Source organism: Micromonospora sp. NPDC005298, assembly GCF_040607375.1.
GTDB lineage: Bacteria > Actinomycetota > Actinomycetes > Mycobacteriales > Micromonosporaceae > Micromonospora.
In genome coordinates, this window is sequence record NZ_JBEXGP010000022.1 from 1 (window position 1) to 57548 (window position 57548).

Sequence of the window (57548 nt, forward strand, 5' to 3'; positions counted from 1 at the left end):
TGGGGGTAGCTCCTTCGGGGGTAGGAAACACCCACACCTAGGGGGATCAACGGTGCGGGTGTGAGCACCTCGTCCGGCGCTGCACAAAAGTCATCGGGGGGTCGGCGGCCTGCGAGCCGGGGGGCTCACGGCGCCGGGTCCGTATGTAACGACCGGCGGGCCGGGGTCATTCCGGGGCCGGCGGCACCCGCATCGAGGCGGCGCCGGGGTCTGTGTGTAACGACCGGCGGACCGGGGTCATTCCGAGCCGGCGGCACCCGCATCGAGGCGGCGCCTGGGGGGGGTCTGCAACGACCGGGCCGGGCTTCCCATTCCCACCCGTGCGGGTGGGCCAAGCGGCCGTGGTCCTGCGATCGTCAGGATGTGTAACGACCCCCGGCCCGCCACGATTCCGCCGCACGGATGCCCCCGGTCACAACCCAGACACCCCACAACCGGACATAACACCCACCCCGTCTAGAGCCGAACAGCGACCCACCGATGATCCGTCCGGCATGTCCGACATCGGGCCACCACGACGCACAGGGCACCCCACGTCGCCGAACTCGCACCACCACCGACCGAGCGCGTCAGACACCACACGTCCACCCCGGCGGCGAGGCACCGACCCGCGCCGAGAACCTGGTTGAGCGACACCCGGACTGCCGGGCGTTACCCTGACACCATGCAGGCCGTCTCCCCCACCGCGACCGGCGTGGCCTTCCTGGCCCGCCCGGGTCGCCCCGCAGTGGTGGCGCGGACGCTCGCCGAGCTGGCCGGGCCCACCCGGGGGGTGGTGGAGCTGCCGGTGCGGTTGATGTGGAACGCCGAACGCACCTTCGACCTCGGTGACCCCGACCAGTTGCTGTGGATGTACGAGAACGTGCTGCGGGAGACCACCCGCGCCGAGGACCTGCGCGTCCTGATCAACGGTCGGACACTGCGGCGGGTGTGGCGGATGCTCAACCTGCCTCGGGGCGTACGCCTGGCGTGGGAGAGCCGCCACCGGGGCCTGCGGGCGGCGTGACCGCCCCGCATCTGCACGAGTTCTACCGGGAGGTGGCCCGGGTGGCGCTGGCCGCCGCCGGCCCGTACCGCTTCGTGTTGGGCGGCGGGGTGGCCTGGGCCGCGCACGGCCTCGTGGCCCGCCCCACGGAGGACGTCGACCTCTTCGCCGACGTCGAGGGTGCCGCAGCGGCGGCGTCCGCCGGCGTGCGGGTGGCGCTGCAACGCGCCGGGTTCACCGTCACCGACGCCGACCCGGACAGCGACCTCGCCGAGTTGTTCGACGGGTACGAGCGGGACATGAAGGACTTCGTGGTGAGCCGCGACGGGCGGCAGATCCGGCTCAGCCTGGCCCGGCTGGACCGGCAGCAGAGCCCTGTGGTGATGGACCTCGGCCCGGTGATGGACGTCCGCGACCTCGTGGCCAACAAGATCGCCGCGCTGGTCAACCGGCGGGAGGTCCGCGACTTCATCGACGTGGCGGCGGCCCTGGAACACTACGACGTGACCGAGTTGCTGGTGCTGGCCCGGCAGGTCGACCCGGCGCTGGACCCGGACGACGTGCGGGCCGCCGGCCGTTACCTGGATCGGCTGTCCGAGCGGCGCTTCGGCCGGTACGGCCTGGGTGCCGCCGACGTCGCCCGGGTCCGGCAGCGGTTCGCCACCTGGCCCCGCTGACCATCGCACGCGGTGCGGGCGGGCGACCCGGGGCCGCCCGCCCGCCAGCAGGTCACTTGGTGGGTCGACCGCCCGTGACGCCGAGGATCTCGCCGGTGACGTAGCTGGACTCCTGCGAGGCGAAGAAGACGTACGCGGGGGCCAGCTCCGCCGGCTGGCCGGGGCGCCCCTGCGGGGTGTCGGTGCCGAACTTCTCCACCTTCTCCTTCGGCATGGTCGCCGGGATCAGCGGCGTCCAGACCGGGCCGGGTGCCACCGCGTTGACCCGGATGCCCTGCTCGGCGAGGTCAGCGGCGAGGGCCTTGGTGAAGTTGGCGATCCCCGCCTTGGTGGTGGCGTAGTCGAGCAGCTGCGGCGACGGGTCGAACGCCTGGATCGACGCCGTGTTGATGATCGCCGAACCCTCGGGGAGGTGCGGGATGGCGGCCTTGCACAGCCAGAACATCGCGTACAGGTTGGTCTTGAGCACCCGGTCGAACTGTTCGGTGCTGATCCCGAGGATCCCCTTGTCCTGCGACATCTGGTACGCCGCGTTGTTGACCAGGATGTCGATGCCGCCCAGGTCACGGACCGTACGGTCGACGAGTTCCTGGCAGTGCGACTCGTCGGTGATGTCTCCGCGCACCGCGACACCCCGCCGGCCGGCCTCCTCGACCAGCCGGATGGTCTCGCGGGCGTCGGCGTCCTCCTCCTCGCTGAGGTAGGAGATGACCACGTCGGCGCCCTCGCGGGCGTACGCGATCGCGACGGCCCGGCCGATCCCCGAGTCACCACCGGTGATCAGCGCCCGCTTGCCGTCGAGCTTGCCGCTGCCCCGGTACGTGTCCTCCCCGTGGTCCGGCTTCGGCGTCATCTCCCCGGTCGAGCCGGGTGGTGACTGCTGCTGACCGGGCTGGCCGGACTGCTGGCCGTACTGGCTGGTCGGGTCCTGCTGGGTGTGCTGGTCCTCACTCACCGACGTCTCCTCGCACCGCGCGGGTTCCTTCCCCGCGACAACCGTTCTCCCACCGCCCTACCCCGCGACAGCCTGCGGAAACCGGGGCTGACGTGGCAGGAGTGACCTGCGGTCGTTATGGTGCGCGAGGCGCCCACGAGGCGCGTCCACCCCCATGGAAAGGCATGTCATGACCTCTGGATCCGGCCCGTCGCGTCGCCAGGTGCTCGCCGCCGCGGCGGCGGCGGCGACCGCCCCGCTGATCGCCGCCGCGCCCGCGCAGGCGGCCGGCCCGGCCCGGTCCCGCACCTGGGACCTCACCCTCCTGGGCACGTCGGACACCCACGGCAACGTCTACAACTGGGACTACTACCGCGACGCCGAGTACGACGACAGCAAGCACAACGACATCGGCGTCGCGAAGCTCGCCACCCTCATCAACCAGATCCGCGCCGAGCGGCGCGGGCGGGCGACGCTGGTGCTCGACGCCGGCGACACCATCCAGGGCACTCCCCTCGCGACGTTCTACGCCAAGCAGGAGCCGATCACCGCCACCGGTGAGAAGCACCCGATGGCCCGCGCCATGAACATCATCGACTACGACGCCGTGACGCTCGGCAACCACGAGTTCAACTACGGTCTGCCGTTGCTGGACCTGTGGATCCGCCAGCTCGGCTTCCCGGCGCTGGCCGCCAACGCGGTGAACGCGAAGACCGGCAAGCCGGCCTTCCAGCCGTACGTCATCAAGAAGGTCTCCCTCGGTTTCGCCGCGCCGACCCTGCGGGTCGGCATCCTGGGCCTGACCAACCCCGGTGTGGCGATCTGGGACAAGGGCAACGTCGAGGGCAGGCTGCGGTTCGACGACATGGTCGCGACCGCCGCGAAGTACGTGCCGATCATGCGGGCCCGTGGCGCGGACCTGGTGCTGATCTCGGCGCACGGCGGTGACAGCGGCACCTCCAGCTACGGCCCGGAGCTGCCGAACGAGAACCCGGTGGCGCTGATCGCCCAGCAGGTGCCGGGCATCGACGCGATCCTGTTCGGTCACGCGCACAACGAGGTGGTCGAGCGGTTCGTCACCAACGAGCGCACCGGCGCGCAGGTGCTGCTCTCCGAGCCGTCGAAGTGGGGTCAGCGGCTCACCCGGATGGACTTCACCCTCGCCCGCGAGCGGGGCCGGTGGACCATCACCAAGAAGGCCGCCACCATGCTGAACACCAACACGGTGGCCGAGGACCCGAAGGTGCTCGCCGCCGTACGGGCCCAGCACCAGAAGACCATCGCGTACGTCAACCAGGTGGTCGCCCAGGCCACCGTGGAGATGTCCACCGTGGAGTCGCGGTTAAAGGACACCCCCATCCTGGACTTCATCAACCACGTCCAGGCCGAGACCGTCACGAAGGCGCTGGCCGGCACGCAGTACGCCGACCTACCGGTGCTGTCGCAGGCCTCGCCGTTCAGCCGCACCGCCGTCTTCCCCGCCGGCGACGTCAAGATCCGCGACGTGGCGGGGCTCTACGTGTACGACAACACCCTCGAGGCGGTCGTGCTCAGCGGCGCCGAGGTGCGCGCGTACCTGGAGTACTCGGCGAAGTACTTCCGGACCTTCGCCCCGGGCGCCCCGGTCGACCCGGAGCAGATCAGCGACTCGCCGGCCGTACCGGACTACAACTACGACGTCATCTCCGGCCTGGAGTACGACATCGACATCTCCAAGCCGATCGGCCAGCGGATCACCCGCCTGGTGCTGCCCGGGACCGACACCCCCGTCGCGGACAACGCGCAGTTCGTGATGGCGGTGAACAACTACCGGCGCAGCGGCGGCGGCAACTTCCCCGGCATCGTGAAGACCCAGGTCTACAACGCGCAGCAGGAGATCCGCCAGCTGCTCATCGACTGGGCGCAGGCCAGGGGGACGATCGACCCGGCCGACTTCTTCCAGCCCAACTGGCGCCTCGTGCGCGAGGGCGTGCCGGTCTTCTGACCGGAGCAACCCGTCGAGGCGGGCCGTGGGTGGTGATCACCCGCGGCCCGTCGCGCGTTCTCAGCCCTGCACGTTCCAGCGGATCGGGTCCTCGGTCCTCTCCGGCGCGTCCCGCCCCGGGTCCGTCTCGGTCAACGCGACACGGTCGTCGGGGCGGACAGCGGGCGGCAGCTCCCCGAACCGCACGTGGCGCAGAAACGTGTACTCGTCATCGGTGAACGGCTGCTCGGCCATCGCCACCTCCCTGCTCCCCCGCCATTCTCCGGCGGCCGGGGCGGTGGCGGAAGGTTCCGCTGTGCTGCGGGGCGCACACCCCGTAGGCCATCCTAGGATCCTGGGTGAATGGGGGGCGGCGATCAGCCGGGCAGCCGGTCCAGCGCCGCGAGCGCCGCCCGGATCGGCCGGCGTTCCAGCATCTCGGCGAAGCTCGCCCGCCCCTGACAGAACCGCACGAACATCCGCCACCCCGGCGGCGTCGCCAACAGGGCGTGGAACACCCCCGGGCGGCGGGTGAACACCTCGAGCAGCCGGAACCCCGCCCGCATCTCCGGCACCAGACGCTCGGCCACCGCCCGCTCGTACCCGTCCAGCTCACCGGCGGCGACCGCCGCGCCGGCCAACTCCCCGGAGCGCAACGCGAAGCTGATGCCCTCGCGGCTCCACGGCTCCAACAACCCCGCCGCGTCCCCGGCCACCAGCACCCGACCGGCGCGCAACGGGGAATCCTCGGTACGGCAGCGGGTCAGATGACCCGAGTCGTGCTCCGCCGGCAGCCCGGTCAACCCCAGCCGGTCGACGAACCGCCGCAGATACTCCCGCGTCCCCTCCCCCGCGCCCCGGCCCGCGATCACCCCGACCGTCAGGCGTTCCCCCTTGGGGAAGACCCACGCGTAGGAACCGGGCATCGACCCCCAGTCCAACAGCAGACGCCCCCGCCACCGCTCCTGCTCCGCCGGCGGTACCGGCACCTCCAGCTCCAGACCGAGATCCACCTGTCGGTACCGCACCCCCACGTGCCGGCCGGTGACCCCGGAAGACCCGTCCGCGCCGATCACCGCCCGCGCCGTGAGCGTCGTACCGTCGGCCAGTCGCAGGCGTACCTGCTCAGGATCCTGGTCGATCGCGCGGACCGCGACCTGCTCGCGCACCTGCGCGCCGGCGGCGACCGCCGCCGCGCGCAACCGGTCGTCGAACTCCTCCCGGCGCACCATGGTCACCACCGGGCTGCCGTGCCGGCGGGTGAACTCCCGGCGACCGTCCCGGGTGAACGTCACCCGGTCCACCCGGTCGTGCGCGGGCACCTCGATCCGGCCCCGGACGGCGGCCAGCGAGGTGCCGATCAGGCCGCCCCCGCAGGTCTTGTACCGCGGGTGCGTCGCCCGCTCGACGACCAGGGTGCGCACGCCCGCCCGGGCGGCGGCGTGGGCCGCGGAGAGCCCTGCGGGGCCCCCGCCGACGACGATGAGATCCCAGATGATCACGGTTGCAGCCTAGGGCACCGCACGCCGCGCCGACCCGGTGCGGCACGCCGCCCCGACCGCCCGATCGGGTGGGCATCTTCGCTGCCCCACGGGGTACCCGACGCTGCGCAAACGTCCGCGACGGAGCGGGCGACGAAGGAGGACGTCATGCAGCAGGTGCAGCTGTCGGAGGTCGAGCAGCGGGTGTACCAGGCGGTCACCACCCTCGAACAACGCGGGCACGTGCCGTACCCGGACCTCATCAGCGAGGAGGCCGGTCTGACCGAGGAGCAGGTGCACGCACCGCTGCACCAGCTCACCGAGAAGGGTCTGCTGCACCGCGAGGACTCCCCGATGGCCGGCCTCGACTTCGGACCACGGTTCTGCGCCCGTCAGATGGCGTGACCCGACGGACCGCCCGCGGCGGTTCGGCCCCCGACGACGGGGGTAGCGAGCGGGGATGGACCATCACCGGTCGGCGGGCGGGCCGATGAGCGCGGCGCAGGCGCCACAGCCAGTCGACGCCGCCGAGAACCGCAAGCGCTGGCAGGCCCTCGGCGTCGGGCTGGTCGCGGCGTTCATGACGCTGCTCGACGTGAGCATCGTCAACGTCGCGGTGCCGTCCATCGACCGGGCGTTGCACGCCTCGCCCAGCGACCTCCAGTGGATCCTGTCCGGCTACGCGCTCACGTTCGGCCTGGTCCTGGTGCCCGCCGGTCGGTTCGGCGACGCCCGGGGCCGCCGCAACGCGTTCGTGTTCGGCATCTCCCTGTTCACCCTGACCAGCGCGCTCGCCGGCCTGGCCACCTCCCCGACGTGGCTGGTCGCCGCCCGACTGCTCCAGGGCGCCGCGGCCGGCGTGGTCAACCCACAGGTGACCGGGCTGATCCAGCAGCTGTTCCGCGGGCCCGAACGGGCCCGCCCGTTCGGGCTCCTCGGCGCGACCATCGGGATCTCCACAGCTGTCGGACCGCTGCTCGGCGGGCTGCTCATCGCCGTCGGCGGCGACGCGCACGGCTGGCGGTGGGTCTTCTTCGTCAACGTGCCCGTCGGCATCCTCGCGGTCATCCTCGGCTGGCGACTGCTGCCCAGCCGCCCCGAGGGCAAGCCGGACCGGCGGCGGCTCGACCCCGTCGGCGTACTGCTGCTCGGCGTGGGCGTGGTCCTGCTCCTGCTGCCACTGGTGCAGCAACAGCAGTGGCAGACCCCGTGGAAGTGGGCGCTCATCCCAGCCGGCCTCGCGGTGCTCGTCGCGTTCGGATTGTGGGAGCGGTCGTACGCGCGCCACCACGAACCCCTGTTCGACCTGAAGCTGTTCCACTTCCAGTCGTACACGCTGGGATCACTCATCGCGCTCATCTACTTCGGCGGCTTCACCGCGATCTTCTTCATCTTCACCCTGTACCTGCAGAACGGCCTCGGCTACAGCGCGCTCGTCGCCGGCCTGGCCATCACGCCGTTCGCCCTCGGTTCGGCCGCCGCGTCCGCGCTGGGCGGGCGGATCGTCAACCGCTTCGGTCGACCGCTGGTCGGCATCGGACTGCTCGCCGTGGTCGTCGGCCTCGCCGCGACTGTCGTCGCGCTCCGTCTGGCGCCGGACGCCCCGGCGCCCTGGGTCACCGCCGTTCCCCTGCTCGTCGCCGGGATCGGCAGCGGACTCGTGATCGCCCCCAACCAGACGCTCACCCTCGCCCAGGTGCCCGTACACCAGGCGGGCAGCGGAGCGGGCATGCTCCAGACCGGTCAGCGGATCGGCGCGGCGGCGGGTATCGCCGCCGTCGGTTCGATGTTCTTCTCCACCCTGGCCGACAACCACGGCGACTGGGCCAAGGCCTTCGAGACGTCACTCGTGCTGGCCACCGGGATCATCGCACTCGCGCTGGTCGCCGCACTGATCGACATCGTGCACAAGGGCTGACGACCCCCGGGGGTACGCCGATGGCCGGCACCCGCTGTCCGGGTGCCGGCCATTCGGTCGGGTCAGCTGTTCCAGTACTGGGCGACCAGGTCGGCGGCCTGCTGCTCCCACTGCGCGTACGCGTCCGGGTACGCCGAGACCTGCACCGTCTGCGCGGCGACCGTCAGCGGCATGTCCTGCCACCCGTCGACCTGCTTGAGGCCCTTGAGGAACGCGGTCGTCGAGTAGTCCGGGTCGGTGATCTGCTCCGGGGTGCCCCAACCACTGGACGGACGCTGCTGGAACAGGCCCAGCGAGTCGTGGTCGTTCATGTCACCGAGGTGGCCCAGGTTCTCCAGCTTCGACTCCTGAAGGCTGGTGGCGATCGAGATGACCGCCGCCCGCTCGGGCAGGCCGGCCTTCTTCGTCGCGGCGATGATCGCCTTGACGTTCGCGGTCTGCTCGTCGTTCAGGTCGATGTGCGACTGGGTGCCCTGGGTACCGTGCGGGATCAGCGCGGCGATGTCCGGCTTGTCGGCCTGGACGACCGCCACCGGCCTGGTGTCCTGGTCGTTGACGGCATGGGCGACCGGGCCGGCGAAAACCCCGCCGACGAACGCCATGCCAGCGATGGACAGCATGCTCTTACGCAGGATCGTGTTCATGGGGGTAGCTCCTTCGGGGGTAGGAAACACCCGCGTGACAAGCCGGGTGTGCGCACCTCGTCCGGCGCTGCACTGTCGTGAGGGGGTCCACGTTCGGCGGCCAGCGAGCGGGGGCTCGTGGCGCCGGGACCGGGTGTAACGAACGGTGGCCGGGAGTCATTCCCCGGGGCGGACCGTCGAGCCGATGGGGCCGTGGTCCTGCGATCGTCAGGGTGTGTAACGGCCCCCGGCGTGGGTCCATTCCGCCGCCCGGGTGGACCGGCTCACTACCCAGACGAGGGCAAACCGCCCAGTCCGCGCGATGGCGACCTCCTACGGGTCGGGTAGGCCACCACAGACCGGACGGGCTGGCGCCCGCCGGGGAAATCCGGCGGGCGCCAGCCTCAGGTGCGATCCAGGCACTGCCCGGTGGTGGTGTGCCGATCAGTGCGCAGCCCCGCCGAAGCGCTGGCGACGACGCCAGGCCAGGGTCAGCAGCAGCATGATCGCGCCGGCGCCGACCAGGCCGCCACCGAGCTTCATGGGCGTGCCGAGGCTGTCACCCGTGACGGGCAGCGGCTGCTTCTTGTGCAGCACCCGCAGCTCGGCGGTGGCGGTCCGGCCGGACTCCCGACCGGTGGCGGTGAAGGTCAGCAGACCCGTCACCGACGGACGGTAGCTCTTGGTGAAGCGCCCCTGGGCGTTCGTGAACGCCGTGAAGTTGAGCGGTGCGCTCGCCTGGTAAGCCACCGGCGCCATGGCGACGGTGGTGCCGTCGCTGCGACGCGCCGGCGCCTGACCGGCAGCCGGGGCCGCCAGCGGCGTCACCGTCACCGAGATGTCGACGGTCTCGTTCGGACCGAAGTTGGTGCCGGTCAGCACGACAGTCTCGCCGAGGAAGATCGTCGGCCGGCTGACCGTCAGCGACGGGGGTGCGGGCACGTACGGCGGCGGCTGGGGCGGGTCGGTGGTCGCACTCGAACTGGGCGTCGGCTGCGGCTGTGCCGCCCCCGCTGCCGTCGGCACGGCCACCACGGCCAGGCCGACCGTGAGCGCCATGATGATGCGGGATAGCCGCATGATTGGTTCCCTCCTACTGGTCACAGCTTGGTGCGGAATGAACTTGGGTGGTCCAGGGGCTGGCGGTGGGGGTCAGCCACAGCTCGGCCTGTCCGACGCCGGTCTTGGCCGTCAGCAGGGTGACCTCCAGCGCCCGTTCGGCCCCGGGACCGACGTCGACGTTGGCCGTCGCCACCTGGCGGCGGCGTTCCGTGCCGCTGCCAAGCGCCGTTTCGACCCCGTCGAGCCGGGCCTCGAGCACCGCTCCACCGGCCGGACTGAAGATCGACACCAGGGTGCGTGCGGTGTACGGATCACCGGCCAGGCCGAGGCCGAGAACCGACTCGCTGAGTCCGGACCTCGGCGCCGTCGAGCGCAGGGTCACCCGCAACCGGAGCTCGCGGCGCCCGTCTGGTCGGCATTCGCCCACCGTCAGGTTCGCCGTCGGCCGCAGGTAGTAGCCGAGCTTCGCGCCGCTGCCGTCGTTGAGGAACACGCCGACGGTCGGCACGGTGTCCTGCTCCGGAAGCGTCCCGGCCATCCGGCTGTCGCCGAACGTCCGCTGTTCTTCAGGTCGGACACTCCAGAACAATATCCGGCGTTCCGTGATAGCACGGTCGAATGCGGACAACAACACCCGTGGGTTGACATTCTTCTTGAAGAAGGCGTCGAACACCGCGGCGGCCGAGGCCGCGAAGAACGTGTCCTGCTGCCGGACGTCCAGCCGCTGGTAGCTGTCGTTGAGCAGGGTCTGCACGACCTTCTCGCTGGCGAGCGGTACGCCACCGGGCACCAGCACCGGCCCGGTCGCCTTGAGCAGGTAGGACAGCACCACCGGATCGACGGCGAGCACACCGTCGACAGTCGTCCCGGTCTTGCGTCGGAACATCTCCCGGTACAGCGCGGCGGCGGTCGGGAAGTGCGGGCTCAGGTTGACGTCGGCGGGATAGATGCCGGGCAGGTCGGTCCAGAGTGCCCGGGTCTCGGCCGGCAGCTTCAACGCCGGCGTGAACCGTCCCAGGGAGGCGCTGCTGCCCTGCCGGCCCATCTGAACCCTGCCGTTGTCGGTCTCGATCATCGCGTACGCGCCGAACATGCCGCCGGTGGCGCGCAACTCGGCGAGGTTCTGCGAGACCAGCAGGTACTTCCGTGAGCCGTTCGCGCCGAGCAGCGGCGGCAACAGCCGGGCGCCCTGGTCGGCGGCGGCGGTCAGGCTCGCCAGCCGGTCGATCTCGCCCCGCAGGTCGGTCAGCGCCTGGCGGATCTGGTTGACCAGCCGGTCGGCGGGCACCACGGCCAGATCGCGGCGGGTGCGCTGCACCGCCTCGTTCACCCCTGACAACTCGGCAGAGACCGAGGTCAGCCGGGCCAGGTCCAGCCGACCGCTGGTCGGCACCAGGCTGGTCAGGTCCGTCCGGAGCAGCGTCGGGAACGCGTGCCGGGCCAACTCGTCGATGGCGACCGCGATCTGCCGCACGGCGTCGAGGTCGTCACCCGCGACCGGGGTACGCCTGCCGATCGCCCAGCCCGGGTCGTCGGTCGCGGAGCGGGCCGCACCGGCCTGCTCCTGAAGGGCGGCGAGCGTACGCAGGGCGCGGTCGGTGTCCCCGCCGACGACCTGGGCGCTCAGCTCCCGCGCCAGACCTGCGGCGTTGAGCAGATGGGAGCGCGCCTGCCAACCCCGAAAGCCGATCCAGCCCCCGACCGTCAACAGGAGCGACCCGACCACCAGCGCGCCGAGCAGCGCACGTCGCAGTCGCGCGCGTCGACGGCGGCGGGACCGGCTACGCCGTCGGCTTGGCCGTTCGCTCTCCGTCACACCACACTCCCCATCCGGAACCGGACAGAAAGTCCGATTTCCCCTGACGTTCTTAGCACGCATAACGCGCTTCCGTACCGTTATGACATTTCTCGTGGCTTACGCGAGGTTCATTCGCGGCGCGGCAAGCTCCTCGACCCGGCCGGCCGCCTCGTACAGCAGCCGCTCGATCCGGTCGACGCCGGCGGGCAACGACATCTCCCGCAGGTACGCCGCACGCCCCCGGCGGCCCATCTCGACGCGCGCCGGACCGGGGATCGTCGCGGCCAACCAGAACCGGTCGGCCAGCGCCGCCCAGTCCTCGGGCGGGCAGGACAGCCCGGCCCGGGCCCGTTCGACGAGCTCGGCGGTGTCTCCACCGGCCGAGGCCACCACCGGCGCGGCGCAGGAGAGCGCGGCCTGCACCTTGCCGGGCACCATGCCCCGCAGCTCCGGCAGGTCCCGCAGCATGATCAACTGATAGTCGGCGGCGGCGTACAACTGCGGCATGTCGACAGGCGAACGGCGCTGGACGAAACGGACGTTCTCCGCGCCCAACTCGGCGGCGAGCCCCCGCACCCGCCGCTCCTCGGCACCCGAGCCGACCAGGACCAGGTCCATCGTCCGGTCCAGCGCCGCGGCCGCCCGTACCGCCGTCTCCAGCCCCTGCCGGACGCCGATCGTGCCGGCGTGCATCACCACGCACCGCCCGTCGCGGCGGACCAGCTGGCGGGCCGCCGCGTCAGGCGTCGCCGGCTGGAAGATCCGCTCGTCGGTCCAGTTCAGCACCACCTGGACCCGGGCCGGGTCGGCGCCGGCGGCGACCACCAGGTCCCGCATCGACGGCGCGGCCACCGCCACCCGCGCCGCCGACCGGTAGATCCTGGTCATCGCTGCGGACATCCGCGTCGCCCACCGCCCGTCACCCGCCTCGGCGGCACCGTCGCGCGCCCAGACGTCCTGGACGTGCAGCACCATCGGCACCCGCCCGAGCAGCCGCAGCACCCCGGCCGCGGCGAACGTGGTGGCCGGCAACTGGAAGACGTAGAGCGCGTCGACATCGCCCAGGACCCGACGCGCGGCCATCGTGGCGCTGCCCGCGAAGGACAGGTAGCTGGCCATCCGGGCGCCGGTGGACGCGCCACGGCCGGTGTACCTCGGCACCCGCCGGACGGTCAGCCGCTCACTGTGCGTCTCGTGGTGCCAGCGCTGCCGCCAGCCGGGGTAGACGTGCCCGCCGGGATAGTCCGGAAAACCGGTGAGCACCCGCACCTCGTGCCCGCGCGCGGCCAGCGCCTCGGCCAGGCTCCCCGGGATGAACGCCGGTTCGGGCGGGAAGTGGTACGACAGGATGCCGATCTTCACCGGGGCACCGCCGTCCACCGCGCGACGACTCCGCTCGGCGCGGCACCGCAGCCGACGGGCACCCCGCCCGCGTACGATGCCGAGAACCCCTCCCCGCGCGGCCACTGGCGTCGACGCACCGCCCTCGCGGTGCGGCCACCTGTGCCCGCACCGACGGAAGGGACACCGATGGCCGCCCGCGTGCTGTTCGTCTGCCACGCCAACCTGTGCCGATCACCGATGGCCGAGTACCTGGCCCGCCGGCTGCTCGCCGACCAGCAGGTCATGGTCGCCAGCGCCGGCACCGACGCGATGGACGGGATGACCATGCACCCGTACGCCATCCAGGTCGCGGCCGAGAGCGGCGCGGACCCGGCGGAGTTCCGGAGCCGGACGCTTCGCGCCGAGTACCTGGCCGACGCGACGCTGGTGCTGACCGCGACCCGGCGCCAGCGCTCGGTGTGCACCTCGCTGGCGCCGGTGGCGCTGCACCGGACGTTCACGATGCTCCAGTTCGGCCGGTTGGCCGCGGCGGCCGAACTGGCCACCGAGCCGGCCGACGATCCGCTGCGAGCCGCGATAGCCGCCGCCACCCGCGCCCGGGGGCGGCTGCAACCCACCGCCCCCGACGCGGACGACCTGCGCGACCCCATCGGCGGCACCGCCGCCGACTTCCGACGTTGCGCTGAGGAGATCGAACGGTCGCTGCGACCCCTCGCCGCGCTCATCGGGGCAGCCGGGTGAGCTCCTGGGTGCGGTCGCTGACGCCGTTGACCCCGTTGCTCTCGCTGTGCTTGGCCGTGGTCGCCCGGTCGGTCGGCACCGACGGCGTGGCCGTCGAGGCGACCACCCGGTAGGCCTCGTACTGGTACGCCTCCGCCTTGGCGACCTTCGCCATGTTCAGCACGCAGCCGAGCAGCCGGACCGAGACCGAGTGCAGCGAGCGGGCCGCCGCGGCCACCTGGGTACGCGAGGTGCGGCCCTGCTGGCTGACCAGCAGCGCGCCGTCGGCCTGCACGGCCACCACCACACCGTCGGTCACCGCGAGCAGCGGCGCGGTGTCGATGATCACGATGTCCGCCGACTCGCGCAGCGTCAGCAGCAGATCCGCCATCGCCTTGGAGCCGAGCAGCTCGCTCGGGTTGGGCGGGGCCGAGCCGCTGGGCAGGACCAGCAGGGACTTGTCGCCCCAGCGCTGCACGACGTCGCCGACCTGCACGTCACCGACGAGCACGTCGGTCAGGCCGACGCCGGCGTCCAGGCCCAGGTACTCGTCGACCTTGGGCCGGCGCAGGTCCGCGTCGACGAGCAGAACCCGCCAGCCGGCCTCGGCGAGGGCGATCGCCAGGTTGCAGGAGAGTGTGGTCTTGCCCTCGCCCTGCAGGGCGCTCGTCACGGCGATGACCCGGGCCGGCTCGTGCACATCCACGAAGCGCAGGTTGGTCCGCAGCTTGCGGACCGCCTCGGCGCGCGCCGAGGTCGCGGCGTCGCCGACGATCAGCGGCGCGGTACGGGCGCTGCTCTCGAACGGGATCTCGCCGAGCAGCGGACTGCCGGTGGCCCGTTGCAGGCCGGCGGCGTCGCGCAGCCGGATGTCGGCCACACCGCGCAGGATCGCCAGACCGACGCCGAGTACCAGGCCGATCAGCCCGCCGAGGGTCAGGTTCCGTACCGGCTGGGGTGAGACGGGGCTGGCGCTGACCCGTGGGCCGCTCACCACCTCGATCTTGATCGGGGCCTTGCCCTCGGGTGGCGTCTCCACCTTCTGCACGAGGTCGACGAACTTCGCGGCGAGGGTTTCGGTGACCCGCAGGGCGCGGGTCTGGTCGGTGTCGGTGATCGACGCCCGCAGCAGGACGGTGCCGGCCTCGGTGGTGGTGCTGACCCGGCGCTGCACCTCGTCGGCGGTGAGCCCGACCGGCGTCTCGGCCACCACGCTCTGCGCCAGCCGGTCGCTGGTGAGCAGGTCGGCGTACGACTTGACGCGCTGCTGGAGGAAGAGCCCGCCCTGGTAGGCGTCGGTGACGCCCTGGTTGGGGGTGGTGACGAAGAACGTCACCGAGGCGACGTACCGGGGCTGGGCCCGTACGGTCAGGAACGCCGACAGACCCAGAGCGACCATGACCGTGACCAGCACGAGCCACCAGTGCCGACGTACGTGCCGCAATTGGCGGAGCAGGTCCATCAGGAGCGCCTCCGTGCCGGTCCGGTTACGCCAAAGAACTTCACGAATACCCCCAAGGTCGTCTTAAACTCGTGAAACCATTAAAGCCGCTCATACGACTTATGTCCGGAGTTATGTAGTTTCGGCGACGACATGTGCGCCCGCATGACCAACCCGACAGAAGGCCATTCGGCAGCGGCGACATCGGGGAAAAGTCGCCAGCCGATCAGTCGGTCCCCTTCGCGCCCCGCGGTGGCCGGGGCGCGCGCACCCGGATAGGGTCGACAACGGTGTGCCGGGAAGCCTGGTCGGCGAATGGATTCCTGCCGTCCCGACACCCGAGGTGACCCCAGCCCATGGCCGACCCCACCCCGTCCACCGACCGGTTCCGGCTGTTCTCACGATCGACCTGGCCGGAGGCGCGGCACCTGGCCGACGTCCTGCGGACCGAGACGGTCGGCGGCGCCCTGCTCCTGCTCGGCGCCGTGATCGCGCTGGCCTGGGCGAACTCCCCCTGGGTCGACTCGTACCTCCGCCTCGGCGACTGGGTGCCGTGGCCCGGCGGCGCGCGCTGGCACCTCGATCTGTCCCTGGCGACCTGGGCCGCGGACGGCCTGCTGGCCATCTTCTTCTTCGTGGTGGGGCTCGAACTCAAGCGCGAATTCGTCGTCGGGGAACTGCGCGACCCACGACGGGCCGCCCTGCCGGTGGTGGCCGCCCTCGGCGGAATGCTGCTACCCGCGCTGATCTACGTGGCGGTCGTGTCCGCCGCGGGCGGAGAGGGACTACGCGGCTGGGCGATCCCCACCGCCACCGACATCGCCTTCGCGCTGGCCGTGCTCGCGGTGGTCAGCTCACACCTGCCCCAGGGACTGCGGGCCTTCCTGCTCACCCTCGCCGTCGTCGACGACCTGTTCGCGATCACCATCATCGCGGTCTTCTACACCGCCGACTTCCAACCCGTACCGCTGCTCGCCGCGCTGGCGCCGATCGGGCTCTTCGCGCTGCTGGTACGGCGCGGCCATACCTGGTGGTGGGCGCTGATCCCCCTCGCGGTGGCCGCCTGGGCGCTGGTGCACGCCTCCGGTGTGCACGCCACGGTGGCCGGCGTCCTGCTCGGCTTCACCGTGCCGGTCCTCGCCCGCCGCCCGGCCGGTGAGCCGTCGACGACCGCGCAGCCGACCGACGACGCCGGGGGCCTCGCCGCGCACCTGGAACACCGGTGGCGGCCGGTGTCCGCCGGCTTCGCCGTGCCGGTCTTCGCCCTGTTCGCGGCCGGCGTCACGCTGCGCGGCACCGACCTGGGGGCGCTACTGACCGACCCGGTGGTCATCGCCATCGTCGCCGGTCTGGTCCTCGGCAAGAGCGTCGGGATCTTCGGATCGACGTACCTGCTGGCCCGGTTCACCCGCGCCGAACTCGACGAGGACATCAGGTGGGCCGACCTGCTCGGTATCGCGCTGCTCGCCGGCGTCGGGTTCACCGTGTCGCTGCTCATCGGCGACCTGGCGTTCGGCGCCGGCACGCTCGCCGACGACCGGGTCAAGACCGCCGTGCTGGCCGGCTCGCTGCTCTCCGCCGCGATGGCGGCCGTCGTGCTGCTGCGCCGCAACGCCGCGTACCGCCGGGTGGCCGAACGGGAACGGCTGGACGCCGACGGCGACGGCGTGCCCGACGTCTACCAACACCGGGCGGGCGGCTGACCGGACAGGTCGCCGCGCACCCGCCAGACGCGTCAGCGTCCGCGTTCGGCGGGCCGGTGCTCCTCGGTCTCCTCCGACAGCGCCTCGGCCGCCGGCCCGGTGAGATCGTCACCCGGCACCGCCACCTCCTCGGCCACGTCCTGCTCGTCGGGCTTCCCGCCGGGCTGCGGCTCCGGAGCGGTGGCACCGCCGGCGAAGCCGTACTCGTTCGGTTCGTCGTGCCTGCTCATGTGGGTGTCCTCCCGCTCTCGCCGGTGTCGCCTCTCACCGCCAACGGTAGGTGGTGATCGTCCCCGCCGCAGGGCCGCCGGGATTGTCGACGCGGCCACGCCGGCGCGGCACCCAGCGCCGCCCAGAGCAGCTGGCGGAGCGCGACGATCGCCGCCGCGCCGGCCAGCCCGTTCCAGCCGGGCTGGCCGACGAGCCGCAGCAGACCCGCCGCGACCAGCAGGTCCAGCAGCACCCGGACGGCGGTCCGGGGAGCCCCGGTGCTCAGCACGATCACCACACCGGTGACCAGGGCCAGCGCGGTGACCACCAGGGCCGGCGCGCCGGTCACGACCGGCGCTCGCCCTCAGCCACCTGCCGCTGCTCCTGGCGGATCTCCCGGCCCAGGAAGTAGTTCAGCGCCGTCCGGATCGCGGCGATGGCGGCCAACTGGCCAATCTGCGTGAACGACGGAGACACCGCGGTCCGCAGCACGTCGGCTGCCAGCTGGAACTCCAGGCCGAGGGTCAGGAACCGGCCCAGGGTGAGCCGGATCGGAGTGAAGACGGCGGCGGTTCGGTGCCGCAGCCCCTCGACCACGAACCGCACCGCCGCCCAGACGGCACCCACGAAGATCACCACAGCGCCGGCGACCTCCACCACGGCGACCAGCACCTGGTCACCGTGGCGCAGCAGCTCCGCCGGCTCCACCCCGGGCCGTTACCCGCCCTCGGGGCGGCTAGTCGGCGCTCACGTCAGCTCGTTGACCGCCTCCAGGATCAGCCAGAGGCCGGAGATCGCGAAGAGGATCGCGGCGCCGTACTTGATGGTCTTCTCCGGCAGTCGACGGCCGAGCATCCGACCGACCAGGATCGCGAGCGCATCCGCCGCCACCATGCCGATGGTGGAGCCCAGCCAGGTGCCGAACCAGCCGTACTTGGTGGCCAGGGTGATCGTGGCCAGCATCGTCTTGTCACCCAACTCGGCCAGGAAGAAGGCCACCGACACGGCCACCAAGGCCGTCTTGTTGGTCTTCTCCGCCTTGCTCTTCTCCTCCTCGGTGAGCTTGTCCCCCCGCAGGGTCCACGCGCCGAAGCCGAGGAACGCCACACCGGCCACCAGGGAGATCCAGTCGGTGGGCAGCACCGACCCGAGACCCACGCCGATGGCCACCGACGCCAGATGCACCACGGCCGTCGCCACGGTGATACCGATCAGCACCGGGATCGGCTTGAACCGCGTGGCGAAGGTCAACGCCATCAACTGGGACTTGTCCCCCAGCTCGGCGACGAAGATGACGCCGAAGCTGACCACCAGCGCGGCGAAAAATCCCTCCATGACATCCTTCCCGTTTTCACACCGGGAGGAGGTACAGGGGCGCCCTCGACCCGGCTTCTACAGCCTGAGTCGAAGGTCTCGCCCGCCCCGGAAACCCGGGGCCGCGTGGCCGGATGCGGAACGCACCAGTATGTCGACCACGACATTGGGGGCTACTCCCCTTCGCGCGACCAGCCTATCGGATCACCCCCGCGGCCGGCCGGACGGGTGGGCCCGCTCACCGGGCCCGCGCCAACGTGACCCCGAACAACCCGTCCGGGTCGGTCCAGAACTCCGTCGCGGCGAAACCCGCAGTGTCCAACTCGGCGGCGATCCCCGCCGGACGGAACTTCGCCGAGACCTCCGTCCGCAACTCCTCCCCCACCGCGAACTCCACCGCCAGGTCCAACACCCGCACGGTCATCGCCCGCGTGGCGCGCAACCGCATCTCGATCCACTCCCGCTCCGGATCCCAGAGAGCGATGTGCGCGAACGCCTCCGGGTCGAAGTCCGCCCCCAACTCCCGGTTGATCACCCGCAGCACGTTGCGGTTGAACTCGGCAGTCACCCCGGCCGCGTCGTCGTACGCGGGCACGATCACCGACGGGTCCTTCACCAGGTCGGTGCCGAGCAGCAGCCAGTCGCCGACCTCCAACGCTGCGCGCATGGCGGCCAGGAACTCGGCCCGCTCGGCCGGCAGCAGGTTGCCGATCGTGCCGCCGAGGAACACCACCAACCGACGGCCGCCGGTCGGCAACCGGTCGAGCTGCCGGGTGAAATCCCCCACGATGCCCCGCACCCGCAGGCCCGGATAGTCGGCCGCGATCCGCGCGGTGGACCCCAGCAGCGCGCTCGCCGACACGTCGAGCGGCACGAACGTGCCCAGCCCACCCCGGCTGGCGAACGCGTCCAACAACAACCGGGTCTTCTCCGACGAGCCGGAACCCAACTCGATCAGGGTCTTCGCGCCGGTCAACGCCGCGATGTCGGCGGCGTGTCGCGCCAGCACCGCCCGCTCCGCGCGGGTCGGGTAGTACTCGGGAAGACGGGTGATCTCCTCGAACAGCTCACTGCCCCGGGAATCGTAGAACCACTTCGGCGGCAGCCACTTCGGCTCGGCCGTCAACCCGGTCCGGACGTCCTGACGCAGTCCACGCTCCACGTCCCGCTGCTCAAGGTAGATCTCCAACGGTTCCGCCGTCATCGGCCCTGCCTCTCTGCTCAGTCAACACTCGCGTACCCGACCCCTCACCGGATCGGCAGTGGACGTACCCGCACCTCGTCCGCGGTGGCCGTGACCAGCTGCCCCTCGGGCACCGGTCGCCACCCCGGGTCGTCGTCGTGCGGCTCGGAGGCGAGCACGACCGAACCCCGCGCCGCGCGCACCGACAACGCGTGCCCCGCCACGCTCGCCACCACCCGTCGCCCGTCGGTGAGCAGCAGGTTCAACCGGGACCCCGGTGCCGCCGCGGCCACGTCGGCCACCGTCTCGGCGACCGCCCGCGCCGGGTCGTCACCCGACCGCAGGCGATGCCGCACCAGCGCCCACAGCAGGGCCGAGTCGGTGGCGGCGTCCAGGGTCAGCAGGTCACGTACCGGCAGCGTCGCGGCGAGCGGCACCAGCGTGTCCGGCCAGCCACGCACCACGCCGTTGTGGCTGAACAGCCACCGGCCCTGCGCGAACGGCGCGGCGGCACCCTCGACCACCGCCATCCCGACGGTGGCCGAACGGACCGCGGCGAGAACCGCGCCGGAGCGGGTCACCGCCGCGAGGTCCGCGATCGTCGGATCACTCCAGATCGGCTGGGCCCGCCGGTAGCGCACCGGGTCGCCGTCACCCGGATACCAGCCCACGCCGAACCCGTCGGCGTTGATCGTGCCGCCGCCGCGCATGTCGCGCGGCGCCCAGGACTGGCGCACAAGCGAGTACGCCGGCTCGAACAGCAACTCGGCCAGGGTGACCGGTGGCCCCAGATAGGCCAGGTGACGGCACATCAGCGCCACCCGCCCGCCACACGTCGGGTCACCTGTGCGACTCGTCCGGGCGGGCGTCGCGGGCACACCGGAAACCGCTGAAGATCTGCCGGCGGATCGGATAGTCCCAGTTGCGGAAGGTGCCCCGACAGGCCGACCGGTCGGTGCCGAACGAGCCGCCGCGCAGCACCCGGTGGTCGTCGCCGAAGAAGACCTCCGAGTATTCCCGGTAGGGGAACGCAGTGAAGCCGGGATGCCCCCGGAAAGCCGTCGACGTCCACTCCCAGACGTCACCGATGAGCTGGTGCACACCCAGCGGCGAGACGCCCGCCGGGTACGCCCCCACCGGAGCCGGCCGCAGGTGGCGTTGGTCCAGGTTGGCGTGCGCCTCGGTCGGCTCGTCGTCGCCCCACGGGTAGCGGCGGGACCGCCCCGAAACCGGATCCCACCGGGCCGCCTTCTCCCACTCCGCCTCGGTCGGCAGCCGCTTGCCGGCCCACGCCGCGTACGCCTGAGCCTCGTGGAAGCACACGTGCACCACCGGCTCGTCGGCCCGGACCCGGTCCCACCGGCCGAACCGCCGGTACGACCAGCCGTCGCCGTCACGCCGCCAGTGCATCGGGGCCTCGAGGCCCTCCCGGACCCGGTGCGCCCAGCCGGCCGCGCTCCACCAGCGCGGGTCGGTGTAGCCGCCGTCGGCGATGAACGCCTCGTACTGCCCGTTGGTGACCGGGGCCGCGTCGATGACGTACGCGGGCAGGTCGACGCGGTGCGCGGGACGTTCGTTGTCCAGAGCCCACGGGTCGGTGTCGGTGCCCATGGTGAACTCACCGGCCGGGACCAGCACCTCCCCGCCGACGGAGGCGCGCGGCTCGGGAGGCGCCGGGGCGTGCAGCACCGCCGGCCCGGCGCGCAACTGGTGGGTGGCGAGCATCGTCTCGTCGTGCTGCTGCTCGTGCTGGACGATCATGCCGAAGGCGAACCCGTCGGCCACCAGGGGACGCTCGGTGAACCGCACCGTGTCGAGCAGGTCGTGCACCTTGTCCCGGACGGTGCCCAGGTAGGCGCGGGCCTCCGCGGGCGGCAGCAGGGGCAGCGCGGGCCGGTCGCGGCGGGGCTGCTTGAACGCGTCGTACAGCTCGTCGATGTCGCACCGGACCGGCTCGCGGCCACCGACGTCCCGGACCAGCCACAGCTCCTCCTGGTTGCCGACGTGCGCCAGGTCCCAGACCAGCGGAGACATGAGCGGCGAGTGCTGACGCATCAGGTCGGCGTCGTCGACCACCTCGGTCAGCAGCGCGGTGCGGGACCGGGCCCGGGCCAGCTCCACCGCGATCCGGTCGCGCAGCCGCTCCCCGTCGGTGTGTCCCGTCGTCGTCGCGGTCACCGGTCACTCCTCTCCGCGGCGGCCAACCGCCGCCGAACGCCTCGTGCGATGTCGTCGTGGATGTCGGCCGGCAGATCCAGCCGGGGCAGCCCGGTCAGGGCCAGGTCGAGCAGTGCGACAGCGGCGGCGGCCAGCGCCGCGTCGGCGAGCCCCTGCCGGGCGGCCACCGACCAGCGGTCCGCCACCGGCGCGGCGATCGAGTACGCGGCACCCACCGTGTCGGCGTCGGCGAACAACGCGGTGAGCACCGCCAGTGGAAGCTGCCAGTCCCCGCCCGGCTGGGCGTCCAGGTAGCGCAACTCGAGGTAGCCACGAGGACGCACCGGCGGAAACAGCGTGCTGACGTGGTAGTCGAGGTCGTCGGTGGTCGGCGGGTGGGGCAACGCCCCGTCGAGCCAGTCGGCGAAGGTCACGCCGGGCGGGGCGGCCCAGTCCGGGCCGCGCCGGCGCAGGCAGAGCAGTGGCGCCGCCAGCACGTACCGCACCCAGGTCTCGGCCGGGTCCTCGTGGGCGTTCGTGGCCGTCCAGACCGGGCGGGTGCGGGCCGGGTCGATGGCCAGCCACGCCGCCATCCGGGCGGAGGCCCAGCCGGTGCGCCGCCCCGCGTGCCGGGCGGCGGAGGCGAACGCCGCGAGCAGCGGCGGACCGACCGCGTGGGCCGTGGCCCACCGCGTGGCGACCTGGTCCGGCTCGCCGGCATCGAGGCAGACCTGGAGGCCGGCGGTGCTGTACATCATCGTCCGGCCGGCCGGACCACGCCTGTCGAACGCGCCCCGCATGGCGCGGTAGCGGGGAGTCTCCAGCACCGGGCGGGGGCGTCGGTACGGGTCGATGCCGCTGCGGCCGAGGATCAGACCGGCCGCGGCCAGCAGGTCGGTGACCTGGGCGATGTCGGCCTCGGTGGCCTCGATCAACGCGGCGGTCGAGGAGCGGGGCGGGGTGGAGATCTCCAGTTGGCCACCCGGCTCCAGCGTGACAGTCGCGCCGTGTCGCAGCGGCTCGGCCGGGCTGGTCGCGTCCAGGGTGACGGGGCTGTGCCGCCCGAGCGCCGCGCGCAGCCGCGTCGGAGTGACGGGGCGGGCGGGGTCGGCGGCGTCGTGCACGGTCCATTCCAGTTCGACGCCGGTGTGGGTGGGTGGGCCGGTCTTGAAACAGATCCGGGCCAGGTGCCGCACGGCGGCGGCGGACTCACGCAGAATCGCGCTGCGGTCCAGCTCGGGTGACGTCACCACGGGTCGGGCCCCCTCTCCGTGTGCCGACACCGGCACACCGTGCCACCGTAAACCCACCCTCCGACACTGTCGGGGGCCCGTCCACGGTGCCACCAACCTCTGTCTAACAGACGAATTTCCCGGCCCAGGGCGGAACGAACCGCGACGGCCGGTCCCGGGTGGGGAGGTCCGCGACGGTCAGTTCCGAGCGGGGAGGTCCGCGACGGTCAGTCGCGGGTGGGGAGGTCCGTCGCCGGTTGCGACGGCTTGACCTTCGCCGAGTCGGACGGCTTCGACTTCGGCTTCGACGGCGCCGAGGTCGGGGTCGGGGTCGGGGGCGGGGTCGGGGGCGAGGTCGGAGGCGAGGGCGAGGTCGGCGGCGGCTCGGGCACCAGCCGCTGGCAGAACGGCCCCACCTGGTCCGCGCCGCCGGCGGCGGTCACCAGCTTCTGGAAACCGGACGTCCGCAGCGCCTTGTCCCGCTGGTCCGGCTTCTTGGCCTGCCAGGCACGGCACAGCCCGTGCACCTGACCGACGGGCGTCGGCCCGGACGGGGTGGCGTCGCCGGGCGACGGCGTGCCGGGCGTGGCCCGGCTGGGCCCGGCGCCGCGGTCGCCGGACGGGCTCGCCTCGACGGCGGTACGGCTGGGCCATGGGCTGCTCGGCACCGGTGGCGACGGGTCGGGTGGTTGGTCGAGGGTGACGGCGGCGAAGGCGACGCCGGCCGTGGCGGTCGCCGCCAACGCGCCGATCCAGGCTACGGCGCCGGTGGTCAGCCGGCGGCGACGCGACCGGCGGGGCACGGCAGGCTGCGGGTTGGCCCGGGCGGTCCGGAACGCGGCGAGCGCCGCCTGCTCACCGCCCAGTTCCCCGGGTCGGGCCGGGGCCGCGGCGGCGGCGAGGAGGCGGGTCAGGGCGTCGGTCGGGTCGCCCGGGGTCGCCGGTTCGGACGTCGGCGGCGCGTCTGCGGGCACGGCGGCGCGCGCCGCGTCGAGCAGCCGTTCGGTCTCGGCGCGGTCGGCCCACCGGTCGGGCCGGTTCGGGTTCATCCGGGCTCCCCTCACGTCAGCCGTCCGCCGACTCGGCGTGGGTCCGACCTGACCGGTCGCGTGGACGCGCCGCCTGCGCGACCGTCCCGCCGCCGACGGGCGGCACGACACCGTCGGCGCCGACCGGCGGCACGACGGCGGCGCCACCGGGCGGTGGCACGACACCGACGCCACCGACCGGCGGCACGACCGCGGTGCCACCGACCGACGGCACGACACCGCCAGCGCCAACCGGCGGTACGAGGGCGGCGCCACCGGGCGGTGGCGTGGGGGTCTCGACGGTGGCGGTGCCGGCCGTGGCCGGATCCGGTCGTTCCAGCAGGGCCGCGAGGCGGCGAAGCCCTCGATGGGCGGCGGTCCGCACGGCACCGGCCCGGCGACCGAGCACCTGACCGGCCGATTCCGCGTCCAGGCCGACAACCGCCCGCAGCAGGACGGCCTCCGCCTCACGGGGTGGCAGGGTGGCGATCAACGCCAGGGCCGCCTCGGTGCCGATCGTCTCCCCGGCCCGCTCGGCGGTGTCCGCGTCGCTGGCGAGGTCGACGAGCGCCTGCACCGGTACCGGCAGCGACGGCCGACGACGCAGCTTGCGCAGGTGGTCCATCGCCCGGTTGCGGGCGATCGTGACGGTCCACGCCCGGAACTCGCCGCCGGTGAAGCTCGGCAGGTCGCGGGAGATCTGCAACCAGGTCTCCGACGCGACGTCCTCGGCGTCCCCGCCGACCAGGGCGGTCAGGTAGCGCAGCAGGCCCGGCTGGAGGCTGCGGTAGAGGAAGCGGAAGGCCTCCTCGTCCCCGGCCTGCGCCGCGGTGACCGCGTCGGTCAGTTCGGCGGTCATCGGTGGCCCACGGAGCACCTGGGGCGCGTCGGCCCGGGGCGCGCCGGGGCATCGGATGTGGCGCGACGCGTGGGCCCGACCAGCTCCCGCACCCGCACCGCCCTTCCCCGATTCCGGTCACGCCCCACGGCCGAGGTGGTCCCGGCCGGTTTCTGGGCCAGCGCAACGACGGTCGGCTCCCGACGTGTCACACGCCGTAGCCGCCGGGCGGGGCCCGAGCCGCGCTAACGCTAGGAGCGGACCCACCGGCCGACAAGTCGGCACCACGTCACGGAAGAGTGACAATTGTCTAATGGCAAGAACGGCGCGTCGCCGTAACGGTGGGCGCCCGGTGGACGCTCCCCGTGCGCGCGGTCGGGTATGAGCATTCCTCGACAAGAGATCACCCGACGTCCGTGGACAGTCGTGACCCCTCGCGGTCGGGGCGTCACGGACCGGCGTTTCCCCGCAGGTCGAGCCGGGGGAACCGTCGGGACGGTGCGTCCGACGGGACGGGCGCAGCGCGCCGTTCCGCGCCACTCTAGGTACGGTAATGCTGTGTTGTCATCGGAGGTCGTGCTCAGCGGTCGATACCGCTTGGACGAACGTGTCGCCACCGGCGGCATGGGCGATGTCTGGCGCGCCTCGGACCTGGTCCTGGGCCGGCAGGTCGCGGTCAAGGTCCTGCTGCCGGCGCTGGTCTCCGACCCCGACTTCATCGCCCGGTTCCGGGCCGAGGCGCGGATCATGGCGGCGCTGCGGCACCCGGGCATCGTGCAGGTCTACGACTGCGGCGAGGACGACCTGCCCGACGGTGGGCGGGCCGACTACCTGGTCATGGAGTTCGTCGACGGCGAGCCGCTGTCCAAGCGGATCGAGGCGGCCGGTCGGCTCGACGTGTCCGAGACGATGTCGATCGTGGCCCAGGCGGCCCAGGCGCTGAACGCGGCGCACCGCGGCGGCATCGTGCACCGCGACGTCAAGCCGAGCAACCTGCTGGTGCAGGAGGACGGCACCGTCGTCCTGGTCGACTTCGGCGTGGCCCGCTCCACGAATGTCACAAGCATCACCAGCGCCAACGCGGTGCCCGGCACGGCTCTGTACATGGCGCCCGAGCAGGCGGCCGGCCGGCCGGTCAGCGGTGCCACCGACATCTACGCCCTGGGCGCGGTCGCCTACTGCTGCCTCACCGGCGGTCCACCCTTCACCGGCGACAACCCGCTCCAGGTCGCCGTACGCCATCTGGACGACGAGCCGCCGGAGCTGCCGCACGAGATCCCGGAGGCGGTCCGCGCCCTGGTGTCGCGGGCGCTGGCGAAGGACCCCCTCGACCGCTTCAGCAGTGGCGCGGCGATGGCCGAGGCGGCCCGGACCGCGGTGACCGGTGGCGAACCGCCCACCGCGATGGCGACGTCCGTCCCGTTGCGGGACGCCGGGCCGGGCACCCGCACCGACGTACCGGTCGGCGCGGCCGTCGCCCCGGCGGGTCGTCGACGCGGCCGGCGCGGCGCGTTGGTCGGCGCGGCGGCGACAGTGCTGGTGGCGGTCACCGCGCTGGTGGCAGCCCTTGGCGCGACGAAGAACGCGGACGCCCCGGCGGTCAAGCTGCCCACCACCTCCCCGACCGTGGCACCGACCGGCCAGGTGGAGGTGCCCGCCGGGAACGAGCAGGTCACCGATGACTCGGCCCGCCCGAACCGGCCGAACGCGCCGGGCACCAGTGCGGCCGTCACGGTCAGCGCGACGCCGAGCACCCAGCCCAGCCAGACGACCACCCCACCGACACCGACGGCGACGGCGACCACCGCGACTCCGACGGGGCCCGCGACGAGTGAACCCACCACCACGGCACCGGCGCCGGACCCCACCACGAGTCCTCCTCCGCCGGCGACGGACCCCGACGGACCGACGGGCTGAGCCGGCCCTACGGCCCCACCAGCACCGATATCACCAAAACGGACTTAGGTCGCCGAATACCACTCTAGGCTCGCAGCAGGTCATTTCCACCATCTGCCGCAGGAGCCCGGGTGAGCGCTGAGAAGCTGGTCGTGATCGGCCAGGGGTACGTCGGACTGCCGCTGGCCATGCGCGCCGTCGAGGCAGGTCTGGACGTGATCGGCCTCGACGTCGACACCGACCGGGTCAAGCGGCTCGCCTCGGGTGAGTCGTTCGTCGAGGACATCCCCGCCGACCGGCTGGGTCGGGCGTTGGGCAGCGGACGCTACCGTCCCAGCTCCGACTACACCGACGCGCAGGGCTTCGACGTCTGCGTCATCACCGTGCCCACGCCTCTGCGTGACGGCACCCCCGACCTGAGCTTCGTCGAGCAGGCCGGTGTGGGCATCGGCCCGTACGTGCGGCCGGGCTGCACGGTGATCCTGGAGTCCACCACCTATCCGGGCACCACCGAGGAGCTGCTGCGTCCACTGCTGGAGTCGGCCAGCGGGCTGCACAGTCCCGGCGACTTCCACCTCGGCTACAGCCCCGAGCGGATCGACCCGGGCAACCCGACCTGGCGGCTGGAGAACACGCCGAAGGTGGTGTCCGGCGTCGACCCGACGTCGCTGGCCCGGGTGGACGGCTTCTACAGGCGTCTGGTGGAGCGCACGGTGCCGGTGGACTCCACCCAGGTCGCCGAGTTGACCAAGCTGATCGAGAACACCTTCCGGCAGGTCAACATCGCGCTGATCAACGAGCTGACGATGCTCTCGCACCCGTTGAACATCGACGTCTGGCAGGCGATCGAGGCCGCCGAGACGAAGCCGTTCGGGTTCCTGCCGTTCAAGCCCGGCCCGGGTGTCGGCGGCCACTGCCTGCCGATCGACCCCTGCTACCTGTCCTGGCAGGTCAAGCGCCGCCTCGGCCGGCAGTTCCGGTTCATCGAGCTGGCCAACGACGTCAACCACGAGATGCCCGAGCACGTCGCCCAACGGATCATGGCCGGGCTGAACCGGGCCGGTCGCGCCGTCAGCGGGGCCCGACTGCTGCTGCTCGGACTGGCGTACAAGAAGAACACCGGCGACATGCGGGACTCCCCGGCGGTCGACGTGGCCCGGCGGCTCCAGGACCTCGGCGCCGAGGTCCACGCCGTCGAGCCGTACGCCGAGCCGCACCACATTCCCGCAGGCGTCACCGTGGTCGGGTTGACCGAGCGGGAGGTACGGGCCGCCGACGCGGTGGTGGTGGTCACCGACCACGACAGCTTCGACTACGACCTGGTGGTCGAGCACGCCCGCTACGTCTTCGACACCCGCAACAGGTGCTCCGGCCCAATGGTCGAGCGCCTGTAGACCCGGCACCGCTGGCCGGTCCCGCCGCCGGGGAAGATGGCGGGGCCGGCCGGCGGATGTCCGCCAGGTAGCTGGGGCGCGGCGGGTAGGCCCGGTCCGCTGGCGCGGCAGGTCGGCCCGCTCCGCTGGGACGCGACAGATCGGCCCGGTCCGCTCGCGCGGCAGGTCGGCCCGGTCCGCTGGCACGACGCCAGCCGGATCACTGGTCGGCGAGCGCCTCGACGACCGGCCGGGACAGCGCCCGACGGGCCGGCAGCACCGAGGCGAGCAGCGCGGCCAGCACCGACACGCCGAGGATCAGCCCGAGCTGGCCGAACGGCAGCACCACGTGGAAGTCCCCGCCGAGGCGGTCCAGCAGGGCCATTGCGGCGGCGCTGACCCCGGTGCCCAGTCCGATCCCCAGCACCGCGCCGACCAGCGCCATCAGGACCGCCTCCACCGCGAGCATGGCCCGCATCCGCCCCCGGGTCATGCCGACGGCCCGCAGCACGGCGTTCTCCCGGGTGCGTTCGACCACCGACAGGCTCAGCGTGTTCGCCACACCGACCAGGGCGATCACCACGGCCAGGCCGAGCAGCGCGGTGACGAACGCCAGCAGCATGTCGACGGTGCCGGTGAGCATCTTCTTGTACGCGCCCTGGTCCATGAGGTTGACCGTCGGGTAGCCGGCCAGCACCTGGGTGATCGCGTCCCGCGCCCGGTCGGCGTCGACGCCGGGAGCGGGGTCGATCTCGGCGAGGAAGCCGTGCCGGTCGGGAAAGAGCGCGGCGAAGTCCGCGTCGGCCATGTCGATGACGTACCCGGTCGGTGTGTCGCCGGCGACCACGGCCGGCCTGTCGTCGGTCACCACGGCGGCCACCTGGAACCCGCGCCCCGCGACGGTGACCGGTGAACCGACCGTCCAGCCGTTGGCCTGCGCCAGCTCCCGGTGCACCAGCACCCGCCCGGGCCCGAGCCGGGTCGCGTCGCCGGCGAGCACGCCGGTGATCGTCCGGCGGACCAGCGCCGGGTGGGCGGCGCGGACCTCGATGTCGCCGGTGACCGCGCCGCGCTGTTCGTGCACCACACCCAACTCGGGGCGGGTGGCCAGCTCACCGGCGAGCACGGCGGGTAGGTCCTGTCCGATCCCGCTGACCACGAAGTCGGTGCCGATCTCAGCGTCCACGCTGCGCTCGATGCCGTCCTTGGTGCTTCGGGCACCCACCACGAACGCCGATACCAGTCCGATTCCGATCACCAGGGCGGTCGCCGTCGCGGCGATCCGGCGCGGGTTGCGGACCGCGTTCGCCACCGCGAGCGTGGCCGTCGTGCCGACCAGCCGCCGCAGCGGCCAGCCGAACGCCCGGACCAGCGCCGGGACGAGCACCGGTCCGAACAGGACGATCCCGAAGAAGGCCAGCACCCCGCCGCCGGCGACCAGCACCAGTTGGCCCGCGCTCGCGGCGCCGGCCAGCGCGGCGACACCGGCGCCCAGCACGACCGCGCCGAGGGCCAGCCGGAGCCGGCCCGCACCCCGGCCGGGCTGCACGGCGGCGTCGGTCAACGCGGCGACCGGCGCGACCCTGGTTCCCCGCCACGCCGGGAGCAGCGCCGCGCCCACGGTGAGGACGGTGCCCAGCAGCAGTCCGGTCAGCACGGTCGACCCGCTCACCCGCAGCCCACCGGAGACCGGCACGTCCAGGCGGATCAGCAGCAGCCTTATTCCCCCGGCGAGGGCCACCCCGACCAGCACCCCGACCGCTGAGGCGACCATCCCGAGCACCGCCGACTCCAGCACCGCCGACCGGAAGACCTGCCCCCGGGTGGCGCCGACCAGACGCAGCAGGGCGGTACGTCGGGTGCGCTGGGCCAGCACGATGGCGAAGGTGTTGGCGATGACGAACCCGGCCACCACCACGGCGACCGCCACGAAGATCATTAGCAGCATGGTGAACTGGTTCAGGTCACGGACCGCCTCGTCCACGGCGTCGTCGAGGATCTGCCGGCGGTCCCGCACGGTGGTGTCGGCGCCGGCCACCGCACGGATCCGCCCGGTGAGGTCGTCCCCCCGCACGCCCGGCCGCGCCGCCACCATGATCCGGTCGTAGCCGGCCGCACCGGTCACGGCGAGGGCGTCCCGCCCGACCAGGCCGATGAACGGCCCTCCGATGTCGCGTGCCGTGCCGGCCACGTCGACGGTGCCGACCAGGGTGTACGGGCGGGCCACGCCGCCGGCGCCGCCGACCCGCACCGGGCCGTCGAGGGCGAAGCCCTCCCCGGCCACCGTGGCGGCGTCCAGCACCACCTCGCCGGAACGGTCCGGCAACCGCCCGGCGACCACGTCGTACGACCGCAGGGCGGCCTCGGTCGGGATGGCGGCGAGCACGGCGTAGCCGAGCACCGGCCGGCCGTCCGCGCCCACCACACCGGCGGTGCCGGTCAGCTCTCCCGCGGCGGCGGCCACCCCGTCGACCGCCCGGACCCGGTCCACCAGGGCGGTGGGCAGCGGCCGCTTCCCGGCGTACACGGCCGCGTCGGTGTGCCGGTCGAACGTGCCGGCCCGCTCGTACGCGCCCGTCCGCATCCCGTCGACGAGGATCAGGGTGCCGGCGATGAACGCGACACCGAGGACGACGGCCAGCGCGGAGAGCAGCATGCGCAGCGCCTCGGCACGCAGCGAGCGCAGAGTCAGGCGGATCATGCGGGGCTCCCGGGTGGCGGTGCGGATCGGACCCCTCCGACGCTATGGCCGGCACCGGTCAGTCGATCTCCACCTGCGCGCTCGACCTGTGTGCGCCCCGCGTCGCGGTGCGCGCCCCGGCCGGTACGACCCAGGTCGTACGCGGGGTCATCCGCCGGGGGTGACCAGTCCGCTCTCGTACGCCAGGACCACCGCCTGGACCCGGTCGCGCAGCTGGAGTTTGGCCAGGATCCGCCCGACGTGGGTCTTCACGGTCGCCTCGGCCACGTGCACCCGGGCGGCGATCTCCGCGTTGGACAGCCCCTGGGCGACAAGCAGCAGCACCTCCCGTTCCCGTTCGGTGAGCTGCGCCAGTCGGGGGTCGGCGCTCGGGGCGGCGCCGAGCTGCCCGGCGAACCGGTCCAGCAGACGCCTGGTGATCGACGGGGCCACCACCGAGTCGCCCTGGGCCACCACCCGGATCGCGGCCAGCAGCTCCTCCGGCGGAACGTTCTTGAGCAGGAAGCCACTCGCCCCGGCCTGCAACGCCGCGAACGCGTCCGCCTCGGTGTCGAAGGTGGTCAGCACCAGCACCCGAGGGCCACCGTCGGGCCGCTCGGCGCAGAGCCGCCGGGTCGCCTCCACTCCATCCATGGTGGGCATCCGGATGTCCATCACGACGACGTCGGCCTCGGTGCGGGCGAGCACCCGCAGGGCGTCGGCGCCGTCGATGGCCTCCCCGACGACCTCCAGGTCGGGCTGGGAGTCCAGCACCATCCGGAACCCGGCGCGGACCAGCGCCTGGTCGTCCACGATCACCACCCGGACCGTCATGCCGCGATCACCTCCGTTGCCGGCTCTGACGGTAGCGGCAACCGCACCTCGACCTGCCAGCCCCCGCCCGACCGGGGGCCGGCGGTGAGGCTGCCGTCGTACACCGTCACCCGCTCCCGCATGCCGAGCAGGCCGTGACCGCCGGACGGCGCCGGGCTGACCAGCGGGCGGCCGCGACCGTCGTCGACCACCCGGACCACGACGGCCTCGACGGTGTACGACAGGACGACCTCGACGCCGGCGCCGACGCCGGCGTGCTTGAGCGCGTTGGTCAGCGCCTCCTGCACCACCCGGTAGACGGTCAGCTCCAGGCCCGGCGGCAGAGCCGGCGGTGTACCGGTGACGGTGCTGCGGACATGCAGGCCGGCGTCGTCGAATCGGGCCAGCAGGTCGGGCAGTTCGGCCAGGGCGAGGCGTCGGTGCTCGGGGTCGGCCGCGACCGCCGGCTCGTCGGCCCCGGCCGGGCCGGCGTCGCGCAGGACGCCGACCAGCCGGCGCATCTCCTCGAGTGCCTGCCGGCCGGTGTCCGCGACCACCTTCACGGCGGTCCGCGCCTGGGCGGGGTCGCGGTCGAGCATGAACCGGGCGCCGTCGGCCTGGACGATCATCACGGCCATGCTGTGGGCGACCACGTCGTGCAGCTCACGAGCGATCCGGGTGCGCTCCTCGGCGACCGCCGCCCGGGACTCGGCCTCCCGCTCGCGTTCCAGGGTGGTGGCCCGTTCCTCCAGGCTGAGCACGTAGAGCCGGCGTGTCCGCACGTTCAGCGCCACCAACCACACCGCGCCGGTGACCAGCGCGTACCACAGCGCGGTCGCCCACCACTGGATGACGTTCGGGGTCTGCGCGGCGGCCAGCAGCACGCCGACGGCCGCGACCGCGCCGGCCAGGACGCCGTCGCGCAGCCGCCTGCCGTACTTCACCACGCTGTAGAGCGCGATCAGGACGGCCACGTCGTAGACGAGCGGGCCCCACCGGGCGATCACCTGGGTCAGGGCGAGGAGCGCGACCGCCACCACCACCGCGCTGGGGTGGGTACGCCGGAACAGCAGCGCCACCGCCATGCCCAGGCCGACAGCCGTCGCCGCCCAACCGCCCGGCGGGCTCACCGCCGCGGCCAGGGAGACGAGCACCACCAGGGCGGCGACTGCCACGTCGAAGGCGACGCCGCGCAGCGGGCGGCCGAACAGGGTGCGTCTCACGGTCACCCAGCGTACGTGCCGGAGCGCTGGGCCCTCGCGCTTGCGGCCGGCTCAGCGGCCGAGGATCTCGCGCATCCTGTCGATCTCGACGGTCTGCTCGGTGGCGAGGGAGTTGGCGAACTCGTTGAGCGTCAGGTCGGAGCCGACGGTGAGCAGGTCGGTGGCCAGCTCGATGGCGCCCCGGTGGTGCTCGGTCATCATCCGGACGAAGAGCTGGTCGAAGTCCGCGCCCCGGACCGCGGCGAGCTGCCGCATCGCCTCGGGTGACTGCATGCCGCGCATGGTGCCGTGGTCGTGCCCCGGCACCTCCGCCGGGAGGCCACGGGTCTGCAGCCAGCCGCGCATCATGCCGATCTCCGGCCCCTGGCTGGCCCGGATGCGGTCGGCGATGGCCCGGACGTCGGGGTCGGCGGCCCGCTCGGGGGCGAGTTCCGCCATCGCCAGGGCCTGCGCGTGGTGCGGGATCATCATCCGGACGAACCAGACGTCAAGCGAGTTGTGCGGTGCGGGGCCGACGTCGCGGACCTCGTGCGCCGGGCGGGTGGCCGCCGTCTCGCCCGGCCGGCCGGGAGCGATGACGGTCAGGTCGGTCGGGACCGGGCTGGCCGCCGTCGGCGCGGCGGAGGCGGCGGGCGCGGAGACCGGCTGCGGCGAGCGGGCGCCGGTGTCGCCGTCGAGGCGGATCACCATGAACGCCACGAGCAGCAACGTGACCGCCAGTGTGACGACTGCCAGGGTGCGTGCGCGCCGGTTGGTCATGGGCCACTCCCTGCAGTCGAGGTCACCGCGATGTTATCCATTGAAGAACCCACTTTGATGTGACCCAGCTCACATCGACGTTCTTCGTCGGACGGTACCGTGTCAACCATCGCCTCCCCCTTGCGAAGGGCCCCGCCGATGCTCAGACTCCACAAGCCACGGTTACGACAACTGCGTGTCGTGGCGCTCGCCACGACCGGCCTCCTCGTCGCCAGCGCCCTCGCCTCCCCGGCGAGCAACGCCCAGACGGTGCCGCAGGCGGCGCCAGCCCCCGCGCTGACCAACACGATCCCCGGCGTCGACGAGATCGTGAGCAGCCCCAACCTGCGTCAGATCGCCAACGTGCCCAAGGTCGCCCCGCTGGACGCCACGAACAGCGACATCGCCTTCCAGGGCAGGTACGCGTACGCCGGCAACTACAACGGCTTCGTCATCTACGACATCTCGCGGCCCAGCGCGCCGACGGTCAAGGCCCGGGTGCTCTGCCCGGGGTCGCAGAACGACATCTCCGTCCACGGTGACCTGCTCTTCCTCTCCACCGACTCGTCCCGCAGCGACGACTCCTGCAACAGCACCACGCAGGGGGCGAACGTGAAGGAGTCGTGGGAGGGCATCAAGATCTTCGACATCAAGGACAAGGCCAACCCGCGCTACATCAAGTCCGTCGAGACCGCCTGCGGCTCACACACCCACACCCTGGTGCCGGGCAAGGACCGCAAGGCCGTCTACCTGTACGTCTCCTCGTACAGCCCGCGGGCCGAGTTCCCGGACTGCCAGCCGCCGCACGACTCCATCTCCATCGTCAAGGTGCCGGTGAAGAAGCCGACCGACGCGGCAGTGGTCGCGACGCCGAACCTCTTCCCGGACGGCGGGTTCCCCGGCAGCCAGACCGGCTCGGCGACGACCGGTTGCCACGACATCACGGCCTACCCGTCGAAGGATCTGGCCGCCGGTGCCTGCATGGGTGACGGCATCCTGCTCGACATCAAGAACCGCGAGGCGCCCCGCGTCATCAACCGCGTCCGGGACGAGGTCAACTTCGCGTTCTGGCACTCGGCCACCTTCAACAACTCCGGCACCAAGGTGATCTTCACCGACGAGCTGGGTGGTGGCAGCGCGGCGACCTGCAACGAGGCCGTGGGCCCGAACCGGGGCGCGGACGCCATCTACGACATCGCCGGCCGCGGCGACGCCCGCACGATGACCTTCCGCAGCTACTACAAGATCCCCCGGGCGAACGCCGACACCGAGAACTGCGTGGCGCACAACGGCTCGCTGATCCCGGTGCTCGGCAGGGACATCATGGTCCAATCGTGGTACCAGGGTGGCATCTCGGTGTTCGACTTCACCGACTCGGCCAACCCGAAGGAGATCGCCTTCTGGGAGCGCGGCCCGCTCTCGGCCGACACGTTCGTCGGCGGCGGCACCTGGTCCGCGTACTACTACAACGGCCACATCTACTCCAACGACATGGCGAAGGGACTCGACGTCCTGGAGCTGAACGACTGGCGTACCTGGTCGGCCAAGCTGACCCGCTACCAGGAGCTCAACGTGCAGACCCAGCCCAGCTACCTGGGCTGGTAGGCACCGCGCAGCGCACCGGGCCCGACCCCCGATCTCCGGGGTCGGGCCCGGCCCCTGTCCGGCGGCGGATCGGCACGGTGGGGCCGGTCACCAGCGCGAGGGGTTGCCGGGCGGCTGGTCGGACGCTGTGCCAACGTGAGCAGATGTGACAGTTGCCGCCCCGCCCGAACCGTCCACGCGCTGGCGGCCCCACCCGCTGGACCTGGTGGCGGCCGTGCTCGCCGTGGTCGGCGGGGCCTGCGCGCTGAGCGGGCTGCTCCCCCGGGCGGAGACAACCGCCACCCTGCACCGGATCCTGCCGCTGCTGCTCTTCCTCGGCACCGTGATCGTCCTCGCCGAGCTGACCGCCGTGGCCGGTGTCTTCGACGTGCTGGCCAGCCGACTGGCCATCGCCGCCCGGGGCCGTTGGGCGGCGCTGTTCCTGCTCTGCGGCGGCCTCGCCACGCTGACCACCCTCGTGCTCAACCTCGACACCACAGCCGTCCTGCTCACCCCGGTGCTGCTCGCGCTGGCCCGGAACCTGCGGATACCGGCCGCCCCGCTCGCCGTCACCACGGTCTGGCTGGCGAACACCGCGAGCCTGCTGCTACCGGTCTCCAACCTGACCAACCTGCTCGCCGCCGACCGCGTCGGGCTGGTGCCCCTGGCGTACGCGGCCAGGATGGCGTTGCCGCAGCTCGCCGCCGTGGCGGTCACCATGGCCCTGCTCTGGTTCGGGTGGTGGCGGCGGGAGCGGCCCACCGGTGGGCGTTTCGTCCCGCCGACCCGGCACGTACCTGCCGACCCGGTCCTGCACCGTACCGCGCTCGCCGGTTGCCTGATCTTCGTCGCCGGCATCCTCGCCGGCGTGGAGATCGGCCTCGCCTCCACCGTCGCGGTCGCGCTGGTGCTCGTCGGATTCGTCGTCCGCTCCCCCGCCACCCTGCGCCCGGGGCTCGTCCCGGTACGTCTGCTGTTCTTTGTCACCGGCCTGTTCCTGGTGGTGCAGACCCTCGGCCGGCACGGGTTGGACGACCTGGTCGGCACCCTCCTCGGCGGCGACGGCGGCGTGCTCGGCGCCCTGCGCGCGGGTGGCACCGGAGCGCTGCTCGCCAACGCGGTGAACAACCTGCCCGCCTACCTGGCCGGCGAGTCGGTGCTGCCGACCGGTGACCACACCCGCCTGCTGGCCCTGCTGATCGGCACCAACGTGGGCCCGCTGGCCGCCCCCTGGGCGTCGCTTGCCACCCTGCTGTGGTTCGAGCGGTGCCGGGCCGCCGGGGTGCGCGTGCCGGTGACCCGGTTCGTGCTGACCAGCACCCTGCTCGCGGTCACCGCGACCCTCGCCGCGGTGGGCGCGCTGCTGGTGGTGACCTGATGCCTGCCGGGACGGGCGTCAGTGGCGGGCCGGGCGCGGGCCGACCAGCCGCCGGACCATCGGAGCCGCGTTCCACCTGGCCGCGCCGACCAGGTCGCGGGCGTGCTCCAGGACCGTGTAGTCGGGCCGGCTCAACCCGTCGGCGATGGCCCGGTCCAGGTCGTTGCCGCACCGGCTGAGCACCGTGTCGAAGTCCCGCCGGACCGGTTCCAGCAGGTCGTAGCCGAAGGCGCGGTGCAGCCTCGCGAAGAGCGGCTTGTACAGCCGGACCCGCTCGTGCAGCCCCGACGAGTACGACATGGGGTGTTTCGGCCGCCGCAGGATGTAGTCGGGAAGCACGTCGGCGAACGCCCGCCGGACGATCCACTTCTCCTGACCGTGGCGCAGCTTGAGGCTCAGCGGCAGCCGCATCGCCAACTCCACGACGCTGAGGTCGAGGAACGGCACCCGCGCCTCCACCCCGTGCCCCATCGCGGCCCGGTCGACCCGCTGCAACTCGGTGCGGCACAGGTTGCGGATCCGGTGCAGGAACAGTCGGCGGGCGGCGGCCGGCCCGACCCGGTGGTACATCGGGTACCCGCCGAACAGCTCGTCGGAGCCGTCGCCGGTGAGCACCACCTTGATGCCCAGCTGCCCCAACCGCCGGAAGATCGGCACCGAGACCACCGCGTTGATGATGTCGCCGTACTCGGTCAGCTCCGAGACGCGGATCGCCTCGCGTACGTCGGCGAGCCGGATGTCGCGCGGACGCAACTCGACCACCACGTGCGGCACGTCGAGGTCGGCGGCGAGCCGCCGCGCGTACGCCACGTCGGGGCTGTCCGGCACACCGACGGTCACCGCCACGCAGTCCGGGTGCAGGTCCCGGACCTGGCGCAGGGTCACCGAGCTGTCCAGCCCACCGGAGAGGACCACACCGACGGTCAGGTCGGTGTCCACCCGCATCCGGATGGCGTCGCTCAGCGCGGCACGGACGAGCAGGGCGGCCTCGTCCGGGTCGTCGATGACCGGCAGGCCCTCGCCGATGGTGAGCAGGTCGACGTACGGCCGCAACCGCACGTGCCCGTCGGTCTCCGCCCAGCCGTGGTGTCCGGGCGGGACCTCGCTGATCGGGGCGCGGTGCCCGACGAGCGCCTTGACCTCGGAGGCGAGGTGCAGGCAGCCCGGCCGGCGGGACCAGTACAGCGGCTTCACCCCGAGCGGGTCGCGGGCCAGGTACGCCCGGCCGGTGGCGCGTTCGACGACGGCGAAGGCGTACTCGCCGCGCAGCCGCGTGACCGCCGATTCCCCCCACTGCTGGAAGGCGGCGAGCAGCACCTCGGTGTCGCTCTCGGTGCGGAACACCTGCCCGAGCCGGGTGAGCTGCGTCCGCAGTTCCCGGTGGTTGAAGATCTCGCCGTTGAAGCAGAGCAGCCAGCGCTCGTCGGTGGACGTCCACGGCTGCACCGCCCGGTCCCGGTCGACGACCCGCAGCCGGCGGGTTCCGGCGAGCAGACCGCTCTCGGCCCAGGTCTCGGTGACCTCACCTCGGGGCGCCAGGACGGCGAGCATCCGCCGGAACGTCGTCGGGTCGGCTTCGGGGCCGAGGCTCAACGCGATGCCGCACATGGGCTCAGACCCCCATCTCGGCCTCGTACGCCCGGCGTAGCCGACGCCGGGCGGTGGGCGCGAGACACAGGTGCCAGGCCTGTCCCTCGTCGATCACGTTGATCTCACCGGACTCCTGCCGGGCCAGCAGCAGCCGCGCCAGGGTGTCCCGCGCGCCGAACCGCTCGAACCAGGCCAGCTCGACGTCGACCGAGTAGCCGAGGCAGTGACCGCTGGGCAGCATCGCGGCGTAGCCCAGGCGACGCAGCCGGTACTGGTGCTCGGCGCTGCGGACCAGGCTGGTCACCCACAGCGGTGGGGTGGCCGGCGGCGCGGCGGCGGCGAACTCCCGTCCGAGGTCGTTGAGCAGAGCCACCACCTCGCGTCGGGCGCGGCGGAACAGCAGGCCAGCGGTGCGCGGGGTGGCGTCGGGTCGCATCCGGCGTCGCAGGCCCCGTACGGCGCGACCGAGCGCAGTGGCGGGCTGCTCCTGGTAGCGGAAGCGCAGCAGGTCCCGGCGGCGCAGCCACTCCAGGTCGACAAGCTCTGCGCTGCCGTTGACCTGGTCGTCGGTGACGAAGGTCGGCGCGTCCTGCCACCAGAACACGTCGATGCGCGAGAGCAGGTAGATCCGGACCAGCGCGGTGAGGTCCCGCGCGGAGGTCCGCTCGTTCGGCTGGTACCGGGCCATCTCCAGCAGCAGTGTCTCGCGCGCGCCGATCACCCCCTGCGGGGTGGCGTCGAGGACTGCGGCGAGCGCCGGCTCGCGCAGCCGCTCGTCGATGAGCACCTGCCGGGCGCGGGTGCTCGCCGCGTCGGCCAGGGCGCCCACCTCCACCAGCAGTTCGGCGACGGCGGCCCGGTAGGCGGCCAGGTCGGGCGCGGCGGTGGGAAGTCGTCGCGGCGCGGTGCCGGGGGGCCGTCGGCGGGCCGGGGCGGTGGGCGACACGGGCGAACCGGGCTGCTGTCCCGGGCTACGGCTGGGCACTCGCATGACGGTCCCTCTCTCCGGTCACGGCGCTGGGTGGTTCGCCCTATAACGCACCGTAATCATCCGGACCGGAGCGGACCGAGTAATCCTCCTATCTACCCCCGAACGGACCGCGGTGTCGCAACCTCGCCGACCGGCGGGCACCCGCACGCCGCTGGATCGTCAGGCGCCGTCCGCCGGCACCAGGTCCTGCACCTCGGCGTACGACGGCAGGCCCACCGGCGCGGTGCCGGCCTGGCCGTGGACGGCGTCGACGGCGGCGAGCGCGGCGCCCAGCGCGGCGCGGAACAGCAGCGAGCCGGTGCTGACCCGGGCCACCCCGGCGGCGCCCAGGTCGTCCAGCCCCGGCCCGCCCGGCTGGTACAACGCGTTCACCGGCGCGTCGATCCGTTCGGTCAGCAGCCGCAGCGTCGTCAGGTCGACGGTGCCGGGCACGAAGATCCCGTCCGCGCCGGCGGCCCGGTAGGCACGCGCCCGGACCAGGGTCTGCGCCAGCGGGTCGGCCACGCCGAGCCACCACGTGTCGGTGCGCGCGTTGACGAACAGGTCCGGCACCGCCGCCCGCACCGCCGCGATCTTCTCCGCGACGCACCCGGGGTCGGCCAGGGTGCCGTCGGCGCGCCCGTCCTCCAGGTTGATCCCGACCACGCCGAGGCCGGCCAGCTCCGCCACGTATCCGGCGACCTCCGCCGGGTCGTCGCTGAACCCGGCTTCGACGTCCACGGTGAGCAGCACCGGCAATCGGGCCAGCCGGCGGGCCAGGGCAAGGGTCTCGGCGGCCGTGGACGCGGTGCCGTCGGGCCGGCCGGCGGCTGCCGCGACCCCGAGGCTCGTGGTGCCGACCGCCGGGTGGCCGCGCGCGGCGAGCGCCGCCGCCGAGGCGTGGTCCCAGGCGTTCGGCAGCAGCAGGGGTCGACCGGTGTGGTGCAGGGCACGGAACGTCGCACGACGGTCGGTCATCGCACGCTCACCTCCAGGCTCGTCGGGACCCGCAGGGTCGGATGCGGCTCGTGGCGCAGGGCGGCCCGGGTGCGCTGGCAGCGTTCCCGCAGCACGTCGAACATCCCGCCGGCGAGGCTCAGGGCGTGCCGGTCGCCCGGGCAGCCGCGCTCCCCCGCGCCGAAGGTGAGCGGCCCGGCGCCGGGCCGGCCGGGCCGGAAGACGGTCGGCTCGGCGAACGCCAGCGGGTCGCGGTTCGCGGCGTCGAACCGCAGCAGTGCCGGGCTGCCCGCCGGCAGGTCCTGGCCGCCCACCCGTACCGCCGCGGTGGTGACCCGCCGGGTGGCCCGCACCGGCGGGTCGAGCCGCAACACCTCGGCCAGCAGGTCGCCGCCGTCGATCCCTGCCGTCGCTCGCAGGGCCGCCGGGGTGAGCAGGTGGTGCGCGGCGGCGCCGACCAGGCCTGCGGTCGCGTCGCACGCCTGGACCAGGAGGCCGATCAGGTTCGCCCGTACCTGCGGCGGGGCCGGCGGCGAGAGCGCCAACAGCGCCGCCACCGCAGCGTCCGCGCGGCGCAGCAGCGTCGGGTCGACCCCCGGGTGGTACGCGGCGGCGACGACCGCGACCGCCGTACCGGCGGCTACCGGGTCGGCGAGACCGAGCCGGCCGGCCAGGACCCGCAGCGGCACCGGGCGGGCCAGTTCGGTCATCACGTCGACGCGGTCGCCGGCCCGGTCCAGCGTGGCGGCGGTCAACCGGGCCGCCTCCCGCCGCAGCTCGTCGGGGTCCAACGCGGCCAACGCCGACACCCCGATCGCCCGTCGCTCGGCGTGCAGGTGCGGCGCACTGAACCGGCTCACCGTGGCGCGCAGCCAGGCGAGGGTGCCCGGCGGACCGGCGTCGACGGCAGGCACCACGAACGCGGGGTCGGTCAGGACGGCGCGCACGTCGGCGTACCGCGTCACCTGCCAACCGCCGTCCGGGGCGGACGTGGGTGGTCCACACGCCGGCGTTCCGGCGGCGGGCGGCACAACGGGCCAGGCATCGGTCATCGTCCGACCGTAGGTCCGGGACCGTTCGCTCCCCGCCGAACAGTTGGCGCCGCGTGGCTACGGGCGGGACGGTCGTCCGGTGAGTCAGGCGCGGCCGCCGGTGAGCCGTGGAGCGGGCACCGGGGTGAGGGTGTGTTCGGCGACGGCCAGGGTGTCGGCCAGGGCGGTCAGGCCGCTCGATGTGACGCGGACGGCGCGGCCGGTGCCTCGGCTGGTCCAGCCCAGCTCGGTGAAGCGACGGCAGAGCGCCGCCCCTAGTGCCCCGGCCAGGTGTGGCCGGCGCTCGGTCCAGTCCAGGCAGTCGCGGACCACCGGGCGCCGGCCGGTGCGCAGCACCTCGACGGGTACGCCCAGCGCGGCGGCCCACGCCCAGCCGGCGGGTGTGAGCGTCAACCCGCTGGCCCGGTCCAGCCGACCGTCGGCCAGCAGCGCGTCGTACACCAGCACGCCCAGCCGTCCGGCGAGGTGGTCGTAGCAGGTCCGGGCGTACGCCAGGGCGGCGCCGGCGGTGGTCGCCCGCAGCGATCCGGTCGGCGCGGGCGGGGCCGGGGCGTATCCGGCCAGGCTCTCGATCAGCTGGGCCACGGCCGGTCCGGCCAGCCGCAGGTAGCGGTGCCGGCCCTGGCGCTCCTCGACCAGCAGCCCGCCCCGCACGAGGCGGGTGAGGTGGTCACTCGCGGTCGACGGCGCGACGCCGGCCCGCCGGGCCAGCTCCCCGGCGGTCCAGGCGCGGCCGTCGAGGAGCGCGAGGCAGATGGCGGCACGGGTGCCGTCGGCCAGCAGGGCGGCCAGCTCGGCCAGGCCCCGGCCCTCGGTGACAGCGCTCATCGCCCCATCATCGCCCCGGCCTGTCGGGCGTCCCACAACCGGGGCGTCGGGGCCGGCGCGGGCCGTCGCGCACGCGTCGGCTTGGACGTCGCCGCCCTTTACAACGTTGTATCCATCGTTGTAGAAACGGGGGCGCACACCGACCCTTGTCGACACACCGCCCACTCCCCCGAGGCAGGTCCCCATGCGACACCTCCGCCGCGGCGGCGCACTCGCCGCCGCGCTCGGTCTGATCCTGGCCGCGACCGCACCCGTCCACACCGCCAGCGCCGACAGCCCGTCGCGCTACCGCAATCCGATCTCCACCGCCGTCGGCGACACCTTCGCCGACCCGGTCATCGTCCGGGGCGACGACGGCTTCTGGTACGCCTACGGCACCACCGACCCCCTGCGCGAGGGCGAACGCGAGTTCCACCGGGTGCCCACCGCCCGCTCGGCCGACCTGGTCGACTGGACGTACGTCGGCGACGCCTTCGGCCCCGACCAACGCCCGCCGTACGCGGCGCCGGGGGCGGCGTTCTGGGCACCTGACGTGCGCCGCCTCGGCGACCGGTGGGTCATGTACGTGACGGTCACCGACACCACCGTCTCCACCGAGGGCAGCGACTACGCCATCGGCGCCGCCACCGCGCCCACGCCGACCGGCCCGTGGACCTTCGCCCCCGAGCCGGTCGTCGCCCCCCGTCCCGGCGGTGGCGGCGGTTACCTGTGGACCATCGACCCCAGCCAGTTCACCGACGTGGACGGCCGTGGCTACCTCTACTACGGCAGCTACTACGGCGGCATCTCGGTCACCGAACTCAGCCCGGACGGGCTGAGCGCCGTCGGCACGCCGACCCAGGTGGCGATCGACAACAAGTTCGAGGGCAGCTACGTGCTGCGCCACGACGGCTGGTACTACCTCTTCGCGTCCACCGCGAACTGCTGCGCCGGCCCGGCCACCGGGTACTCCGTGCAGGTCGGCCGGGCGCGCAGCCCGCGTGGCCCGTTCACCGACCGGGACGGGATCGCGCTGACCGCGTCCCGGGCCGGCGGCACCCCGGTGCTCACCCAGAACGGCAACCGCTGGATCGGCACCGGCCACAACGGTTTCCTCACCGACCTGTCCGGCCAGGACTGGATCGTCTACCACGCCATCGACCGCGCCGACCCGTACCTCGACGAGCCGTTCGGCATCAACGAACGCCCGATGCTGCTGGACCGTCTGGACTGGATCGACGGTTGGCCGGCGGTGAACGCGGGCTCCGGCCCGTCCGAGGGCAACCGGCCGGCGCCGGTCACCACCGGCCGGGTCGACGAGAGGTTCGACACCGCCGGACTCGCCGGCTGGCGACGCGACGCGGGCCGGTGGCAGGTCACCGACGGCCGGCTCATCGGCAGCGGCACGCTCACCTCGCGTACCACAGTCGGCGGTGACGTGCGGGCGGAGGCCGACCTGCGGCTGACCGGCGCGACCAGCGCCGGGATCATCCTCGGCGGCCGGGTCGAGGTGCGGGTGGACGCCGCCGCCGGCCGGCTCGTGGCCGGCGACGGCCGCCGGCAGGCCAGCACACCGCTGCCCGCCGGGCTCGACCTGGCCGACCGACACAATCTGGCCATCGAGGTACGCGGACAGCAGCTCGTCGCCGAGCTGAGCCCCGCCCGCCTCGGTGACCAGCTCGCCGTGGTGTCGCTGCGGCTGGACCGCCCGGTCGCCGGACGGGCCGGGCTGAGCGCCACCGGCGGCAGCGCCGAGTTCGACAACGTCAGCGTCACGCGCCTGTACCAGCAGGCGAAGCGGTCCGTGCCGGAGCCACGGGTCGGGGCGCCCCTGCGGGCGTACTCCGACGAGTTCGGTGACGGGCTCGACGACGGCTGGGAGTGGGTCCGCGAGGACCCGGCGGCAACCGTCTCCGGCGGGGAGCTGCGGTGGCCGGTACAGTCCGCCGACCTGACCGGCACCGGCAACACGGCCGGCGTGCTGCTGCGCGACGCCCCGCGCGGCGACTACGTCGCCGAGACGAAGGTGACATTGGACCTGGGTGAGGAGACGGTCCGCAACTACCAGCAGGCCGGCCTCGTCGCGTACGTGGACGACGACCGTTTCGCCCGGCTGACGCAGGTGGCGATCTGGAACACCCGGCAGGTCGAGTACGGCTACGAGCTGCCCTTCGCCGGTCAGCCGGTGTACGGCGGCAGCATCGTCGGCACCCCGGCCACCACCACGTGGCTGCGGCTGGCACACCACGTCGACCCGGTGACCGGTGAGCACGAGTACCGGGCCGGTTCCAGCCGTGACGGGCGTACCTGGACGTGGGGTGCGGTGTGGACCTTCCCGGCCGACACCACCCCCCGGATCGGGCTGGTCGCCCACGGCGGCGCCGCGCCTGCGGTCACCGCCCAGTTCGACTACCTGCGCTTCTACCGCTGACCGGTTGGCAGACGGCGCCGGGGGCCTCCGTCACGGGGACGGAGGCCCCGGGCCGAGCGGCGTGACCGTCCGGCCCGTGGCGTCGTAGCTGCGGGCGGCGACGAACGCACCAGTCGGGCGCTGCCCACCGGCGACGGCACGGGCCAGTCGCAGGTCCGCGTCGCGGAACCGCAGGGCCAGGCTCAGGTGCGGCACCCAGGCACCCGGGGCGTGCCAGGGACGCTGCCCGTCGGCCCCGGCCAGGACGTCCCAGACGGCGGCGTGCAGCGCGGTCAGCGCCGGCGCCGGCCGAAGCAGCCAGACCAGCGGGCGGCTCCCGTCCAGGACGACGATCCGGTCCAGCGTGACGGGCACCGGCAGGGCGGCGTCGAACAGTCCGGCCAGGCGATCCTCGACACCGGGCGGGAAGCCGTCCACGGCAGCCAGGGTCAGGTGCGGTCGGTTGGTCGGGTGGACGTTGCGGGCCAGGCTGGGCAGACCGGCGGCCACCAACCGACCCCAGACCGCCCGGACCTCGGCGTCCAACCCGGACGAGCACACCAGTTCCACCGTACGCACAGACTCACGCTAGCCGGCTGCTCAGAGCCAGCCGTTGTCCCGGGCGGTGCGCACCGCGTCGACCCGGTCGGCGGCGCCGAGCTTCTGCACGGCTGCCGAGAGGTGGTTGCGGACGGTGCCGGTGGACAGGTGCACCCGGCGGGCGATCACCGCGACCGGGGCGCCGAACTCGGCCAGCCGCAGCGTCTCCAGCTCCCGGGGCGTCAACGGGCACGCGGGCAGGGTCAGCGCGTCAGCCGCCAGCGACGGGTCGACGTACCGGCCGCCGGCGTGCACCCGCCGGATCACGTCGGCGAGCGCACCGCCGGGCGAACCCTTGGGCACGAAACCCCGCGCGCCCGCCGTCAGGGCCTGCCGCAGGTGCCCCGGGCGGCCGTGCCCGGTGAGCACGACCACCGCGCACTCGGGACGGACGCGGGCCAGTTCGGCGGCCACCGCGATGCCGTCCAGCCCGGGCATCTCCAGGTCCACCACTGCCACGTCGGGGCGGTGGGCCACCGTCGCCGTGACCGCCGAGGGCCCGTCGGCGGCGTGGGCCACCACGTCGAGGTCCGGCTCCAGGTCGAGCAGGGCGGCGACCGCCACCCGGATCAGGTCCTCGTCGTCGGCGAGCAGGACGCGGATCACGACGACACCGGCACGGTGACCTCGAGGGTGAACACGGCGTCCTGGCGGCGTACCCGCAACTCTCCCCCGGCCGCGGCGATCCGGTCGGTCAGGCCGCGCAGGCCGTGGCTGTGCCCGTCCGGACCCCGATCGGCGGCGCCGTCGTTGACGATCGTCATCCTGGCCACGTTCTCCTCCCGGTCGATGCGGATCCGACACCAGTCGGCCCGGCTGTGCCGCAACACGTTGGTGCCCGCCTCGCGCAGCACCGCCGCCAGTTCGCTGGCCGCCGGCTGCGGCACCTCCGACGGTGAACGCTGCACCGTGCAGCGCACCCCGCAGGACCGCAGCACCTCGGCCACGGCGGCCACCTGCTCGCCGAGGTCGACCGCCCGGTAGCCGTGCACGGTCTCGCGGACCTCGGTCAGCGCGGACGCGGCGAGCCGCTGCGCCTCGGCGGCCTCCCGGCCGGCCCGCTCCGCGTCGACCGGTGCCAGCCGGGCGGCCAGTTCGGCCTTCAACGCGATGACGGTGAGGTGGTGACCCAGCACGTCGTGCACGTCGCGGGCGAACCGCAGCCGCTCCTCGGCGGCGGCCAGTTGGGCCTGGGCGGCCTGACCCTGCCGGGCCTCCACGAGCAGGCCCCAGAACCAGACCTGCAACCAGTTGACGGCCGCCACGGCCACGCCGACCCCGCCGGTCACCACCAGGTACCGGACGACCGAGCCGCCGGTCCACCACGCCACGCCCGCCGACACGAGCAGGGTGCCGGCGGTCACCGCCACCGCCCCGTGAACGCCGACCAGCAGCGGAACCATCCCGACCAGGGCGGCGCCGATCCACGCCCAGGTCGGCCAGGCGCCCGCCGCCACCGGGGCGACCAACGGCACGGTCAGCGCCGCCACGACGCCGAGACCGAGCTGCGCGCGGCGTCGCCACCGCTGCGCGAGCCACGGCGTGACCGCCGCGTACAGCACGGCGGTCTGGGCCACCGCGAAGGCGCAGATGCCGACCGCGCCGAGCGCGACGCGGCCGGCGTCCGGCTCCCGGGACAGGCCCACCGCGGGCAGCAGCACAGTCGCCCACACACCGGTGGCCAGCGAGAGCAGCGTCGCCTGCCGGGCCCGGTGCAGCCGGCGGTCCGCCCGGGGGATCACCACCTCGCTCGCCACGCGTCGATCCTAGGGCCGCCGGGCGCACGGTCCGCCCGTGCGAGTTGTCATGGTCCGACCGTGCGCCGCGCACGGGATTCCGGTGACGGACGGGCCTGCCGGTCGCGCCGGAACGCCGGCAGGGTCAACGGCATGAACACGACACCGATGTACGCGCCGACCACCGCCTCCGTACCCTCGCCCGGACCCCTGCGGACCGACCAGCCGGCACCCACGGCCGTGCCGACCACCGGCGGCAGGCGGAGGCTGCTGTGGCATCTCGGCGAGATGGCGCTCGCGATGATCGCCGGAATGGTGCTGCTCGGGCCGCTGTGGGAGACGGCCGGGCGCCCACTGGGGCTCGGCGGTGTGCTCGGCCGCGCGGACGTGGCCGCGCTGGTGATGGCCACGAACATGACCGTCGGTATGACGGTGTGGATGCGCTACCGGGCGCACCACTGGCGTGGGGTCGTCGAGATGGGCGCGGCGATGTACGTGCCGTTCCTGCTGCTGCTCGTCCCGTTCTGGACCGGTGTGCTGGGCGGCGACGCACTGATGCTCGGCGGTCACCTGCTGATGGTGCCGGCCATGGTGCTGGTGGCGGTGCGGCACCGGCACGAGACGCCGGCGGTGATCCGGCGGCGTCCGGCCGTGGTGGCGCTGGCCCGCCGCTGGCCGACCGGGCTGGCGGTGCTGATGACCGTGGACATGTGGGTGGATCCCTTCGTGCTCAGCCCGTGGACGATGCTGGTGCTGCCCGGCGGCTACCTGCTGATCGGCGTGGTCCGCCGCTCGCTTCGCGGGCCGGGCGTCCTCGCCACCCAACTCGTCGGTCTGGTCGTCTGGGTGGCCCTGACGCTCGTCGCGGTCGCGGCCGGTGGGCGGACCGCCGCGTGGCTGGTGGCGTTCGGGTGGCTGGCGCACGCCGGGTGGGACCTGGCGCACCACCGCACCGGCCGGGTGGTGCCGCGCGGCTACGCCGAGTGGTGCGGAGTGCTCGACGCGGCCCTCGCCGCGGTGATGATCCTGGCGATCCTGAGCAGCGGCGACTGACCCGGTGGCGCTCTTGTGCCGGTCGCCGCAGCGCGCCGGACGGGGTGATGAAAGGCTTGGCACATGAGTTCCGCACCTGCACAGCACGACGCACCGACCGACATCACCCCCGACGGCCCCGACGAGGCGCACGCCTTCACGGAGCTCGGGCTGCGCGCCGAACTGCTGGGCGCCCTGTCCGCCCTCGGTTACGAGGAGCCGACCCCGATCCAGCGGGAGGCGATCCCGCCGCTGCTCGACGGCCGCGACCTGCTCGGTCAGGCCGCCACCGGCACCGGCAAGACGGCGGCGTTCGCGCTGCCGCTGCTGCACCGGATGGTGGCGCACCGCGACGGCGGGGACCCGGTGGCGCTGGTGCTGGTGCCGACGCGGGAGCTGGCGGTGCAGGTGTCCGAGGCGTTCCACAGGTACGGCAAGGACCTGGGTGCGCGGGTGCTGCCGATCTACGGTGGGCAGCCGATCGGGCGGCAGCTGCGGGCCCTGGACAGCGGCGTGGACGTGGTGGTGGCCACCCCCGGGCGGGCCCTGGACCACATCGCCCGGGGCACCCTGCGCCTGGGTGGCCTGGCCACGGTGGTGCTCGACGAGGCCGACGAGATGCTCGACATGGGTTTCGCCGAGGACATCGAGGCGATCCTGGAGCACGCGCCGGAGCAGCGCCAGACGGTGCTCTTCTCGGCCACCATGCCGTCGAGAATCGACGGGATGGCCCGCCAGCACCTGCGCGAGCCGGTCCGGATCGAGATCGGCCGGGAGCAGACGGTCGCCGGTGAGGCGCCCCGGGTGCGGCAGAGCGCGTACATCGTGACCCGGGCGCACAAGCCGGCCGCGTTGGGTCGGGTGCTGGACGTGGAGTCGCCCACCGCCGCGATCGTGTTCTGCCGCAGCCGGGAGGAGGTGGACCGGCTGACCGAGACGATGAACGGCCGGGGCTACCGCTCCGAGGCGCTGCACGGCGGGATGAGCCAGGAACAGCGCGACCGGGTGATGGGCCGGCTGCGGGCGGGCACCGCCGACCTGCTGGTCGCCACCGACGTGGCGGCCCGTGGCCTGGACGTCGAGCAGCTCACCCACGTCGTGAACTACGACGTGCCGTCCGCGCCGGAGTCGTACGTGCACCGGATCGGCCGGGTCGGTCGGGCCGGCCGCGAGGGCGTGGCGATCACCCTGGCCGAGCCGCGCGAGCACCGGATGCTCAAGACCATCGAGCGGGTGACCGGCCAGCGGATCACCATCGACAAGATCCCCACGGTGGCGGACATGCGGACCCGCCGGCTGGAGCTGACCCAGGCGGCGCTGCGCGAGAGCCTGCTGGAGGACGACCTGGACCCGTTCCGGGTGATCGTGGAGACGCTGACCGACGAGTTCGACCTGATGGAGGTCGCCCTCGCCGCGGTGAAGCTCGCACACGAGGTGACGTCCCCCGGCTCGGACGACGAGGAGGAGATCCCGCAGGCGCCGGTGCGCGGCCCGCGCGAGGGCCGGCCGGAGGCCGGTGGCCGGGGCGGCGACCGGCGTGGTGGAGGCCGGCCCCGCCCGGGTGGCGGCAACACCGTGCAGGTCTTCGTCGGTCTGGGTCGGCGCGCCGGGGTGCGCCCGCAGGATCTGGTCGGCGCGATCACCGGGGAGACCGGCATCCGCGGCCGGGACATCGGCTCGATCGAGATCGCCGACCGGTTCTCGCTGGTGGAGGTGCCGCAGGGGGTGGCCGACGAGGTGATCTCCGGGCTGCGCTCCAGCACGATCAAGGGCCGCAAGGCCACGGTCCGCCGGGACCGCGGCGGCGAGGGGCGCTGACCCTGGCCGCCGGCGAGAGCGGGGGTTCGGCGGTCGCCGGCGGCGTGGGTCAGAAGGCGTACGGGCCGAACCGGCCCCAGGCGACCACCGCGGCGAGCACGAGCAGCACCGCGCAGGTGATCGCGCCCTGGATCTCCGTCCGGCGGCGGTCCTGGTTGTCGGGCTTGTTCATGTCGCGCAGGTGCACCAGGATGCCCCCGATCATCACGATGACGAGGCCGACGGCGGCGAGGGGCGTCAGCACGGTGGCGATGCCGGTGAGCGGGGGCAGCACCAGCCCGAGTGCGGCCAGCACCTCGACCGCGCCGAGCGCCTTGACCTGCGACGGCGGGACCGGGTCCACCCATCGCATCGGGTCGCGCAGCTTCTCCTTGGGCTGGGTCAGTTTGGCCAGGCCGGCGCCGGCGAAGATGGCGGCGAGCAGGATCTGGATGGCCCAGAGCGCAACGTTCACAGGGGTTTCCTCCAGGGGGACCGCCTCGCGGCGGAGAGGTCGTTGAGGAGTTCGGACCGGACAGTAGTCCCCCGTGCGCGTACACCAGCGACCCCCGCCGTCGGTGGGACGGCGGGGGTCGCTGGGTTCGTGGTGTCAGGCGGTGGCGAGCGCCGGACCGTCGAGCGCCTCCACGTCGGCCGGGCGCAGCGCCAGGGCGAGCACGTCGGCCACGTCGGCCAGGGTGTGCACGGTCAGCGCCTCGCGCACCTCGGTCGGCAGGTCGTCCAGGTCCGGCTCGTTACGCGCCGGGATGATGACCTCGGTGAGGCCGGCCCGGTGCGCGGCGAGCAGCTTCTGCTTCACCCCGCCGATCGGCAGCACCCGACCGGAGAGCGTCACCTCGCCGGTCATCCCGAACTCCGGGCGGACCGGGCGGCCGGTGACCAGTGAGGCCAGGGCCGTCACCATGGTGATGCCGGCGCTCGGGCCGTCCTTGGGCACCGCGCCCGCCGGGAAGTGGACGTGGATCCGGCGCCCGGCCAGCACGTTCGGGTCGATGCCGAACCGCCGCCCGTTGGAGCGCAGGTACGACAGGGCGATGTGCGCGGACTCCTTCATCACGTCGCCGAGCTGGCCGGTCAGGGTCAGACCCGGCTCGCCCTCCATGCTTGTCGCCTCGATGAAGAGCACGTCCCCGCCGGCGCCGGTGACGGCGAGGCCGGTGGCCACACCGGGCACCGCGGTGCGCTCGGCCGACTCCGGGGTGAACTTCGGTCGACCGAGGTAGCCGCTGAGGTTGTCGGTGTCGACGCGTACCGGTGACGGGTCGGTCGCCAGGGTCACCGCCACCTTGCGCAGGATCTTGGCAAGGCCACGTTCGAGCTGCCGTACGCCGGCCTCCCGGGTGTACTCCCCCGCGATCAGCGCGAGGGCCTCGTCGGCGATCTCCACCTCGTCGGCGGTCAGCCCGGCCCGCTCCCGCTGCCGGGGCAGCAGGTGGTCGCGGGCGATGGAGACCTTCTCGTCCTCGGTGTACCCGTCCAGCATGACCAGTTCCATCCGGTCCAGCAGCGGGCCGGGGATGGACTCGACCACGTTCGCGGTGGCGAGGAAGAGCACGTCGGACAGGTCGAGGTCGACCTCCAGGTAGTGGTCCCGGAAGGTGTGGTTCTGCGCCGGGTCGAGGACCTCCAGCAGGGCGGCGGCCGGGTCACCGGCGTAGCCGGCGGCCAGCTTGTCCACCTCGTCGAGGAGCACGACCGGATTCATCGAGCCTGCCTCGCGCAGCGCGCGGACGATCCGGCCGGGCAGCGCGCCGACGTAGGTGCGCCGGTGACCGCGGATCTCCGCCTCGTCGCGGACGCCGCCGAGCGACACCCGGACGAAGTTGCGCCCGAGCGCGCGCGCCACGGACTCGCCGAGGCTCGTCTTGCCCACCCCGGGAGGGCCGGCGAGGGCGAGCACCGCGCCGGAGCCGCGACCGCCGACCACGCCGAGGTTGCGCTCGGCCCGACGGTTGCGCACGGCCAGGTACTCCAGGATGCGGTCCTTCACGTCGGCCAGGCCGGCGTGGTCGGCGTCGAGCACCGCCCGGGCCGCGGCCAGGTCGGTGTTGTCCTGGGTACGCGTGCCCCACGGCATTTCGAGAACGGTGTCGAGCCAGGTACGGATCCAGCCCGCCTCCGGGGAGGCGTCACTGGCCCGCTCCAGCTTGCCGACCTCGCGCATGGCGGCCTCACGGACCTTCTCCGGCAGATCGGCGCTCTCCACCCGGCTGCGGTAGTCGGCCGAGCCGTCCGGCTCGTCCTCGCCCAGCTCCTTGCGGATCGCGGCGAGCTGCTGGCGCAGCAGGAACTCCCGCTGGGACTTCTCCAGCCCCTCGCGGACGTCACTGTTGATCTGCTCGGTGACCTCCTGCTCGGCCAGGTACGCCTTCACCCAGTCGACGAGCAGCTCCAACCGGGCGGTGACGTCCGGCGCGGCGAGCAGTTCGGTCTTCTGCTCCAGGGTCAGCCAGGGCGCGTAGCCGGCCGAGTCGGCCAGCTCGGACAGGTCGGTCATCCGCTCGACGGCGTCGATGACCTGCCAGGCGCCGCGCTGCTGGAGTACGGAGGTCACCAGGGCGCGGTACTCGCGGGCGAGTTCCCGGGCGCGGCCGGCGGGAGCGGGTTCGTCGAGTTCGGTCGCCTCGACCCAGAGTGCGGCGCCGGGCCCGGGCACGCCGGAGCCGATCCGGGCCCGGGACAGGCCACGGACCACGGCGGCGGGCTCGCCGTCGGGCAGCCGGCCGACCTTCTCGATGGTGGCGACCACGCCGACTGGGCCGTACTCGCCGTCGATGCGCGGCACGGCCAGCAGCCTGCGGTCGTCGGTCGTCCGTGCGGCGTCGATCGCGGCCTGGGTGGTCGGGTCGAGGGTCACCGGGATCACCATGCCGGGCAGCAGCACGGCGTCGGTCAGGGGAAGTACCGGAAGAGTTGCCATCGAACACCTGCTATCGCGTTGAGTTGAGCGTGTCTCACTCAAGTAACAAAGCGTTCCCCTTGTTCCGCGATGTGACCCAGACCACTCCCACGCCGGTCGGTCGGGCCGCCAGCGACCGGCGGGCGACCCGACCTGACACCTCAGGTGAGCTTGCTCTTCACCGTGTTCACGACCGAACCGGCCACGCCGGGGTTGGTGCCGTACAGGCGCGGGTCGCCCGGAGGCAGCACCGGCTCCGGCGCGTTCGCGCGCGGGGCGTCGTCGTACCGGAACTCGCCCTTGCCGTCCGGCGTGGGACCCGACGCCCAGCGCCCCTGCGCGGCGTCGGTGCCCGAGGAGAAGCCCAGGTAGGTGTAGCTGTACTCCTCGGTGAACTCGCCGGAGTCCGGGAACGCCTCGGGCACCGGCATGTCCTCCAGCCCGTCCTCCTTGAGCTGCTCGATCGCCGCCAGCCACATGTTCTGGTGCATCGTGTCGCGGGCCAGCAGGAAGCGCAGCATCTGCTTGACACCCGGGTCGTCGGTCATGTTGAACAACCGGGCGACCTGGAGCCTGCCCTGCGCCTCCGCGGTGACGTTGAGCTGGAAGTCGGCCAGTAGGTTGCCGCTGGCGGTGACGAACGCGCCGCTCCACGGCACCCCGTTGGAGTCGGCCGGCAACGCGCCGCCGCCACCGTGGATGAAGTGCGCCGGGTTCGACGCGGCGTAGGTCGCGGCACCCCCCGGATTGCCCGCGATGCCCTCGGTCATCGACAGCGGCGCATTGTCCAACAGCCGGCTGATCATCGTGACGATCATCTCGACGTGACCCACCTCCTCGGTGCCCACATCGAGCAGCAGGTCCTTGTACTTGCCCGGCAGCCGACAGTTCCAGCCCTGGAACAGGTACTGGTTGGCGACCGTCATCTCGCCCCACTTGCCCCCCAGAACCTCCTGCAACCGGCGGGCGAACGCGGCGTCCGGTCCGTCCGGCTTCGCCTCGAACTGCAGATCCTTGACGTGACTGAACATCTGACCTCCTCGTGCCGGAAATGCTGGTGACGAGGACATCCCCGGCTCGGCGGCCCCGCCGGGCCAACCTGTGTCCCGGCCGGGTCAGGCACCGGATGCGGCAGCACCCGCCTCCAGCGCCGGCCCGGGACGGTTCCGCGCAACCGTCGCAGCGGACCCCGTACGCCCTGGCGCTCCCACATCCACCCATCCGGTGCCTGGCCGCATGATCGGTACCCGGCGGGGAACGGCGCAGACATGCCGGACGGCTCCACCATTCGAATCGCGGTCGTGGACGATCACACCCTCTTCGCCCGTGGCTTGGAACTGCTGCTCCCGGTGATCAGCCAGGGCCGCGTCGAGGTGGTCGGCTCGACCGGCGACGCGAGCGCGGCGGCCGGCCTGGTCAGCCGCTGCCGCCCCGATCTCGTCCTGGTCGACCTGCACATGCCACCGCCCGGTGGCATCCGGGCCGTGGCCGCGATCCGACGGACCACGCCCCTGGTCCGGGTGGTCGCGATGTCCGATTCCACCGACCCGGCGCCGGCGCTCGAGGCCCTGCGCGCCGGCGCCGAGGGGTACCTGCCCAAGACCAGCGAGCCGGAGGAACTGCTTCCCCCACTGCTGGCCGTCCTCGACGGGTGGGCCGTCTTCCCGGCGGACCTGCTGCGCGTCCTGCTGCGTCCCTCCCGCTGCACCCCGGTCGACCTGGACGGCGAGGAACGCCGGCTGCTGCGCGCTATCGCCGCCGGCCGCAACACCGTCGATATCGCCGAGGAACTGCACGTCTCGGAGCGGACGGTGAAACGGATGACCGCCGCCCTTCTGCGCAAGCTGCGGGTGTCGAACCGGGCGGAGGCGGCCGCCGTGGCAGGTCAGGCCGGTCTGCTCGGCGAATGAAGGCCGGGCCGCCCCGCGATTCGGTGACGATTCCCGGTTTCTCGGTCACCGAATCGCGACGCGCCGAAATGAGAGCGCCGCACATTGTTGCGGTTTCCCAGGGAAGTAGGTCAGACTTTGGACACATCCCGCCACACACAGGGAGTAATCGGCAATGGCGAGAAGAGTAATCACGGTCCTGACCGACGACCTCGACGGCGGGAAGGCCGACCGGACGGTCGAGTTCAGTCTCGACGGCGTGGCCTACACGATCGACGTCTCGGACGAGAATGCGGGCGTCCTGCGCAAGGCGCTGGACCCGTACATCAATGCGGGCCGGCGCATCGGGCGAGGCGCCGTGGAGAACACCCGGACCGTTCGGCGGCCGGGTCGACCCAGCGGCGCGGGAATGGACCGGGAGCAGAACCGGGCCATCCGGGAATGGGCCGTCAACAACGGATTCAAGATTTCCGAGCGGGGTCGGATCCCGGTCGAGGTCGTCGAGGCGTACAAGAGCCGCTGACCGGACGACACACTGACGGGGCCACGCCGTTTCCGGCATGGCCCCGTCATATTGTCGGCACTGTTGGTGACGGCTGCGGCCGGTCACCCCCGGCTGTCCGCCCGGGGTGACCGGCCGCAGCCGGTCGTACAACGACTCAGTTGACCGAGATGCGCACCGAGTCGAACGCCGGCGTCTGGTTGGCGCGCTCCATCATCGGCAGACGGTGCGAACCGTCACCCGCCCAGATCGAACACTGCGCGGTTCCCGACTCCGGCAGACCGGGGATCTGGATGGTCACCTCGTCCGGCTCGGCGCCACCGCGACCGTCCTCGGTGGCCACGAAGAACGCGGGCACCTCCTGCGGCTCCGGCGGGGTGGTCAGGCTGTCCAGCATCCGGCACGCCGTGTGGAAGTGCCCTCGGACCAGGCCCTGGGCGTTGAGCAGAGAGCTCTCCACGTAGTACCCACCCTGGCCGGCGGCCAGGAAGCGGTCCCGGACCAGGTTGCGGGTGCTGACCCGCAGCGTGAACGGCTGGTTGCGGCCCACCTGCTGGGGGAACTGGGTGATGAGCAGGGAGGGGTTGTTGGCGGCGGCGCCGACCTCACCGAACTCGGTGCTCACGCACCGGTTGCCGTTCTGGAAGCCGTCGTGCGCCTGGAGCTGGCTCTCGTCACAGTTGTTGGCGAGCACGCCGAGTCCGGCACCGGGAGCGTTGCCGCCGTTGTTCCCACCGCCGTTGTTGTTCCCACCGCCGGTGTTGCCACCGTTGCCGGTGCCACCGCCCGTGTTCCCGCCACCGGTGTTGCCACCGCCGTTGTTGCCACCGTTGCCGCCGGTCGGCTGCACCTGACATTCGGCGAGCTGCGCCAGACCCTGCGGGCGGGGCCCGACCCGGTCGATGGCGGTCGTGATGCGGTCCAGCACCGCGCGGCGCTTGCCGGCCAGGGGCTGGAGGATCGCGTTGCGGATGAAGGCCTCACCCTTGTTGCCCTCGGCGGCCAGGCGGCGGTCGGCCTCGGCGATCTGGGTCGTCAACTGGGCGAGATTGCGGTCCACCTCGGCCCGGGCCCGCTGCGGCACCTGCGGCAGCTTCGACGCCACGTCCGGACAGGCGACGGCCGAACCGGTGCCCACCGTGCCGTCCTTGCCGTCCTCGCACTCCGGGACCGACTGCTGCCCGTCACCCCAGTGGTTCCGCACCCACCGACCATTCTGCCAGGTCCGGCTGGTCGAACCATTTCCGCTCGGCGCGGTCGCGCCCGGGCTGGGCTCGACACACTGCCCCGCGGCCGGGCGGGGTTTGTTGGTCCGCCGATCCTGGGCCGACGAAATCTGGGTCACGGCGACAACTCCGCCGAAGACCACGAGCGTGCCGACAACGGCCAGCAGACGCTTGCTCCGCGCGTTGCCGGATGCCCGGCGCGCCCGAGTGGACCTGCGCATCGAATTGCTCTCCTTCTCGATCCGGTACTGGATTCCTGCCCTCGGCGGACCGACGGATTTGAGATGGCACGCGTCAACGGCGGCCACCACGACCTACCCGGTGATGTGTCGACGGCCGACGATGCCCTTTCCGCACCGTCCTCCACGTCAGGGTCGACGCGGATGGGGAGATCCTCTTCATTCGCGCAGGAGTACGGGACCGCGAGCAGGAAGGTTCAACGGTCGCGCAGAATTGTTGCGAGCCGATCCGGAGCGGGGTCAGCTGGGGAAACGGACGCCGGTCAGTCGGCGCACAGGTGGTCGAAGGCGAACCCGCCGACCAACTCGTCCCGGCGGCGACTCAGCGCGGCGATCTGCGCCGTCAGTTCCACGCGTGGCAGAAGCGGCTCGCCGTCGGTCCCGGCGGTACGCAGCCGCTCCCCGACTGCCACCGTGGCGAGATCCTCGGCCAGGCGGGCCGCGTCGACGCCGCAGGAGAACCGGTGCTCGGTCACCGAGACCCGTTCGACGAGACAGGAGTCCGGGCGCACCTGCACCCAGCTCCACCCCTGCGCCGGGCCGTCCGCCCAGCGCACGTGCAGTCCGCGCACGATCGGGTCGGCGAGGCGCCCGGCCACGTACGCGTCGACCGCGGCGGCGCGGGTCAGCGCGCCGAGGTCGTTCACCGGTCCGGTACGGCCGTCCGGCAGCCGGCCGAGGATGTCCCGGAAGCCCACCGGGGCCGGCTCGTCGTCACCGTCCCCGCCCAGCCCGGCACCCGCCGCGTAGGCCCGCGCGTCGATCACGTACTCCATCAGGCGTCGGCCCTGTTCGCCGGCCCGCAGCGTCGGCGAGCCGATCCGCAGGACGGGCAGGCCCACCGCGGCGCTCACCGCGTCCTTCAGGCGCTCGGCGCGCTGCTGCGCCGAACCGGCGGGTGGCACCGGGCCGATCTCCACGGCGACGACCGGCCGCCCGCCGCCTTCGGCGCAGAGCACGAAGTCGAACGCGGCCCGGCTCGCCGAACTCCACTGACTGCCGGTGACACCCGGTGGGCGTCCCTGGACGAGGTCGCTGAGCCGGCGCGCCGGATACACGCGGTGGCCGGCACGGCTGAACAGCGCGCCCGCGCCGTCGGCGGGCGCCGCCCGCAGCCAGCCGCGCTCGTCGCTGCCGGTGCTCGTCATCTGCCTGATCCATCCGCCGCTCGGTCGGGCCGGGCCGAGTCTAGGCGGTCGATCATGGAATGCGTCCATGGCATCACAGCGGGCACCGGTACGCGCGTCGGGGGCCCTTCGGGCACGAAGCGTCGGAGAAGCGTGCCGAGGGTCGACACCGGCGACAGCCATGTGATCTGGATCACATGGCTGTCGCGTTCCAGAGGTCCCCGCCCGGTGTAAGCAGCGGGGTCGCCGGTAGCGGGCCGGCCGGGAGGTCAGCATGTCGCGACAACAGGTCGGCCGCCTCGCCGACAGCGGTCCGGGCGCCCGCCCGAGTGACCGCCCACGCCCGGGTGACAGCCCTCGCCCCGCTCGCCGACCTCGGCGGGCCGGCGATCCGACCA

General features: G+C 73.0%; 51 protein-coding genes and 1 pseudogene (1 of these 52 running past the window's edge). 17 read left to right on the forward strand and 35 right to left on the reverse strand.

The genetic code is table 11. The features are described from left to right. Window positions 1–664 precede the first annotated feature (664 nt). Complete coding sequence (locus ABZS77_RS24220; RefSeq protein WP_354826950.1) at window positions 665–1006, forward strand: hypothetical protein; 342 nt, start codon at window positions 665–667, stop codon at window positions 1004–1006. Then, window positions 1003–1662 carry a nucleotidyl transferase AbiEii/AbiGii toxin family protein gene (locus ABZS77_RS24225; protein ID WP_354826953.1) on the forward strand — a complete coding sequence of 220 codons (660 nt, stop codon included), beginning with the start codon at window positions 1003–1005 and terminating at the stop codon, window positions 1660–1662. The genes ABZS77_RS24220 and ABZS77_RS24225 overlap by 4 nt, the downstream gene beginning before the upstream one ends. Before the next feature lie 52 nt (window positions 1663–1714). Here ABZS77_RS24225 and ABZS77_RS24230 read toward each other — a convergent pair whose 3' ends face one another. Beyond that, the gene (locus ABZS77_RS24230) at window positions 1715–2617 is read right to left on the reverse strand and encodes an SDR family oxidoreductase (protein WP_354826955.1); all 903 of its coding nucleotides are present in this window, start codon (window positions 2615–2617) and stop codon (window positions 1715–1717) included. A 169-nt stretch (window positions 2618–2786) separates the two neighbouring features. Between ABZS77_RS24230 and ABZS77_RS24235 the strand changes: the two genes are divergently transcribed. After that, window positions 2787–4580: a 5'-nucleotidase C-terminal domain-containing protein gene (locus ABZS77_RS24235; RefSeq protein WP_354826957.1), complete on the forward strand. Its 1794-nt coding sequence runs from the start codon at window positions 2787–2789 to the stop codon at window positions 4578–4580. A 60-nt stretch (window positions 4581–4640) separates the two neighbouring features. On the opposite strand, the gene ABZS77_RS24240 is transcribed toward ABZS77_RS24235, so the two are convergent. Continuing rightward, window positions 4641–4814 (reverse strand): hypothetical protein, encoded by a 174-nt coding sequence (locus ABZS77_RS24240; RefSeq protein ID WP_354826959.1) that lies wholly within the window; start codon window positions 4812–4814, stop codon window positions 4641–4643. A 122-nt stretch (window positions 4815–4936) separates the two neighbouring features. Beyond that, the gene (locus ABZS77_RS24245; protein WP_354826962.1) at window positions 4937–6061 is read right to left on the reverse strand and encodes a geranylgeranyl reductase family protein; all 1125 of its coding nucleotides are present in this window, start codon (window positions 6059–6061) and stop codon (window positions 4937–4939) included. Between the two features lie 147 nt (window positions 6062–6208). Between ABZS77_RS24245 and ABZS77_RS24250 the strand changes: the two genes are divergently transcribed. Together ABZS77_RS24250 and ABZS77_RS24255 are read left to right on the forward strand one after the other, a co-directional pair. Beyond that, window positions 6209–6445, forward strand: a complete 237-nt coding sequence (locus ABZS77_RS24250) for a hypothetical protein (protein WP_354826964.1) — start codon at window positions 6209–6211, stop codon at window positions 6443–6445. Window positions 6446–6530: 85 nt separating this feature from the next. Next, window positions 6531–7958 carry an MFS transporter gene (locus ABZS77_RS24255; protein ID WP_354827124.1) on the forward strand — a complete coding sequence of 476 codons (1428 nt, stop codon included), beginning with the start codon at window positions 6531–6533 and terminating at the stop codon, window positions 7956–7958. Between the two features lie 62 nt (window positions 7959–8020). Here the strand turns inward: ABZS77_RS24255 and ABZS77_RS24260 are convergent, their stop codons facing one another. The 4 genes from ABZS77_RS24260 to ABZS77_RS24275 all read right to left on the reverse strand — a co-directional run bounded on the left by ABZS77_RS24260 (window position 8021) and on the right by ABZS77_RS24275 (window position 12803). Continuing rightward, on the reverse strand, window positions 8021–8602 hold the full coding sequence (locus ABZS77_RS24260) for a hypothetical protein (protein WP_354826967.1): 582 nt from the start codon (window positions 8600–8602) through the stop codon (window positions 8021–8023). Window positions 8603–9025: 423 nt separating this feature from the next. Continuing rightward, a complete protein-coding gene (locus tag ABZS77_RS24265) occupies window positions 9026–9661 on the reverse strand; it encodes a hypothetical protein (protein ID WP_354826970.1) in 636 nt (211 codons plus the stop codon). Window positions 9662–9674: 13 nt separating this feature from the next. Further along, window positions 9675–11459 carry a DUF4012 domain-containing protein gene (locus ABZS77_RS24270; protein WP_354826973.1) on the reverse strand — a complete coding sequence of 595 codons (1785 nt, stop codon included), beginning with the start codon at window positions 11457–11459 and terminating at the stop codon, window positions 9675–9677. Between the two features lie 99 nt (window positions 11460–11558). Next, on the reverse strand, window positions 11559–12803 hold the full coding sequence (locus ABZS77_RS24275; RefSeq protein WP_354826976.1) for a glycosyltransferase family 4 protein: 1245 nt from the start codon (window positions 12801–12803) through the stop codon (window positions 11559–11561). Between the two features lie 168 nt (window positions 12804–12971). On the opposite strand from ABZS77_RS24275, the gene ABZS77_RS24280 reads away from it, so the two are divergent. Next, entirely contained in the window at window positions 12972–13526 is a 555-nt protein-coding gene (locus tag ABZS77_RS24280) for a low molecular weight phosphatase family protein (RefSeq protein WP_354826978.1), read from the forward strand. Here the strand turns inward: ABZS77_RS24280 and ABZS77_RS24285 are convergent. Beyond that, the gene (locus tag ABZS77_RS24285; RefSeq protein WP_354826980.1) at window positions 13507–14967 is read right to left on the reverse strand and encodes a polysaccharide biosynthesis tyrosine autokinase; all 1461 of its coding nucleotides are present in this window, start codon (window positions 14965–14967) and stop codon (window positions 13507–13509) included. The two genes, ABZS77_RS24280 and ABZS77_RS24285, sit on opposite strands and share 20 nt — an antisense overlap. Before the next feature lie 335 nt (window positions 14968–15302). Here ABZS77_RS24285 and nhaA point away from each other — a divergent pair, with 335 nt between their 5' ends. Then, a complete protein-coding gene (nhaA, locus tag ABZS77_RS24290) occupies window positions 15303–16649 on the forward strand; it encodes a Na+/H+ antiporter NhaA (RefSeq protein WP_354826983.1) in 1347 nt (448 codons plus the stop codon). A gap of 32 nt (window positions 16650–16681) precedes the next feature. Here nhaA and ABZS77_RS24295 read toward each other — a convergent pair whose 3' ends face one another. The 10 genes and pseudogenes from ABZS77_RS24295 to ABZS77_RS24340 all read right to left on the reverse strand — a co-directional run. Further along, a complete protein-coding gene (locus ABZS77_RS24295; protein ID WP_354826985.1) occupies window positions 16682–16879 on the reverse strand; it encodes a hypothetical protein in 198 nt (65 codons plus the stop codon). Next, window positions 16876–17208 (reverse strand): hypothetical protein, encoded by a 333-nt coding sequence (locus ABZS77_RS24300; RefSeq protein ID WP_354826988.1) that lies wholly within the window; start codon window positions 17206–17208, stop codon window positions 16876–16878. Before ABZS77_RS24300 ends, ABZS77_RS24295 begins: the two co-directional genes overlap by 4 nt. Beyond that, window positions 17205–17567, reverse strand: a complete 363-nt coding sequence (locus tag ABZS77_RS24305) for a DUF1622 domain-containing protein (protein WP_354826991.1) — start codon at window positions 17565–17567, stop codon at window positions 17205–17207. Before ABZS77_RS24305 ends, ABZS77_RS24300 begins: the two co-directional genes overlap by 4 nt. 39 nt (window positions 17568–17606) lie before the next feature. Continuing rightward, window positions 17607–18194, reverse strand: a complete 588-nt coding sequence (locus tag ABZS77_RS24310) for a TMEM165/GDT1 family protein (protein ID WP_354826994.1) — start codon at window positions 18192–18194, stop codon at window positions 17607–17609. 217 nt (window positions 18195–18411) lie between these two features. After that, window positions 18412–19377, reverse strand: coding sequence for an L-histidine N(alpha)-methyltransferase (gene egtD, locus ABZS77_RS24315; protein ID WP_354826997.1), 966 nt, complete (start codon window positions 19375–19377; stop codon window positions 18412–18414). Between the two features lie 44 nt (window positions 19378–19421). After that, window positions 19422–20168, reverse strand: a complete 747-nt coding sequence (egtC, locus tag ABZS77_RS24320; RefSeq protein WP_354827000.1) for an ergothioneine biosynthesis protein EgtC — start codon at window positions 20166–20168, stop codon at window positions 19422–19424. 28 nt (window positions 20169–20196) lie between these two features. Then, entirely contained in the window at window positions 20197–21534 is a 1338-nt protein-coding gene (gene egtB / locus ABZS77_RS24325) for an ergothioneine biosynthesis protein EgtB (protein ID WP_354827002.1), read from the reverse strand. Beyond that, window positions 21531–22766 carry an ergothioneine biosynthesis glutamate--cysteine ligase EgtA gene (gene egtA, locus ABZS77_RS24330; RefSeq protein ID WP_354827127.1) on the reverse strand — a complete coding sequence of 412 codons (1236 nt, stop codon included), beginning with the start codon at window positions 22764–22766 and terminating at the stop codon, window positions 21531–21533. Before egtA ends, egtB begins: the two co-directional genes overlap by 4 nt. 206 nt (window positions 22767–22972) lie before the next feature. Then, a complete protein-coding gene (locus ABZS77_RS24335; protein WP_354827004.1) occupies window positions 22973–23794 on the reverse strand; it encodes a hypothetical protein in 822 nt (273 codons plus the stop codon). A gap of 310 nt (window positions 23795–24104) precedes the next feature. Continuing rightward, window positions 24105–24632, reverse strand: a pseudogene (locus ABZS77_RS24340) (RNA polymerase sigma factor); the annotation flags it as partial. Window positions 24633–25169: 537 nt separating this feature from the next. Between ABZS77_RS24340 and ABZS77_RS24345 the strand changes: the two are divergent. After that, window positions 25170–26528: a serine/threonine-protein kinase gene (locus ABZS77_RS24345; protein WP_354827006.1), complete on the forward strand. Its 1359-nt coding sequence runs from the start codon at window positions 25170–25172 to the stop codon at window positions 26526–26528. 110 nt (window positions 26529–26638) lie between these two features. After that, a complete protein-coding gene (locus ABZS77_RS24350) occupies window positions 26639–27901 on the forward strand; it encodes a nucleotide sugar dehydrogenase (protein WP_354827009.1) in 1263 nt (420 codons plus the stop codon). A gap of 199 nt (window positions 27902–28100) precedes the next feature. Here ABZS77_RS24350 and ABZS77_RS24355 read toward each other — a convergent pair whose 3' ends face one another. The 4 genes from ABZS77_RS24355 to ABZS77_RS24370 form a co-directional block, all read right to left on the reverse strand. Then, a complete protein-coding gene (locus tag ABZS77_RS24355) occupies window positions 28101–30581 on the reverse strand; it encodes an FtsX-like permease family protein (RefSeq protein WP_354827012.1) in 2481 nt (826 codons plus the stop codon). 147 nt (window positions 30582–30728) lie between these two features. Continuing rightward, window positions 30729–31394 (reverse strand): response regulator transcription factor, encoded by a 666-nt coding sequence (locus ABZS77_RS24360; RefSeq protein WP_354827015.1) that lies wholly within the window; start codon window positions 31392–31394, stop codon window positions 30729–30731. Next, a complete protein-coding gene (locus tag ABZS77_RS24365) occupies window positions 31391–32602 on the reverse strand; it encodes a histidine kinase (protein WP_354827017.1) in 1212 nt (403 codons plus the stop codon). The genes ABZS77_RS24360 and ABZS77_RS24365 overlap by 4 nt, the downstream gene beginning before the upstream one ends. A gap of 45 nt (window positions 32603–32647) precedes the next feature. Continuing rightward, window positions 32648–33355, reverse strand: coding sequence for a DUF305 domain-containing protein (locus ABZS77_RS24370; protein WP_354827020.1), 708 nt, complete (start codon window positions 33353–33355; stop codon window positions 32648–32650). Window positions 33356–33493: 138 nt separating this feature from the next. Between ABZS77_RS24370 and ABZS77_RS24375 the strand changes: the two genes are divergently transcribed. Together ABZS77_RS24375 and ABZS77_RS24380 are read left to right on the forward strand one after the other, a co-directional pair. Continuing rightward, window positions 33494–34939 (forward strand): hypothetical protein, encoded by a 1446-nt coding sequence (locus ABZS77_RS24375; RefSeq protein WP_354827023.1) that lies wholly within the window; start codon window positions 33494–33496, stop codon window positions 34937–34939. Between the two features lie 145 nt (window positions 34940–35084). Then, on the forward strand, window positions 35085–36296 hold the full coding sequence (locus tag ABZS77_RS24380; RefSeq protein WP_354827025.1) for an SLC13 family permease: 1212 nt from the start codon (window positions 35085–35087) through the stop codon (window positions 36294–36296). An 18-nt stretch (window positions 36297–36314) separates the two neighbouring features. On the opposite strand, the gene ABZS77_RS24385 is transcribed toward ABZS77_RS24380, so the two are convergent. The 5 genes from ABZS77_RS24385 to ABZS77_RS24405 form a co-directional block, all read right to left on the reverse strand. Then, window positions 36315–37904, reverse strand: coding sequence for an asparagine synthase-related protein (locus ABZS77_RS24385; RefSeq protein ID WP_354827028.1), 1590 nt, complete (start codon window positions 37902–37904; stop codon window positions 36315–36317). Window positions 37905–37908: 4 nt separating this feature from the next. Further along, window positions 37909–38877, reverse strand: coding sequence for a DUF5715 family protein (locus ABZS77_RS24390; RefSeq protein ID WP_354827031.1), 969 nt, complete (start codon window positions 38875–38877; stop codon window positions 37909–37911). Window positions 38878–39036: 159 nt separating this feature from the next. Next, window positions 39037–39834 carry an isocitrate lyase/phosphoenolpyruvate mutase family protein gene (locus tag ABZS77_RS24395; protein ID WP_354827033.1) on the reverse strand — a complete coding sequence of 266 codons (798 nt, stop codon included), beginning with the start codon at window positions 39832–39834 and terminating at the stop codon, window positions 39037–39039. Beyond that, window positions 39831–40865 (reverse strand): cytochrome P450, encoded by a 1035-nt coding sequence (locus ABZS77_RS24400; protein ID WP_354827035.1) that lies wholly within the window; start codon window positions 40863–40865, stop codon window positions 39831–39833. The genes ABZS77_RS24395 and ABZS77_RS24400 overlap by 4 nt, the downstream gene beginning before the upstream one ends. An 84-nt stretch (window positions 40866–40949) precedes the next feature. Further along, on the reverse strand, window positions 40950–41693 hold the full coding sequence (locus ABZS77_RS24405) for a winged helix-turn-helix domain-containing protein (RefSeq protein ID WP_354827037.1): 744 nt from the start codon (window positions 41691–41693) through the stop codon (window positions 40950–40952). 184 nt (window positions 41694–41877) lie between these two features. Between ABZS77_RS24405 and ABZS77_RS24410 the strand changes: the two genes are divergently transcribed. Continuing rightward, window positions 41878–44103, forward strand: a complete 2226-nt coding sequence (locus tag ABZS77_RS24410) for a family 43 glycosylhydrolase (RefSeq protein ID WP_354827039.1) — start codon at window positions 41878–41880, stop codon at window positions 44101–44103. 30 nt (window positions 44104–44133) lie between these two features. Here the strand turns inward: ABZS77_RS24410 and ABZS77_RS24415 are convergent, their stop codons facing one another. The 3 genes from ABZS77_RS24415 to ABZS77_RS24425 are packed head-to-tail and all read right to left on the reverse strand — an operon-like array spanning window position 44134 to window position 46439. Continuing rightward, complete coding sequence (locus ABZS77_RS24415; RefSeq protein ID WP_354827042.1) at window positions 44134–44661, reverse strand: 2'-5' RNA ligase family protein; 528 nt, start codon at window positions 44659–44661, stop codon at window positions 44134–44136. Between the two features lie 21 nt (window positions 44662–44682). Next, window positions 44683–45288, reverse strand: coding sequence for a response regulator transcription factor (locus tag ABZS77_RS24420; protein WP_354827045.1), 606 nt, complete (start codon window positions 45286–45288; stop codon window positions 44683–44685). Then, the gene (locus ABZS77_RS24425) at window positions 45285–46439 is read right to left on the reverse strand and encodes a histidine kinase (RefSeq protein WP_354827048.1); all 1155 of its coding nucleotides are present in this window, start codon (window positions 46437–46439) and stop codon (window positions 45285–45287) included. The genes ABZS77_RS24420 and ABZS77_RS24425 overlap by 4 nt, the downstream gene beginning before the upstream one ends. Window positions 46440–46571: 132 nt before the next feature. Between ABZS77_RS24425 and ABZS77_RS24430 the strand changes: the two genes are divergently transcribed. Next, window positions 46572–47471: a hypothetical protein gene (locus ABZS77_RS24430; protein WP_354827051.1), complete on the forward strand. Its 900-nt coding sequence runs from the start codon at window positions 46572–46574 to the stop codon at window positions 47469–47471. A 63-nt stretch (window positions 47472–47534) separates the two neighbouring features. Next, entirely contained in the window at window positions 47535–49268 is a 1734-nt protein-coding gene (locus tag ABZS77_RS24435; protein WP_354827054.1) for a DEAD/DEAH box helicase, read from the forward strand. A 49-nt stretch (window positions 49269–49317) separates the two neighbouring features. Here the strand turns inward: ABZS77_RS24435 and ABZS77_RS24440 are convergent, their stop codons facing one another. From ABZS77_RS24440 to ABZS77_RS24450, 3 genes are all read right to left on the reverse strand, one after another. Next, a complete protein-coding gene (locus ABZS77_RS24440; RefSeq protein WP_354827056.1) occupies window positions 49318–49722 on the reverse strand; it encodes a DoxX family protein in 405 nt (134 codons plus the stop codon). Window positions 49723–49857: 135 nt separating this feature from the next. After that, entirely contained in the window at window positions 49858–52188 is a 2331-nt protein-coding gene (gene lon / locus ABZS77_RS24445) for an endopeptidase La (RefSeq protein ID WP_354827059.1), read from the reverse strand. A gap of 140 nt (window positions 52189–52328) precedes the next feature. After that, complete coding sequence (locus tag ABZS77_RS24450) at window positions 52329–53198, reverse strand: manganese catalase family protein (RefSeq protein ID WP_354827062.1); 870 nt, start codon at window positions 53196–53198, stop codon at window positions 52329–52331. A gap of 270 nt (window positions 53199–53468) precedes the next feature. Between ABZS77_RS24450 and ABZS77_RS24455 the strand changes: the two genes are divergently transcribed. After that, the gene (locus ABZS77_RS24455; protein ID WP_354827065.1) at window positions 53469–54077 is read left to right on the forward strand and encodes a response regulator transcription factor; all 609 of its coding nucleotides are present in this window, start codon (window positions 53469–53471) and stop codon (window positions 54075–54077) included. A 154-nt stretch (window positions 54078–54231) separates the two neighbouring features. Beyond that, window positions 54232–54579, forward strand: a complete 348-nt coding sequence (locus tag ABZS77_RS24460) for an Lsr2 family protein (protein ID WP_354827067.1) — start codon at window positions 54232–54234, stop codon at window positions 54577–54579. A gap of 136 nt (window positions 54580–54715) precedes the next feature. On the opposite strand, the gene ABZS77_RS24465 is transcribed toward ABZS77_RS24460, so the two are convergent. Next, window positions 54716–56005 carry a hypothetical protein gene (locus ABZS77_RS24465; RefSeq protein ID WP_354827070.1) on the reverse strand — a complete coding sequence of 430 codons (1290 nt, stop codon included), beginning with the start codon at window positions 56003–56005 and terminating at the stop codon, window positions 54716–54718. 281 nt (window positions 56006–56286) lie between these two features. Then, window positions 56287–57171: a DUF2726 domain-containing protein gene (locus tag ABZS77_RS24470; RefSeq protein WP_354827073.1), complete on the reverse strand. Its 885-nt coding sequence runs from the start codon at window positions 57169–57171 to the stop codon at window positions 56287–56289. A 253-nt stretch (window positions 57172–57424) separates the two neighbouring features. On the opposite strand from ABZS77_RS24470, the gene ABZS77_RS24475 reads away from it, so the two are divergent. Continuing rightward, on the forward strand, window positions 57425–57548 hold the start of the coding sequence (locus tag ABZS77_RS24475) for an Asp23/Gls24 family envelope stress response protein (RefSeq protein ID WP_354827076.1). The gene runs 989 nt beyond the window's last position; the window shows 124 of its 1113 coding nt (coding positions 1–124); it begins with the start codon at window positions 57425–57427; its stop codon lies beyond the right edge, outside the window.

Coding starts and splice junctions, on each gene's coding strand:
- ABZS77_RS24370 (WP_354827020.1), bottom strand. CDS start 33,355: ATGACCAACCGGCGCGCACGCACCCTGGCAGTCGTCACACTGGCGGTC.
- ABZS77_RS24450 (WP_354827062.1), bottom strand. CDS start 53,198: ATGTTCAGTCACGTCAAGGATCTGCAGTTCGAGGCGAAGCCGGACGGA.
- ABZS77_RS24470 (WP_354827073.1), bottom strand. CDS start 57,171: ATGACGAGCACCGGCAGCGACGAGCGCGGCTGGCTGCGGGCGGCGCCC.
- ABZS77_RS24260 (WP_354826967.1), bottom strand. CDS start 8,602: ATGAACACGATCCTGCGTAAGAGCATGCTGTCCATCGCTGGCATGGCG.
- egtD (WP_354826997.1), bottom strand. CDS start 19,377: ATGACGGCGGAACCGTTGGAGATCTACCTTGAGCAGCGGGACGTGGAG.
- ABZS77_RS24435 (WP_354827054.1), top strand. CDS start 47,535: ATGAGTTCCGCACCTGCACAGCACGACGCACCGACCGACATCACCCCC.
- ABZS77_RS24220 (WP_354826950.1), top strand. CDS start 665: ATGCAGGCCGTCTCCCCCACCGCGACCGGCGTGGCCTTCCTGGCCCGC.
- nhaA (WP_354826983.1), top strand. CDS start 15,303: ATGGCCGACCCCACCCCGTCCACCGACCGGTTCCGGCTGTTCTCACGA.
- ABZS77_RS24310 (WP_354826994.1), bottom strand. CDS start 18,194: ATGGAGGGATTTTTCGCCGCGCTGGTGGTCAGCTTCGGCGTCATCTTC.
- ABZS77_RS24395 (WP_354827033.1), bottom strand. CDS start 39,834: ATGACCGACCGTCGTGCGACGTTCCGTGCCCTGCACCACACCGGTCGA.
- ABZS77_RS24390 (WP_354827031.1), bottom strand. CDS start 38,877: ATGCGAGTGCCCAGCCGTAGCCCGGGACAGCAGCCCGGTTCGCCCGTG.
- ABZS77_RS24335 (WP_354827004.1), bottom strand. CDS start 23,794: ATGAACCCGAACCGGCCCGACCGGTGGGCCGACCGCGCCGAGACCGAA.
- ABZS77_RS24375 (WP_354827023.1), top strand. CDS start 33,494: ATGCTCAGACTCCACAAGCCACGGTTACGACAACTGCGTGTCGTGGCG.
- ABZS77_RS24465 (WP_354827070.1), bottom strand. CDS start 56,005: ATGCGCAGGTCCACTCGGGCGCGCCGGGCATCCGGCAACGCGCGGAGC.
- ABZS77_RS24265 (WP_354826970.1), bottom strand. CDS start 9,661: ATGCGGCTATCCCGCATCATCATGGCGCTCACGGTCGGCCTGGCCGTG.
- ABZS77_RS24280 (WP_354826978.1), top strand. CDS start 12,972: ATGGCCGCCCGCGTGCTGTTCGTCTGCCACGCCAACCTGTGCCGATCA.
- lon (WP_354827059.1), bottom strand. CDS start 52,188: ATGGCAACTCTTCCGGTACTTCCCCTGACCGACGCCGTGCTGCTGCCC.
- ABZS77_RS24360 (WP_354827015.1), bottom strand. CDS start 31,394: ATGACGGTCCGGGTGGTGATCGTGGACGACCAGGCGCTGGTCCGCGCC.
- ABZS77_RS24285 (WP_354826980.1), bottom strand. CDS start 14,967: ATGGACCTGCTCCGCCAATTGCGGCACGTACGTCGGCACTGGTGGCTC.
- ABZS77_RS24240 (WP_354826959.1), bottom strand. CDS start 4,814: ATGGCCGAGCAGCCGTTCACCGATGACGAGTACACGTTTCTGCGCCAC.
- ABZS77_RS24400 (WP_354827035.1), bottom strand. CDS start 40,865: ATGACCGATGCCTGGCCCGTTGTGCCGCCCGCCGCCGGAACGCCGGCG.
- ABZS77_RS24385 (WP_354827028.1), bottom strand. CDS start 37,904: ATGTGCGGCATCGCGTTGAGCCTCGGCCCCGAAGCCGACCCGACGACG.
- ABZS77_RS24235 (WP_354826957.1), top strand. CDS start 2,787: ATGACCTCTGGATCCGGCCCGTCGCGTCGCCAGGTGCTCGCCGCCGCG.
- ABZS77_RS24250 (WP_354826964.1), top strand. CDS start 6,209: ATGCAGCAGGTGCAGCTGTCGGAGGTCGAGCAGCGGGTGTACCAGGCG.
- ABZS77_RS24255 (WP_354827124.1), top strand. CDS start 6,531: ATGAGCGCGGCGCAGGCGCCACAGCCAGTCGACGCCGCCGAGAACCGC.
- ABZS77_RS24430 (WP_354827051.1), top strand. CDS start 46,572: ATGAACACGACACCGATGTACGCGCCGACCACCGCCTCCGTACCCTCG.
- ABZS77_RS24405 (WP_354827037.1), bottom strand. CDS start 41,693: ATGAGCGCTGTCACCGAGGGCCGGGGCCTGGCCGAGCTGGCCGCCCTG.
- egtC (WP_354827000.1), bottom strand. CDS start 20,168: ATGTGCCGTCACCTGGCCTATCTGGGGCCACCGGTCACCCTGGCCGAG.
- ABZS77_RS24355 (WP_354827012.1), bottom strand. CDS start 30,581: ATGATCCGCCTGACTCTGCGCTCGCTGCGTGCCGAGGCGCTGCGCATG.
- ABZS77_RS24410 (WP_354827039.1), top strand. CDS start 41,878: ATGCGACACCTCCGCCGCGGCGGCGCACTCGCCGCCGCGCTCGGTCTG.
- ABZS77_RS24295 (WP_354826985.1), bottom strand. CDS start 16,879: ATGAGCAGGCACGACGAACCGAACGAGTACGGCTTCGCCGGCGGTGCC.
- ABZS77_RS24460 (WP_354827067.1), top strand. CDS start 54,232: ATGGCGAGAAGAGTAATCACGGTCCTGACCGACGACCTCGACGGCGGG.